The 56,663-nt window shown below is 68.6% G+C and carries 52 protein-coding genes and 8 pseudogenes (1 of these 60 running past the window's edge); 22 read left to right on the plus strand and 38 right to left on the minus strand.

The window, feature by feature from the left end; genetic code table 11:
- Positions 1-243 precede the first annotated feature (243 nt).
- From ABZ818_RS26235 to ABZ818_RS26270, 8 genes and pseudogenes are all read right to left on the minus strand, one after another.
- Positions 244-504 carry a hypothetical protein gene (locus tag ABZ818_RS26235; protein WP_361419550.1) on the minus strand — a complete coding sequence of 87 codons (261 nt, stop codon included), beginning with the start codon at positions 502-504 and terminating at the stop codon, positions 244-246.
- Between the two features lie 4 nt (positions 505-508).
- A pseudogene (locus ABZ818_RS26240) lies at positions 509-745 on the minus strand (hypothetical protein); the annotation flags it as partial.
- Positions 637-1,452 carry an FAD-dependent monooxygenase gene (locus tag ABZ818_RS26245; RefSeq protein ID WP_361419322.1) on the minus strand — a complete coding sequence of 272 codons (816 nt, stop codon included), beginning with the start codon at positions 1,450-1,452 and terminating at the stop codon, positions 637-639. The gene ABZ818_RS26245 and the pseudogene ABZ818_RS26240, both read right to left, overlap by 109 nt.
- Positions 1,449-1,952 carry a TetR/AcrR family transcriptional regulator gene (locus tag ABZ818_RS26250; protein WP_361419541.1) on the minus strand — a complete coding sequence of 168 codons (504 nt, stop codon included), beginning with the start codon at positions 1,950-1,952 and terminating at the stop codon, positions 1,449-1,451. The genes ABZ818_RS26245 and ABZ818_RS26250 overlap by 4 nt, the downstream gene beginning before the upstream one ends.
- Before the next feature lie 374 nt (positions 1,953-2,326).
- Positions 2,327-2,698, minus strand: a pseudogene (locus tag ABZ818_RS26255) (DoxX family membrane protein); the annotation flags it as partial.
- Positions 2,641-3,111: a helix-turn-helix domain-containing protein gene (locus ABZ818_RS26260; protein ID WP_361419325.1), complete on the minus strand. Its 471-nt coding sequence runs from the start codon at positions 3,109-3,111 to the stop codon at positions 2,641-2,643. The pseudogene ABZ818_RS26255 and the gene ABZ818_RS26260, both read right to left, overlap by 58 nt.
- 100 nt (positions 3,112-3,211) lie before the next feature.
- A complete protein-coding gene (locus ABZ818_RS26265; protein ID WP_361419328.1) occupies positions 3,212-3,874 on the minus strand; it encodes a response regulator transcription factor in 663 nt (220 codons plus the stop codon).
- Positions 3,871-5,187 carry a histidine kinase gene (locus ABZ818_RS26270; RefSeq protein WP_361419331.1) on the minus strand — a complete coding sequence of 439 codons (1,317 nt, stop codon included), beginning with the start codon at positions 5,185-5,187 and terminating at the stop codon, positions 3,871-3,873. Before ABZ818_RS26270 ends, ABZ818_RS26265 begins: the two co-directional genes overlap by 4 nt.
- Before the next feature lie 92 nt (positions 5,188-5,279).
- Between ABZ818_RS26270 and ABZ818_RS26275 the strand changes: the two genes are divergently transcribed.
- From ABZ818_RS26275 to ABZ818_RS26285, 3 genes are all read left to right on the plus strand, one after another.
- Positions 5,280-5,861: a DUF308 domain-containing protein gene (locus ABZ818_RS26275; protein WP_361419334.1), complete on the plus strand. Its 582-nt coding sequence runs from the start codon at positions 5,280-5,282 to the stop codon at positions 5,859-5,861.
- Positions 5,862-6,063: 202 nt separating this feature from the next.
- Positions 6,064-6,675, plus strand: coding sequence for a Chromate resistance protein ChrB (locus ABZ818_RS26280; protein ID WP_361419337.1), 612 nt, complete (start codon positions 6,064-6,066; stop codon positions 6,673-6,675).
- Between the two features lie 13 nt (positions 6,676-6,688).
- A complete protein-coding gene (locus ABZ818_RS26285; RefSeq protein ID WP_361419340.1) occupies positions 6,689-7,132 on the plus strand; it encodes a DUF1232 domain-containing protein in 444 nt (147 codons plus the stop codon).
- Here ABZ818_RS26285 and ABZ818_RS26290 read toward each other — a convergent pair.
- The 4 genes from ABZ818_RS26290 to ABZ818_RS26305 all read right to left on the minus strand — a co-directional run bounded on the left by ABZ818_RS26290 (position 7,027) and on the right by ABZ818_RS26305 (position 10,368).
- Positions 7,027-7,686, minus strand: a complete 660-nt coding sequence (locus ABZ818_RS26290) for a hypothetical protein (protein WP_361419343.1) — start codon at positions 7,684-7,686, stop codon at positions 7,027-7,029. The genes ABZ818_RS26285 and ABZ818_RS26290 overlap by 106 nt on opposite strands.
- A gap of 83 nt (positions 7,687-7,769) precedes the next feature.
- Positions 7,770-8,018: a hypothetical protein gene (locus tag ABZ818_RS26295; protein ID WP_361419346.1), complete on the minus strand. Its 249-nt coding sequence runs from the start codon at positions 8,016-8,018 to the stop codon at positions 7,770-7,772.
- Positions 8,019-8,231: 213 nt separating this feature from the next.
- The gene (locus ABZ818_RS26300) at positions 8,232-9,689 is read right to left on the minus strand and encodes a HAMP domain-containing sensor histidine kinase (RefSeq protein ID WP_361419349.1); all 1,458 of its coding nucleotides are present in this window, start codon (positions 9,687-9,689) and stop codon (positions 8,232-8,234) included.
- Positions 9,682-10,368 (minus strand): response regulator transcription factor, encoded by a 687-nt coding sequence (locus ABZ818_RS26305; protein ID WP_361419351.1) that lies wholly within the window; start codon positions 10,366-10,368, stop codon positions 9,682-9,684. Before ABZ818_RS26305 ends, ABZ818_RS26300 begins: the two co-directional genes overlap by 8 nt.
- A 149-nt stretch (positions 10,369-10,517) precedes the next feature.
- Here ABZ818_RS26305 and ABZ818_RS26310 point away from each other — a divergent pair, with 149 nt between their 5' ends.
- Positions 10,518-11,228 carry a PepSY domain-containing protein gene (locus ABZ818_RS26310; RefSeq protein ID WP_361419354.1) on the plus strand — a complete coding sequence of 237 codons (711 nt, stop codon included), beginning with the start codon at positions 10,518-10,520 and terminating at the stop codon, positions 11,226-11,228.
- Between the two features lie 177 nt (positions 11,229-11,405).
- Here the strand turns inward: ABZ818_RS26310 and ABZ818_RS26315 are convergent.
- Both ABZ818_RS26315 and ABZ818_RS26320 read right to left on the minus strand, forming a co-directional pair.
- Positions 11,406-11,756 (minus strand): annotated as a pseudogene (locus ABZ818_RS26315) (hypothetical protein).
- 5 nt (positions 11,757-11,761) lie between these two features.
- Positions 11,762-12,175, minus strand: coding sequence for a hypothetical protein (locus ABZ818_RS26320; RefSeq protein WP_361419357.1), 414 nt, complete (start codon positions 12,173-12,175; stop codon positions 11,762-11,764).
- A 92-nt stretch (positions 12,176-12,267) separates the two neighbouring features.
- On the opposite strand from ABZ818_RS26320, the gene ABZ818_RS26325 reads away from it, so the two are divergent.
- The 3 genes from ABZ818_RS26325 (at position 12,268) to ABZ818_RS26335 (ending at position 13,262) form a co-directional block, all read left to right on the plus strand.
- Positions 12,268-12,435 (plus strand): hypothetical protein, encoded by a 168-nt coding sequence (locus tag ABZ818_RS26325; protein ID WP_361419360.1) that lies wholly within the window; start codon positions 12,268-12,270, stop codon positions 12,433-12,435.
- Positions 12,436-12,672: 237 nt separating this feature from the next.
- Positions 12,673-12,984 (plus strand): S26 family signal peptidase, encoded by a 312-nt coding sequence (locus ABZ818_RS26330; protein ID WP_361419363.1) that lies wholly within the window; start codon positions 12,673-12,675, stop codon positions 12,982-12,984.
- Positions 12,981-13,262 (plus strand): S26 family signal peptidase, encoded by a 282-nt coding sequence (locus ABZ818_RS26335; protein ID WP_361419366.1) that lies wholly within the window; start codon positions 12,981-12,983, stop codon positions 13,260-13,262. The genes ABZ818_RS26330 and ABZ818_RS26335 overlap by 4 nt, the downstream gene beginning before the upstream one ends.
- A 353-nt stretch (positions 13,263-13,615) precedes the next feature.
- Here the strand turns inward: ABZ818_RS26335 and ABZ818_RS26340 are convergent, their stop codons facing one another.
- On the minus strand, positions 13,616-14,053 hold the full coding sequence (locus tag ABZ818_RS26340) for a hypothetical protein (RefSeq protein ID WP_361419369.1): 438 nt from the start codon (positions 14,051-14,053) through the stop codon (positions 13,616-13,618).
- Positions 14,054-14,321: 268 nt separating this feature from the next.
- Entirely contained in the window at positions 14,322-14,900 is a 579-nt protein-coding gene (locus ABZ818_RS26345) for a TetR/AcrR family transcriptional regulator (protein ID WP_361419372.1), read from the minus strand.
- Positions 14,901-14,991: 91 nt separating this feature from the next.
- On the opposite strand from ABZ818_RS26345, the gene ABZ818_RS26350 reads away from it, so the two are divergent.
- Complete coding sequence (locus ABZ818_RS26350; protein WP_361419375.1) at positions 14,992-15,438, plus strand: DUF1772 domain-containing protein; 447 nt, start codon at positions 14,992-14,994, stop codon at positions 15,436-15,438.
- Between the two features lie 125 nt (positions 15,439-15,563).
- Here ABZ818_RS26350 and ABZ818_RS26355 read toward each other — a convergent pair.
- Both ABZ818_RS26355 and ABZ818_RS26360 read right to left on the minus strand, forming a co-directional pair.
- A pseudogene (locus ABZ818_RS26355) lies at positions 15,564-15,920 on the minus strand (transposase); the annotation flags it as partial.
- 644 nt (positions 15,921-16,564) lie between these two features.
- Positions 16,565-17,288: pseudogene (locus ABZ818_RS26360) on the minus strand (transposase).
- Between the two features lie 611 nt (positions 17,289-17,899).
- Between ABZ818_RS26360 and ABZ818_RS26365 the strand changes: the two are divergent.
- Entirely contained in the window at positions 17,900-18,940 is a 1,041-nt protein-coding gene (locus ABZ818_RS26365) for an NlpC/P60 family protein (protein ID WP_361419378.1), read from the plus strand.
- A gap of 556 nt (positions 18,941-19,496) precedes the next feature.
- On the opposite strand, the gene ABZ818_RS26370 is transcribed toward ABZ818_RS26365, so the two are convergent.
- Positions 19,497-19,625, minus strand: coding sequence for a hypothetical protein (locus ABZ818_RS26370; protein ID WP_361419381.1), 129 nt, complete (start codon positions 19,623-19,625; stop codon positions 19,497-19,499).
- A 55-nt stretch (positions 19,626-19,680) separates the two neighbouring features.
- Between ABZ818_RS26370 and ABZ818_RS26375 the strand changes: the two genes are divergently transcribed.
- Entirely contained in the window at positions 19,681-20,115 is a 435-nt protein-coding gene (locus ABZ818_RS26375; protein ID WP_361419384.1) for a sensor histidine kinase, read from the plus strand.
- Positions 20,116-20,377: 262 nt separating this feature from the next.
- Positions 20,378-22,426, plus strand: a complete 2,049-nt coding sequence (locus ABZ818_RS26380) for a spermidine synthase (RefSeq protein ID WP_361419387.1) — start codon at positions 20,378-20,380, stop codon at positions 22,424-22,426.
- A gap of 296 nt (positions 22,427-22,722) precedes the next feature.
- Here ABZ818_RS26380 and ABZ818_RS26385 read toward each other — a convergent pair.
- Positions 22,723-23,262: pseudogene (locus ABZ818_RS26385) on the minus strand (HAD-IC family P-type ATPase); the annotation flags it as partial.
- Positions 23,263-23,891: 629 nt separating this feature from the next.
- Here ABZ818_RS26385 and ABZ818_RS26390 point away from each other — a divergent pair.
- Complete coding sequence (locus ABZ818_RS26390; RefSeq protein WP_361419390.1) at positions 23,892-24,695, plus strand: hypothetical protein; 804 nt, start codon at positions 23,892-23,894, stop codon at positions 24,693-24,695.
- A gap of 134 nt (positions 24,696-24,829) precedes the next feature.
- Here the strand turns inward: ABZ818_RS26390 and ABZ818_RS26395 are convergent, their stop codons facing one another.
- Positions 24,830-25,183, minus strand: coding sequence for a cyclophilin-like fold protein (locus ABZ818_RS26395; RefSeq protein ID WP_361419393.1), 354 nt, complete (start codon positions 25,181-25,183; stop codon positions 24,830-24,832).
- 84 nt (positions 25,184-25,267) lie between these two features.
- On the opposite strand from ABZ818_RS26395, the gene ABZ818_RS26400 reads away from it, so the two are divergent.
- Entirely contained in the window at positions 25,268-26,200 is a 933-nt protein-coding gene (locus ABZ818_RS26400) for a helix-turn-helix transcriptional regulator (RefSeq protein WP_361419396.1), read from the plus strand.
- 234 nt (positions 26,201-26,434) lie between these two features.
- Here ABZ818_RS26400 and ABZ818_RS26405 read toward each other — a convergent pair whose 3' ends face one another.
- Entirely contained in the window at positions 26,435-26,575 is a 141-nt protein-coding gene (locus ABZ818_RS26405; RefSeq protein ID WP_361419399.1) for a hypothetical protein, read from the minus strand.
- The gene (locus ABZ818_RS26410; protein ID WP_361419402.1) at positions 26,572-26,946 is read right to left on the minus strand and encodes a hypothetical protein; all 375 of its coding nucleotides are present in this window, start codon (positions 26,944-26,946) and stop codon (positions 26,572-26,574) included. Before ABZ818_RS26410 ends, ABZ818_RS26405 begins: the two co-directional genes overlap by 4 nt.
- Positions 26,947-27,190: 244 nt before the next feature.
- Between ABZ818_RS26410 and ABZ818_RS26415 the strand changes: the two genes are divergently transcribed.
- Positions 27,191-29,539 carry a glycoside hydrolase family 95-like protein gene (locus tag ABZ818_RS26415; protein WP_361419405.1) on the plus strand — a complete coding sequence of 783 codons (2,349 nt, stop codon included), beginning with the start codon at positions 27,191-27,193 and terminating at the stop codon, positions 29,537-29,539.
- Between the two features lie 13 nt (positions 29,540-29,552).
- Here ABZ818_RS26415 and ABZ818_RS26420 read toward each other — a convergent pair.
- The 10 genes and pseudogenes from ABZ818_RS26420 to ABZ818_RS26465 all read right to left on the minus strand — a co-directional run.
- Positions 29,553-29,636 (minus strand): annotated as a pseudogene (locus ABZ818_RS26420) (MGMT family protein); the annotation flags it as partial.
- Between the two features lie 455 nt (positions 29,637-30,091).
- Positions 30,092-30,943, minus strand: a complete 852-nt coding sequence (locus tag ABZ818_RS26425; protein WP_361419544.1) for an amidohydrolase family protein — start codon at positions 30,941-30,943, stop codon at positions 30,092-30,094.
- Positions 30,940-31,251 carry an L-rhamnose mutarotase gene (locus tag ABZ818_RS26430; RefSeq protein ID WP_361419408.1) on the minus strand — a complete coding sequence of 104 codons (312 nt, stop codon included), beginning with the start codon at positions 31,249-31,251 and terminating at the stop codon, positions 30,940-30,942. The genes ABZ818_RS26425 and ABZ818_RS26430 overlap by 4 nt, the downstream gene beginning before the upstream one ends.
- Positions 31,248-31,898, minus strand: coding sequence for an LUD domain-containing protein (locus ABZ818_RS26435; RefSeq protein ID WP_361419411.1), 651 nt, complete (start codon positions 31,896-31,898; stop codon positions 31,248-31,250). The genes ABZ818_RS26430 and ABZ818_RS26435 overlap by 4 nt, the downstream gene beginning before the upstream one ends.
- A complete protein-coding gene (locus ABZ818_RS26440; protein WP_361419414.1) occupies positions 31,895-33,361 on the minus strand; it encodes a LutB/LldF family L-lactate oxidation iron-sulfur protein in 1,467 nt (488 codons plus the stop codon). Before ABZ818_RS26440 ends, ABZ818_RS26435 begins: the two co-directional genes overlap by 4 nt.
- Positions 33,361-34,098, minus strand: a complete 738-nt coding sequence (locus tag ABZ818_RS26445; protein WP_361419418.1) for a (Fe-S)-binding protein — start codon at positions 34,096-34,098, stop codon at positions 33,361-33,363. The genes ABZ818_RS26440 and ABZ818_RS26445 overlap by 1 nt, the downstream gene beginning before the upstream one ends.
- Entirely contained in the window at positions 34,098-35,087 is a 990-nt protein-coding gene (locus tag ABZ818_RS26450) for an aldo/keto reductase (protein ID WP_361419547.1), read from the minus strand. Before ABZ818_RS26450 ends, ABZ818_RS26445 begins: the two co-directional genes overlap by 1 nt.
- Before the next feature lie 2 nt (positions 35,088-35,089).
- Complete coding sequence (locus tag ABZ818_RS26455) at positions 35,090-35,851, minus strand: SDR family oxidoreductase (protein WP_361419421.1); 762 nt, start codon at positions 35,849-35,851, stop codon at positions 35,090-35,092.
- A complete protein-coding gene (locus ABZ818_RS26460) occupies positions 35,848-37,215 on the minus strand; it encodes an L-fuconate dehydratase (protein ID WP_361419424.1) in 1,368 nt (455 codons plus the stop codon). Before ABZ818_RS26460 ends, ABZ818_RS26455 begins: the two co-directional genes overlap by 4 nt.
- Before the next feature lie 11 nt (positions 37,216-37,226).
- Positions 37,227-38,078, minus strand: a complete 852-nt coding sequence (locus tag ABZ818_RS26465) for a fumarylacetoacetate hydrolase family protein (protein WP_361419426.1) — start codon at positions 38,076-38,078, stop codon at positions 37,227-37,229.
- Positions 38,079-38,511: 433 nt separating this feature from the next.
- Between ABZ818_RS26465 and ABZ818_RS26470 the strand changes: the two are divergent.
- Positions 38,512-38,750 (plus strand): annotated as a pseudogene (locus tag ABZ818_RS26470) (ISAs1 family transposase); the annotation flags it as partial.
- 96 nt (positions 38,751-38,846) lie between these two features.
- Here the strand turns inward: ABZ818_RS26470 and ABZ818_RS26475 are convergent.
- A complete protein-coding gene (locus ABZ818_RS26475; RefSeq protein ID WP_361419429.1) occupies positions 38,847-39,539 on the minus strand; it encodes a FadR/GntR family transcriptional regulator in 693 nt (230 codons plus the stop codon).
- Positions 39,540-39,584: 45 nt separating this feature from the next.
- Here ABZ818_RS26475 and ABZ818_RS26480 point away from each other — a divergent pair, with 45 nt between their 5' ends.
- Positions 39,585-40,166: a hypothetical protein gene (locus ABZ818_RS26480; protein WP_361419432.1), complete on the plus strand. Its 582-nt coding sequence runs from the start codon at positions 39,585-39,587 to the stop codon at positions 40,164-40,166.
- A gap of 64 nt (positions 40,167-40,230) precedes the next feature.
- Here the strand turns inward: ABZ818_RS26480 and ABZ818_RS26485 are convergent, their stop codons facing one another.
- The 3 genes from ABZ818_RS26485 to ABZ818_RS26495 form a co-directional block, all read right to left on the minus strand.
- Positions 40,231-41,058, minus strand: a complete 828-nt coding sequence (locus ABZ818_RS26485; protein WP_361419435.1) for a carbohydrate ABC transporter permease — start codon at positions 41,056-41,058, stop codon at positions 40,231-40,233.
- Complete coding sequence (locus ABZ818_RS26490; protein ID WP_361419438.1) at positions 41,055-41,915, minus strand: sugar ABC transporter permease; 861 nt, start codon at positions 41,913-41,915, stop codon at positions 41,055-41,057. Before ABZ818_RS26490 ends, ABZ818_RS26485 begins: the two co-directional genes overlap by 4 nt.
- 128 nt (positions 41,916-42,043) lie before the next feature.
- A complete protein-coding gene (locus ABZ818_RS26495; protein WP_361419441.1) occupies positions 42,044-43,327 on the minus strand; it encodes an extracellular solute-binding protein in 1,284 nt (427 codons plus the stop codon).
- Between the two features lie 129 nt (positions 43,328-43,456).
- Between ABZ818_RS26495 and ABZ818_RS26500 the strand changes: the two genes are divergently transcribed.
- The 5 genes from ABZ818_RS26500 (at position 43,457) to ABZ818_RS26520 (ending at position 52,035) form a co-directional block, all read left to right on the plus strand.
- On the plus strand, positions 43,457-44,680 hold the full coding sequence (locus ABZ818_RS26500) for an ROK family transcriptional regulator (RefSeq protein ID WP_361419444.1): 1,224 nt from the start codon (positions 43,457-43,459) through the stop codon (positions 44,678-44,680).
- A gap of 33 nt (positions 44,681-44,713) precedes the next feature.
- Entirely contained in the window at positions 44,714-46,867 is a 2,154-nt protein-coding gene (locus ABZ818_RS26505; RefSeq protein WP_361419447.1) for an alpha-galactosidase, read from the plus strand.
- 463 nt (positions 46,868-47,330) lie between these two features.
- Entirely contained in the window at positions 47,331-48,737 is a 1,407-nt protein-coding gene (locus ABZ818_RS26510) for a glycoside hydrolase family 28 protein (RefSeq protein WP_361419450.1), read from the plus strand.
- Positions 48,734-50,158 (plus strand): glycoside hydrolase family 28 protein, encoded by a 1,425-nt coding sequence (locus ABZ818_RS26515; protein ID WP_361419453.1) that lies wholly within the window; start codon positions 48,734-48,736, stop codon positions 50,156-50,158. The genes ABZ818_RS26510 and ABZ818_RS26515 overlap by 4 nt, the downstream gene beginning before the upstream one ends.
- Positions 50,155-52,035 (plus strand): alpha-L-fucosidase, encoded by a 1,881-nt coding sequence (locus ABZ818_RS26520; RefSeq protein WP_361419456.1) that lies wholly within the window; start codon positions 50,155-50,157, stop codon positions 52,033-52,035. Before ABZ818_RS26515 ends, ABZ818_RS26520 begins: the two co-directional genes overlap by 4 nt.
- Before the next feature lie 68 nt (positions 52,036-52,103).
- Here the strand turns inward: ABZ818_RS26520 and ABZ818_RS26525 are convergent, their stop codons facing one another.
- Entirely contained in the window at positions 52,104-52,487 is a 384-nt protein-coding gene (locus ABZ818_RS26525; RefSeq protein WP_361419459.1) for a DDE-type integrase/transposase/recombinase, read from the minus strand.
- A gap of 170 nt (positions 52,488-52,657) precedes the next feature.
- Here ABZ818_RS26525 and ABZ818_RS26530 point away from each other — a divergent pair, with 170 nt between their 5' ends.
- Positions 52,658-56,663: the 5' portion of an Ig-like domain-containing protein gene (locus ABZ818_RS26530; RefSeq protein ID WP_361419462.1), read on the plus strand. 515 nt of this gene lie beyond the right edge of the window; only the first 4,006 of its 4,521 coding nucleotides appear in the window; it begins with the start codon at positions 52,658-52,660; the stop codon falls past the right edge of the window.

Genomic DNA, 56,663 nt, shown 5'->3' on the forward strand with positions numbered 1-56,663 from the left:
CGTCCCCACCGACACAACCGACAACGACTGAACCAACACCAACCGGGTCAGAATTCAACCGCCCAAAGTGGGTCCGAGTTCAGCCGACGCCGACACGAGACACCCACGACGTGCGCGGCTGGGATCGCATAGGCGTCGAGCACTCGGGCGGCGTCACCACCAGAGCATCGAAGCCCCGGTGCCCATGATGAGCAGGATCGGCGGATCCAACGGGTCACCGAAGGACTCGGTGCACAGTCGGCTTTAGTCGGCGAAGACCGCTCTGCGCAGCGAGCCGATCGCGCCGCAGGTGCGGAAGAAGCCGCGAGCCGTGCCGCGCAGCGCCCTGCTCCTGGCCGTGGCCAGGGTGAGGTAGCGCAACGCGGTGCCGACGGACGCGAATCCGTCCACCAGCATCCGGCTCTCGTACTCGCGCACCGCGACGGACAGCGCGAGTTCCCTCGCCGCGCACCCGGACCAGGGCGTCGCGCAGCAGGTGCGCGTCGTGCAGAGCGGCGTTGCCACCGAGCCCGCCGACCGGTGGCATGAAGTGAATGGCGTCGCCGAGCAGTGTGACATTCGTGGTGTCCCAGTGCCTTGGCTTCCGCGCGGCGGCGAAGTCGAACCGCTGCACGGTGGCGGCGGGTGTGTCCGTGATCACCCTGTGCAGGTCGGGATGCCAGTCGGCCGTCCGGCCGGCAACGGCCGAGCGCAGGTCCGGGCCGGCGTGGCGCACAGCGCGTCCTGGTGCGAGACCTGCGCCCACATCAGATGGTCCTCGTCCACCGGTTCGGTCTCGGTCTCGCGGCGGCGGAACACCGCGGTGAACAGGAAATCCCGCTTCGGCAGGATCATGTTCTTGCCGCTGAGCAGTTCCGGCGGCAGCCAGGCCAGGTTCGCCTCGGTGAGCGGAAGCTTGCCGCCGATGCCGACACCGGGCGCGTCGGTGGTGCGCGCGTCCGGCAGGAACTGTCGGCGCACCCGGGATCGGCTGCCGTCCGCGCCGACCAGTGGATCGCCCGTTGCCGTGCTGCCGTCCGCGAACGACGCGACAACCCGACCGTCCGGCAGTTGTTCGTAGCCGACGAATTCCTTGTCGAACTCGACGATGTCATCCAGGCCGTGCAGTAGGAGGCGGCGCAGGGTGATCCGGCTGACCGCGTGCGTTGCCTCCGCCGGATCAGGCGCGAGCACGTCGTCCTCGCGCATCAACTCGTGCAAGCGCTCGGTGAACACGCCCATGCCGCGACCGGGATCGCCGGACGTGGCGATCAGCGTGTGCCACAGATCCTCGGGCAGGCAGGCCTGCAACGCCCTGCTGCCGACGGGTTCGATGTTCAGGCGATAGCCCTGCAACCGGGCGTCGGGCGTGGTGTCGCGTTCGTACACAGCGACGTCGATGCCCGCGCGACGCAATCCTTGGCCGAGGCAGAGCCCGCCGATGCCGCCGCCGATCACGATGATCCTGGTCATGCCGAAGATCCTCTGCTGAGCAGCGTGTCCAGTTGGGCGAGAACGGTTGCGGCGTGATCTGGGCCGAGGCTGGCGCCCTTGACTGAAGCGATCAACAGCTTCGCCGCATTGACCGGGTCGACGCCGTCCGGCCAGGCGTGCTCGGCGGCGCCGTCGGTGAAGACCGAGGTGAGCGAGGCCTGCCAGCCGCGCTCGTTGGCCGCGATGGCCTCGGCGAGTTCCAGGTCGCGCAACGCCGCAAGGTCGATCTCGCGCAGTACCACGTGCAGATCGGGATGCTCGACGATCATCCGGCCGAGCGTGGCCAGGTGTGCGTGCAGCTTCTCCCGTGGCGTACCCGTCGCGGGTGTCGCGTTCCAGAACTGCCGGGTCGCGTGGTCGACGACCGCGCTGACCAGATCCCGTTTGGTGGGGAAGTGGTGGTGGATCGTGGAGTGGTCGATGCCGACCGCGTTCGCCACCTCGCGCAACCGCAGCCCGCCGAGGCCCTTGGCCGCGATCTGCTCATGCCGCGATCACCAGCGCTGCCTTGCGCTCCGCCCCACGGGGACGCTCATCGGCCACCGTCGACCTCCTCTCCACCAACCACTTGGTGGAGAGAAGTCCACACAGTGCCACGATGTCAACCAGCTGCGAACCGTCGAAGGCCCGGCGCCTTTTGGGATTGCCGTTTTTGGCGGAAATCCGTGTGGCAGGGCCTGCCGGAATCCCGTCAGAGACTCAGCGTGACACCGGCACCGATAGCGCCGAGTCCGAGGGCGAAGGCGGCCTCGGACTCGGCGCTATCCCAGCGGAGGCAGTCGACGGCGAGTCGGCCAGGACCGATGGTGGCAATCACCATTTTGACGCTGGGTGGCGGTGGTCTCGCAAAGGTTCAGAAGCTTAGGGCAATGGCGGCGGCGATTCCGCCGGCGCCCAAGGCGAAGGCGCCCTCGGCCCAGCCGCCGGCACCCCAACGGAAGAACCGGTCAAGGGCGAGGCGCCCGGGACCTATGGTGGCGATGGACAAGGCGACGACGGCGATGCAGACGCTGTACTCCACTCCGCCGTTGGTCTCCCACAGGCCGTTGGCACCGGTCACAGTTGTCATGGCATTGATCATCACGCCGATCAAGGCGGCGGCCGCGAGCGGGGTGAGCAGCCCCACGGCCAGCCCGAGGCCGCCGAGGAATTCGGACAGACCGCCGATCACCGCGAAGAGTTTCCCCGTGCGGTAGCCGAGGGCGGCGAATCCCGTGCCGGTCGCCGTTCCGCGCCGCCGAGGGCTTCCCCGCGCCGATACGCCGCACGGAGCGCGGCGTCGTGGGCCGATTCACCCTCGGCTTCGGTCAGCACGGCTTCGGTGAGGACGTCGGCGAGCATGCCGTAGCGACGCTCGGGGATGGAGACCGCAATCGCCTCGGCCACCGGCTCGTACCCCTTCGGCCTGCGGCCGACCTTCCGGATGCCTGTGGATGATCCGTAGTGGGCTTGGAGCAGGCCGACTGTCACCAGCTTGTCCAGGTGGAAGGCCGCCAGCTTGCGGGAGATGCCGAGGTCGTCGGCCACCTCCTCGCGCGTGACCGGACGCCCCTCCTGCCGAATGAACTCGAACATGCGGCGACGCAGATCGTCGCCGAGGGCGGCGAGAGTGGTCAACGAGGTGTGATCCAATCCCACAAAACCATCGTATCGCTAATAAAAATGGGAGAAACCCCTGAATAGCCCTTTCATAGGGCGAAATCCTCATCTTGCTGGGCCGGGGTTCTGCTCGGCAGGCTCAGGGGTAGAGGCCGGCCCGGAAGGTGAACGAGACGAGTTGCGCTCGATCACGTGCGCCGACCTTCGTCATGGCCCGCACCGCATGCGTCTTCACGGTGAACGGCGACACGGACATCTGGGCCGCGATCTCGTCGTTGCCGAGACCGCTCGCGACGAGAACGACCACGTCCCGCTCCCTGGGTGTCAGAGCGTCGAAGCGTCGCAGCAGTTCCTGGTCGATCACCGGGGGCGGACTGTCGGTCGTGTGACTGATGAGCGCGGCCGTCGCGGCGCCCGACAGCGCACCGCCACCCCCAACGACCTCGGTGATTCCGGCGACGAGTTCAGCGGGGCTCACGGTCTTGCTCAGGAAACCGTTGGCGCCCGCGCGAAGGGCGGCGAGGACGATGTCGTCCTGGTCAAAAGTGGTCAGCACGATCACCCGCATCTCTTCGGATGGGTGCTCTTTGCGGATCCGGCGGGTGGCTTCGACACCGTCGATGCCGGGCATCCGGATGTCCATCAGGACCAGGTCGACGGGGTGGTCCCTGAGGAAGGGGACGACCTGGAGTCCATCGGAGAGATCACCCGCAACAACGAGACTTGGGTCGAGCCGGAGCATCGTTTTGATGCCGACCCTTATCTCGTCCTGGTCGTCGACGATCAGAATCCGCGTCATCATATGACGGCTCCCAGAGGGCTGAACTCCGCATGGACCCGGAATCGCCCGTCGTCACTGTCGATCGTCAGCCGCCCGCTGGAGGACTCGACGCGTTCGCGCATCCCCACGAGTCCGAGTCCGCTGCCCGAGCCGGAGCCGCGCAGTGAGTGACCGACGCGGTTCTCCACGGTGACGCAGATCCTGCCGTCGCGCTCGCGCACAACCACCGTTGCCGCCCCTTCTCCATGCCGGTAGGCATTCGTGAGTGCTTCCTGAACGACTCGGTAGACCGTCACGCCGACGCTGGGCTCCACGAAACCGGCGGGGATGTCGATGGAGGACCGGACGTCGAGGCCGATGCTCTCGAAAGAGGCGATAAGGCCTTCCAGGCCGCTGAGCGCCGGGGTCGGCCGGAGCGCCTCGTCGTCGGAGATGTCGTCTCCGAGGCGGAGGAGCGCGAGGATCCGTTGCGTTTCGACGACGACGGTGCGGGCGCTGGACCTGGCTGAGACGAGGGCCTGCCGAGAGGACTCGGCGTCTTCGGGCAGCCCGATCTCCGCGGCACCGAGATGCAGACTCAGCATCGCGACCTGGTGGCCGATGACGTCGTGGAGGTCCCGGGCGATGCGGAGTCGTTCCTCGGTCACCCGTCGGGTGGCTTCGATCTCGCGGGTGGCGATGGCGCTTTCGGCCCGTTCCTCCAGGGTGCGCCAGTGCTCTCGATGGATGCGCAGCGCGGTCCCTGTCGCACCTCCTGCTATGGCTGAGAAGAGTGCGGCGGCTCCCACGATCGCGCCGCCACGGAATCCTCCCAGCGTCATGAACGCCCCCAAGAAGAACGCCGCCACGATGCCGGTTCCGGCCAGCGGCTGCTCCCCCCTGAGGGTGACCGAGAACAGCACGAGCACCGCCATCATCCACACCGACAGGGGGTCGTGGCCCACCGCTGTGACGGCGAAGGACGCCGCACTCGCCACGACCAGTCCTGCCCACGGCCTCCACCATGAGAGGGCGACACCGCCACCGGCGAGAAGCACGGAGAGGGCCGTCGGCCAATCCGAACCTCGCAGGATCACTGCCACGATCTGGCCGGTGAACACCAGCGCGGCCACCGAATAGGCGACGAGGTGCAGCGCCTCGGGGCGGCGGACCCACAGGGGTGCCACGGGCCCGTCCTGATTGTTCTGCGCCTTGACCATGGCCTGATTCTCGTCCACTTGTGCTGCGGCCGTGTACTTCGAATGATGTAGACGGCGAGCCGGGTCCGGGCGGTGGGGACGGCAGACCTCATTCGATTCGAAGTGGATGGCAGATCTACTTCGTTCGAAGTACACGGCCCCTCCCGAGGCCGCCGAGACTCCTCATCGAGGCGACCGTCTCACACCATCACGATCACAAAACGGGACACCCGATGACTGAGACCACCATGACTTCGAGCACGACCACGGCCACGCCGACGCCCTCCGGACTCCGATCGCTCCACCTGATCCGAGTCGCCTTCTCCCTGATCTGGGTGGCACTCGTCGTGACGACCTCCGCCTCGCTCGTGTCGACGGACAGGCCCACAATGATCGCGGCCGTGCTGCTCGTCATCTACCCCCTGTGGGACGTCATCGCCACGCTCCTCGAGCGTCGCATGGCTGGCACCGGCTCCACGGACCGCGTCGGTACCGCCAACGTGGCTCTCGGCCTCGCCACCGCCGCCGGGATGATCATCGCCGTCTTCTCCACCATCGGGACGGCCCTGCTCGTGTTCGGCATCTGGGCCCTCCTTTCCGGAGCGATCCAGCTCGTCGTGGCGATCCGGCGTCGACGCACCGTCGGTGCCCAGTGGCCCATGGTCATCAGCGGCGGACTGTCCGTCCTCGCCGGTGCCTCCATCGCTGCCATGTCCGCCTCGGCGACGAGCAGCCTGTCCACCGTCGCCGGATACTCAGCCTTCGGTGCCTTCTGGTTCCTTGTCTCCGTCATCGCCCTGAGCATCCGCAGCCGACGCGAAAAGCGTTGACCACCGCCGTTGGAGCCACCTCTCCCGGAGGCGCGGCGAGCGCGGCGGCCGTTGCCGTGGCGGCCTCGCGGGCGTTGGGCAGACGGGGCGGCCTGGGCAGGCTGCGGCTCATCGGCGGGATACCTCCATGACGGTGTGGGCACGCCGGACCCCCCACGGATCCGCGTACTCAACGTTTCAGAGCGAATGTTACGGTCGTTACATGACGACGAGGGACCGGGAGCGGTTCCTGCTGGTGTCGGTGAGCACCGCGGACGCGCCCGCGGCGACGAGGGTGCGCGTATGGCGGAAGCTGCGCTCGCTGGGGGCGCTGTATCTGCAGCAGTCGGTGTGTCTGCTGCCCGACCGTGATGCGGTCCGCCGCCAGGTGGCGCGGCTGCTCGCCTCGGTACGCGCCGACGGCGGCACCGCGCGGCAGTTGGCCGTGGACATCGCCGACGAGGCGGAGTACGGGCAGCTGATCGCAGAGTTCAACGCGGAGCGCGACGCCGAGTACGGCGAGGTCGTCGAGCGTGCCCCAGAGTTGCTGAAGGAGCTGGAGATGGAGACGGCTCGCGGCAACGCCACCTACGCGGAGGTGGAGGAGTCCGAGGCGGACCTGGAGCGGTTCGACAAGTGGCTCGCCAAGATCGACGCCCGGGACCACTTCGGCGCGCCGGGCGGTGCGGCGGCTCGGGAGGCGGTGGAGCGCTGCCGTGTGGCGCTGGCCGTGTTCGAGGACGCGGCGATCGCCGCGCAAGCCGGCGCCCACCCGGGCATCCAGTCCGACGAGAGCGTGCTGCCGGCCCCGGCCAAGCTGCGCGCCGTCGAATAGAGGGGGCCGCCACATGTGGTGGGACATACTCATCGCGACCGTCGCTGGCGTGCTCGCTGCCTGGGTGGCGCTGCTGATCACGCTGCTGGTGATCCGCCCCAAGGGCGCGCTGCTCTCCGAGGCTATGCGCCTTCTGCCGGACCTGGTGCGCCTGCTGCGGCGCCTGGCCGCCGACAAGACCCTCCCCAAGGGTGTGCGGGTGCGACTCGGACTGCTGATGGCCTACCTGGTGCTGCCGATCGACCTCATCCCCGACTTCCTGCCGATCATCGGCCACGCGGACGACGCCATCATCGTCGCGTTCACCCTGCGCTCCGTCGTACGGCGGGCTGGGATCGAGGCGGTACGCGCTCACTGGCCCGGAACCGACGACGGCTTCGCCGTGCTGTCCCGGCTGACCGGGCTGAACGGCGCCGCCGACGGCACATCGGCGGCGCTGTCTGAACCACAGCGGTAAACCAGCACCCCGCCCTCCGGCTGCGGGGGCGGAGCCGGAGGCGTGACGGCGAGACGGATCGTGAACGTGGCCCTGGCCGCGTCGCGCTCGACCGCCACCGGAAGGCCGACACGGCATGCGGCGGCCCCTACTGGATCGCCGCTGGGGCCGGCGTGCGCACAGACCTCTCGTACGCCCAACAGGCGGGCCGTGTCGAGGAGTTGGGCCACGAGCACGTCGCCGAGCCCGCGCGCCGACCACGCGGGGCCGATGAGCAGGACCAGTTCCGCGCCGTCGCCGTCGCCGTCGCCGTCGCCGTCGAGGAGCAGACCGGCGAAGGCCACCGGCCGCCTCCCCGGAGTCTCGGCGAGCAGCCCGCAACGCATCCAGGGCGAGACCAGGCGCTCGGCAGCCGCGCGGCAGCCGGTCACCGGCAGCGGCGCGCACGCGGCATGCAGGGCCGCGACCGCCCGCCGGTCGGACCTCCGCACCGCCCGCAGGGCGATTGCCTCGCCTCCCGGAAGCCGCAGGTGCCCGCCGGGCCAGGAGGCCCGGACGCCGCCAGGTGCCGGCATCGTCAACAGCCGGGCGCCGAGCCGCTCCAGACGGGTGAACGGGAGGGTGGGGCGTCCTCCTCGGACTTCACGACGGTGCCCGTCTACGCGGCGAGCGCGGCAGCTTCGGCCTTCTGCTTGATCTCGTCGGTCAGCGGCGGCTCCTTCTTGTCGTCGGTGTCGCCTTCGGCATCACCCGCCGCCTCGGCGCCGCCCGAGCTCTGGGCCGACTGCTGGTTGTCCGACTTCGAGCTGTCGGAGCTGGAGTCGGAGCCGCCACCACAGGCGACGAGGGCGAACATCAGGACGGCGGCAGGAGCGGCGAGGGCGGCGCGGCGGGGCAGTGCACGCATGAAGGTCTCTCCAAACACGGGGGAATTCGCCGGCGGTTCGAAGATCCGGGAGCCGGACCTCCGGGGGGACGGCAACGACCCTAGGAAGAGGCCCTCCAGCAACCGCCCAGCAAACGGAGAGCAGGAGCCCAGCAGACGACCAAGGTTTCACCACCGATACCAGCAGGCGATGAACCACCCTGGGCACGCACGGCCGGTTGGACGCTTCAGCTGTCAGCGGGCGTGCGGGAGTTCGACCTGGAAGTCCGCGCCGCCGTCAAGTGCGTCGGTGAGGGTGAGTGTGCCGCCGTGGCGCTGGACGACGTCGCGTGCGATGGCCAGGCCCAGGCCCGCGCCGCCGTCGTCGCGGCCGCGGGCCTCGTCGAGGCGGACGAAGCGTTCGAAGACGCGCTCACGGTCGGCCGGGGCGACGCCGTGACCGTCGTCGGCGACGCTCAGAACGATCGCGTCCCCCGCTGCCCGCACGGTCACGGTGACCGCGGTGGCGGCGTGCCGCTGGGCGTTGTCGAGCAGGTTGCCGAGCACGCGGGAGAGCTGGGTCCGGCTGCCCTTCACCTCCAGTCCGGCGTCGTCGACGGTCACGATGGGGATGATGCGGTCGGTGGAGGCCCGCTGCGTAACCTCCTCCCGCACCAGAGCGGCGAGATGCACCAAGGCGTCCGCTGGGCGTTCCCCGGCGTCGAGGCGGGCGAGCAGCAGCAGGTCGGCGGCCAGGTGCTGGAGGCGTACGACGTCGTGGAGCAGATCGGCAGTGTCCAGCAACTCCGGATGCTGCTCGGCGACTTCCAGCTGCGTGCGCAAGGATGCGATGGGGCTGCGCAACTCGTGGGAGGCGTCGGCGACGAAGGCATGCTGACGTTCCACCGACTGCTCCAGCGCGGTCAGGGTCTCGTTGGTGGTGCGGGCGAGCCGTGCGATCTCGTCGCGGGAGGCGGGCTCGGGCACCCGACGCGCCAGGTCACCGCTGTCGGTGATCTCGGCCAGCTTCGCGCGGATGCCCTCGACCGGCCGCAGTGCCCTGCGGGTGACCAGCCAGGTCACCGCCGCCACGACGGCGAGCAGGAACGGCAGCCCTGTCAGCATCGACCGAGTGACCTGGTTGAGGGTGGCCTGTGAGTCCTCGAGCGAGGTGGCGGCGTAGACGGTGTAGGTGCGGCCGTCGTAGGTGGTTCCTTGAACGGCGGCGAAGGTGTAGTCGTGGGTCTCGTCACCCAGCTTCACGGTGACGGTCTTGCGGTCCACGTCCGTGCCGACCTTGCCCCTGGCCGGAGTGGTGTCATGGCGGCCGTGGTCGTCATACCCGTCGTCATCGTCGCCGGAGGAATGCCTCGACGTGGTGCTCCTGGGAGCCGGAGCGGGGGCGTAGTCCGTGATCGGGCCGCGTCCGTGCAGGTCTTCACCGGCGGCCAGGACCTTGCCGGCAGAGTCGACGACCTGGACGAGGCGACCGTCGTCGTCGGGCAGGTCCAGCGAGCCGAAACTCCCGTTCAGCGCGGCCTGGGAACCCGCCACCGTACGGGCAGCGATCTCCGACTCCAGGCTCGCCCGGTCGACGAGGTTGTGACGCAGCACGGCGACAACGGCGATACCCGCGGCGACCAGGGCGACGGACACCACCAGCGTGGCCGCGAGCGCCGCACGGGCCCGTACCGAGGAAAATGGCCTAAGCATCGCGGCCGCCATCGGCCTCCAGCCGGTATCCGGCCCCACGCACCGTGGTGATGGAACGCCGCCCGAACGGTACGTCGATCTTGCGACGCAGCGCGCTGATGTAGACCTCGACGATGTTGGGGTCGCCGTCGTAGGCGAAGTCCCACACGTGATCAAGGATGTCCGACTTGGAGACGACCTGCCCGGCGTGCAGGGCGAGGTGCTCCAGGACCGCGAACTCCTTCGCGGTCAGCGTGATGTCCTTTCCGGCCCGCTCCACCCGCCTGGCACCCGGGTCGACGGTCAGGTCACCGATCCGCACCAGCGAGCTGCCCGCACGGGTCCGCCGGCGTAGAAGGGCGCGGATGCGGGCCTGGAGGACCACGTAGGAGAACGGCTTGGTGAGGTAGTCGTCCGCGCCGGTGTCCAGCCCCTCCGCCTCGTCGTACTCGCCGTCCTTCGCGGTGAGCATCAGGATCGGTGTGTCGTCCCCGGCCGCGCGCAGCTGGGAGCAGACCCGGTAGCCGTTCAGCCCGGGCAGCATGATGTCGAGCACGATCAGGTCGTAATCCTGCTCCTGCGCCATGTGCAGTCCGGTGACGCCGTCGTGGGCCAGGTCCACGGCGAATCCCTCGGCGGCCAGGCCGCGGGCGAGGGCGGTGGCGAGGCGTTTCTCGTCCTCCACGATCAGCAGGCGCATGCCCACCAGGGTCTCAGACCCTTCCTGAAGCGATCTTCAGGTTGCTTCAGCTGGGCTTCAGGATGGTTTGGGCAATGTGGTCCACGTCAGGCCGACACGTCGGCATCCCTGCGGCCCAGCCCGCAGACCGAAGAAAGGACCACCTCACGATGAAGGCCCTCAAGCGTTCCCTGGCCGGTCGTCGCCGCACTGTCGCCGCGGTGGTGGCGGCCACCGTCGTACTCGGTGGAGTCGGCGCCGCATCCGCCATCGCCTTCGCCGACGACGACAGCACGTATACGACCGTGGTCCCTATGGCCGGCACGCACGACGACGACGGCGATCATCACCGCTCCGGCACGCACGACGACTTCGACCACGACGGTACGCTCGCCGCGAGCGCCAAGGTCGGCCTCAAGCAGGCCGCCGACGCGGCCACCAAGTCCGTCGCGGGCACCGTCACCGAAGTCGAGCTGGACGGATGGCAGGGCAAGGCCGTCTGGAAGGTCGACATCGTCGACGCCAAGGGCATCGAGCACGAGGTCATCGTGAACGCCGCCGACGGCAAGGTCACCGCCGGCAGGGCAGACCACGACCAGGACACCGACCACAGCGGCGACGCCGCGCTCGCCAAGTCCGCCAGGACGGGCCTGGGCCAGGCAGTGGACGCAGCCTTCAGCAAGGCCCCGGGCACCGCGACCTCGGCCGAGCTCGACGACCACCACGGCAAGACGGCCGCCTGGCACGTCGACGTCACCGACGGCCAAGGCACCGCACACGAGGTCACCGTCGACGCACAGACCGGCAAGGTCACCGCCACGCACACCGGCCCGGCCCACTCGCGCAGCAAGAGCACGGACGACGACCGCGAGGACGACTGAGCAACTGACGCTGTCGGGGGCGAGAGCAGTGAGGGGATCGCTGCCGCCCGGGACACCCTGACGTCTTTGCACACTGCTCGTGGGCCACAGGTGTCACCTCGATCCTCACCGCCTACCGTGCAGGAGCTCGTTGATCGGCGCCCAGCTCGGCCAACGTCACCAGGTCCGTCACGGCGATCAGCCCACCTGGGCCATCGGGAGGGCACCGGGGCAACGGCGGTCGCCCGGTAGGCGATGCCGTGCCGCTCCTGGCCGTTGACAACGCTCTGCCACGGCCGCGCCACCAGACCCGGAAGCGAGACCGGAGCACCGACCGTCAGGCCCTCGGTCACTCCGCTTTCCGGGACAGTGACCGGGATCAGCGACGACTCGCCCTCGTCGATGTACACGACGCCGACGGTCATCAGCGCCTCACCGGTCACCGCATCCTTGGCAATCTCACCGGTCTGCCGATCGCGCACCTTCGGCGCCGCAGCTTCGCTGAGCGGGATCGTGGCCGGTCGAGGCGTCAACGCGGATCACACGCACAGGGATTACTCCTTCTGAGAGTCGATCAACCCGCCGACCTGACAGTGCCCGTCTGTCCCGGCGGCCACGTCGGACGGTGACGAGCCAGCAACAAACGGCTGACAGGCGAGCGCCCTGTCCACGATCTCAGAGACGGGGAGCTCCGGAGTCGTGCGGTAGATCAAAGTGACGATGTGGGGGCATACCAGCCCTCGCGTCAACGTCTCGATGACCTCGCCCTCTTCACCCTCATCGTCTGCAAACTCAAGATCCAAGAGCCTTTGGATGAGATCTTCCGCTTGATCACGGTTCATGTGGGTCTGCTTCACTCGCTCTCCCCGTTCGTCGAGACGGAAGAATGGGCCGGCCAGCAAATGGCGACCCTTCGTGCTGCCGGATACGAACCCACCACCCGTCACGGTGATGACGACTATCTTCACGACCACCTCGATGTCTTCGGCGACATCGGAGAACGGGTCTGCATGAGGAACGTGATCGGGGCGCGATCCTCATCAGCCACAACGGATGCGGGATGACCAGCTGGCTCATCGTCGTCGGCCCGCACCGCGGGGAACTCCGTGACCGGGACGTTGGGATCAACCCGCCCTATGAGCCGTTCGTCGATGCGCGTGGAAACCGCCATACCTTCCACACCTGGTATCTCGAATGGCTCGAGCAACGCGAGAGGGAAGCCCGGTGATCCTGGGACGGCGTTCCTGGCCCAACCTCGGCTCCCTCAACTACGACCACGTGGATTGCCGACAGGCACCGCCGACTTACCCGTGATGGATCACTTGGCCGGGTGACAGCAACGAGTCAGGGGGCACCGTTCGCCAGCGCCGGCCGAGTGTGGCGTGCGCGGGTGCGTTTCCGTACCGAGGCCACATAGCCTCTGTTGGCCGCACAGCCGTCGGGCGCTTCAAGGGGAGGGATGCTCATGTGGCAGACGATCGCCAGGTTGAGAGATGTGGCCTGGGTGTTGGCACCATTCGGGTTGGCCCTCCTGGTAGGGGCCATCGTGTACACCCTCGCGAACTACAAGACGGTCACGGTCATGGGCGACTCAATGAAGCCCACATTCCGTCCCGGTGATCGACCGTTGATCGAGCAGATCGACGCGACCGAGATACGTCGAGGTGATGTCGTACTCATCGATCCGCCCGAGCGCTATATGGCGGAACCGGTGTTGCGGCGGGTCATCGGGATAGGTGGCGATCACGTGGTGGGGCTGGGAATCGGGTCACGGTGAACGGAAAGCCACTCAACGAGCCGTATGTGACGGATGGCTACGAGGACCTGGGGGTCGACCCGTACGACGTGAAGGTCCCGGAGGGGCGGTTGTTCGTGCTCGGCGACCACCGTGCGAACTCCAACGACTCGCGTTACCACCTCAGTGAGCAGTCAGGCAGCTTCGCGGCCGCCGGAGTGCAGGGGCGAGTAATGGAGAACTCCGCCGCGCCAACAGTGCTGGTGACAATCGGGAGCCTCGGGACTGCGCTGACTCTGCTCGGCCTCGGAGGTACATAGCCAGACGACGCCCCCAGAGATCGCTTCCGTCCGACGTACCATGGCCCGTGGCCTGAGCGCCTCGCCCCAGCCGGGGAAACCTGTCCACCGCCGAGCGCCCACCCCGGGCCGTGCCCTTGGCCGCCCGCTCCACCACCGCGGCGACGCCTGGGGCATCGGGTCGGCGGTGTCGGGCTGCCTCTGGGAAACGAGGAGTCTTTATGTGGACAGAGCGACTGCTGACGGCGACCGTCGCAGCACTAGTCAGGGGCCTTTCTCATGCGCGGTGGGTATGGGATTTGAACCCACGGTGACTCGCGCCACGACGGTTTTCAAGATCGATTGCGGCTTGTTGAAGGCAGCTCGGCGGTCGTTCAGTGCCCGTAGACGTGACCGCGCACCAACGGGTCGTGCTCCAGGATGAAGTCGGAGACCTGCCAGAACTCCGGCAGCCGTGGATGTTGCAGGGCGGTTTCCCGATCGAGCTTGCGGCCGAAGAGGGGTTCATCGGGATGGGCAAGACCTGCCGTGACCAAGGTGGACGCTGGCTCATCCTGGCCAATGACAAGGCCCACTCGACAGGCGAACGAGACGTGATCATCCCACTGATCAGCCCCGACGCCCCACGTCCCGAAGATCACGTCTATCCACGCGTCATGATCCCGGTCCCGGTGGTGGTAGCAATTCGCGAAGTACACCGCGTACGGCATGCCGTCCGCGTAGACGAAGTTCCAGGCACGTTCGATGGGAGCGTTGCAGCAGTCGCACCGGAACTCGCGGGTCTGCCGGTCAGGGCCGAAGGTCAGTGACATGACGCACATGATGCGGTACGGGTCCGACCCCGGGAGACCGTGGGTCGGCTAGGCCGTCTCTGGGCCGTCCGAGGTCACCCGACGCCGACCGACAACGACAGAAGCCCACGGCATCTGAACTGGTCAGAGCATCATGACCATCGCCGCCTGCACCTCCGGCGTGAACAGCCCGGCGGTCTGCGGCTGTGCCGTGTGGGCGCGAGTGACCGGAAGCAATGCCGGAGGCAGGCAGCGGGGTCCGGGGACCCCGGCTGCGTGGGGCGGTGTGTCAGACCATGGCGAGCCGGTCCACCAGCAGCTCCACCCTGCGCTCGGTGTCCTCCGGCGGTAGCCGTCGCGCCCGGGTCAGGGTGGCCAGTCCGTGCAGCGCCGCCCAGAACGTCTCGGCGAACAGTGCCGGATGGACGCCGTCCCCGACGACCTCGCCGAGGCTTTCCAGCAGGGCGGCGAAGGCGTCCTTCAGCGGCTCGGGGGTGTCCTCGTTCGCGAACGCCAGGCCGCCGTCGAGCTGGAACAGGGCGTCGTAGACCGCCGGATTGCGTTCGGCGAAGTCGAGGTAGGTGCGGGCGAGGACGGTGACCCGGGTGCGGGGGCCGTCCGCGGCGGAGGTCGCGGCCCGCAGCGCCGCGGCCATCTCGGTGGCGCCTTCGAGGGCGACGGCGCCGATGATCTCGCGCTTGCCGCGGAAGTGGCTGTAGAGGACGGGCTGGCTGTATTCGATGCGCTCGGCGAGCCGGCGGGTGGTGACCGCGTCCCAGCCCTGCTGCTCGGCGAGTTCGCGGGCTGTCGCCACGATGAGGCGTTCGCGCTCCGCCCGTTCGCGCTGCTTGCGTTCCTGTACCGACATGATTCGATCCTAGCACCGCTAGACAATCAAGCGGCAGCAGTACTAGCGTTGCCTCATCAGCTAGCAACACTAGATGCCCGGAGGGGTCATCATGCTCAACGCACTCGAGGTGTTCACCACCGTGGTCGTCGGCGTGATGGTGGGGGTGGAGTTCTCCGTCGCCTTCGTCATCAACCCGATCCTCAACGCACTCCCCGAGGACAGTGGCCAACTCGGCCGCGCCCACGGGGGCCGGATGCTCGGCGCCGTGATGCCGGTCTGGTACATCACCTCGCTCGTCCTCGTCGCGGTCTGGGCCATCGCCGGATGGCACCACCACGGCTCCGGCCTCGTCGTCACCGCCGGCGCGCTGCTGATCCTCAGCGTGATCATGTCGGTCCTGCTGCTCGTCCCGATCAACAACCGGGGCAAGACGTGGACCCCCGAGAACCGGCCCGAGGACTGGAAGGAGCAGATGAACCGCTGGGACCGCTTCCACTACGTCCGCGTCGCCGTCATCATCGCCGCCTTCGCCCTGCTGGTCGCCGCCCTCGCCTGAGCCCGCGGGCCGACACCGCGCTGGTGGCGCACGATCCCCATTCCCTGGGCGGCAGCGGGCCACCGAAATCCCGACATCCGGGAATGCAGCTGCCGCTGAGAGCCCGCAACTGCCATCCCGACAAGCTACGTCCCTCGATGACCCGCGCGGCTCCCGTCTCTGGTTCGGGTGAGGTCTTTGATCCAGATCACCGAGGCACGCAGGTGAAGCCCTATGCGGCCCTTCGTCTTCCGGTTGGCGGCCTGGTCCCGTTTCTCCGGGACGACGGCCTTGATGCCGCGCCTGCGCAGGTGGGCGTGGTTGCCGCGGGACCAGTACGCCTTGTCCCCGGCGACCGCGTCCGGCCTGGTGCGAGGCCGCCCCACTGGGCCGCGGACCCGGATCTTCCCGAGCACCGGGATGAACTGCGGGCTGTCGGCCGCCTGTCCCGCGGTCAAGACGAACGCCAACGGCCGGCACTTGCGGTCGGCGGCGAGATGGATGTCGCAGCTGCGCGCCCAAAGGTTGCAGGTGCCAGGGCTGGTGTCGGATGGCGGAGGTCGCGCTTACGGCCATCCCCTCTGGGCACCGCCAAGCGGCGCGCCAGGGTGGTGCAGGTCTGGTGCCCGCGGAGGTGGCCCTGGCCCGTGTCGACGGCAGTTGGAAGTCCTCACCCGAGCCTGCGATCGTGCACGCGGAACGCAGGCGCGCGGCTCGGTCGCTAGAACCACCATCAGGTCAGCGTCGGAACAGTTTCTTCAGGACGGTCCAAATGGGTCCCAGGATGACTATCAAGACAAGACCCACGAACACCAGGAAGCCGCAGTACGCCGTTGCCATGGCGAGGCCCTCGCCGGGTAGGAGGCAGATACTCATGGGTGGTCTCCTCACTTGGATTTACCGATCCCTCGTCCTTCCAGGTCCATCAGGTCGGCGATTCCGGCCGGGCAGGAGGTGTCACGCCTTCGGGCGGTCAGCGTACGGGCTGTACGGGTTTGTGGCGATGGCGGTCACCACCCGAAGAATGGCCCTCGCAGGTAGCCCGCCCGCGACGGGCAGGTACGAAGTCGCTTGTGGAGCCGTGGATACGGGTTCTTGCGGGATCTTGCGGAGGCGTGCCTCTATGTCCATCGTCAAGCGGAGCTGGTCATGCGACGGCTGCTTCGGGGGGGCATGGTTCGTAGAAGGTGCCGTCGCGGAGCATGGCGAAGAGCACGCTGGTGCGGTGGCGGGCGAGGCGGAGGAGGGCCTGGGTGTGGGTCTTCCCCCGGGCCCGGCATTTGTCGTAGTAGGTGCGGGAGGCGGGATCGTGCAAGGCGGCGAACGCGGAGAGGAACATGGCCCGTTTGAGCTGCCGGTTTCCGCCTCGGGGTGCGTGTTCGCCGTGGATCGAGGTCCCGACGATTTGGTGGCCGGGGCGAGTCCGGCGTAGGAGGCGAAGTGGGCAGCGTTGGGGAAACTGGTGCCGTCGCCGACGGTGACCAGCAGCACGGCGGCGGTCCTGACCGCGACCCCCGGCATCGAGGTCAGGACCTGGGAAAGAGGGTGCTCCTCCAGCAGGGCTTTGATCTGGGCTTCCAGAGCCCGGCGCTGTTCGTGGACGGCGGCCAAGGGAACGGGCCAGGGACGGCAGCCGGCGTCCCGTGCGACGGTGAGCGGGAGGGCGCCGATGGAGGCGGTCTGGTCGACGATGACGAGCACGGTGCCGAACTTCGCGGCCCGCTGTCGAAGACGGCCCGCAGCTTCGGCTCGCTGTTGGGCAGCTGCTTGTCGAAGACCTTCTTGCCGGCCGGGGTGAGTCCGTGGCCGTGGCGAGCGAATTTTGCGACGTCCAGGCCGAGGAAGACGCCCACGTCGCCGATGCCGAACATCGTTCTCCCAACTGCTTCGGTGCGGTGCCGGCCAGGGAGTTGGCGCCGTACGCGCGCATCCACGTTATGCAGACCTGCCGCCCGCGGGGATGCCGGGCATTGCGCTCGGCGGGGCGGTGGCCGGACCTCTCATCAGCGTCTCCAACGGCGCCCCTCGGGCCCGGTGACACCACCTCCCAGGTCATGCGTGAACCGGTGTTGGGGTGAATGGCGACCACTGGTTGCCCAGCTACCTCTCAGGGCTCGCTCCTCGCTCCGCACGTTCGTCCTCGAGTCGCCGTCGATTCGTTCGAGTCAGCCGACCAACCGCGAGCGGGACGGCGGCGTTGATCTGCGACTGGAGAACGTGCGCCATTCGTCAGAGATGCCTCAAATCGACCCACACCGTACGACGCACCGTCAACCCTCCCCTACCTCCCGTGCCTTCACAACCAGAGGAAACACTGACCTACTAAGCTTTTTAGCTCCAGGGTTTGAACTGACTACATGAAAATCACTAAGGTCTAGGTCGAACTCCGCACAGGTGATCACTCGCAGCGGGTGAGTGACGGCGGAGGGCACCGCCCACCGGCGTATCGGTAGGCGGCTGGAGGAAGAAGGAGCTCGCCCCCGTGGCGTCCCACCGTCGACCCAAGCAGCCGAGCCGTGCGCGCGTGAGCGTGCTCACCACCGTGGCGGCAGCGGCCGTAGCCGTCAGTGCCCAGGCCGCGAACGCCGCCCCGAGCGCGAAGCCGAGCAAGGACGAGGTCAAGTCCAAGGTCGACAACCTTTACGAGCAGGCGGAGCAGGCCACCGAGAAGTACAACGGGGCCAAGGAGAAGCAGGAGAAGCTCCAGAAGGAGATCTCCACCATCCAGGACAACGTCGCCCGCGGCCAGCAGGAACTCAACAAGCTCCGTGACGGTCTCGGTTCGATGGCGGCCGGCCAGTACCGCACCGGCGGGATAGACCCCTCGCTCCAGCTCTTCCTGTCCGCCGACCCGGACGACTACCTCGACAAGGCCTCCACGCTCGACCAGTTGAGCGGCCAACAGGTCGAGGCGCTGAAGAAGATCCAGGACAAGCAGCGCGAGCTCACCCAGGAGCGGTCCGAGGCCTCCTCGAAGCTCAAGGACCTCGCCGCCACCCGCACCGAGCTGGGCAACAAGAAGAAGGAAGTCCAGGGCAAGCTCGCCGAGGCGCAGCGGCTCCTGAACAGCCTCACCGCCGCGGAGAAGGCCGCGCTCGCCGCCGAGCAGGACCGCGCCAGCCGCGCCTCCGCCGACCGCGTGCAGCTGGGCAATTCCACCCCCGCCTCCGGCCGGGCCGGCGCCGCGTTCTCCGCCGCCCAGAGCAAGGTGGGCACGCCGTACGTCTACGGCGCCACCGGCCCGTCCTCGTTCGACTGCTCGGGCCTGACCTCCTGGGCCTACGCGCAGGCGGGAGTCTCCATCCCACGCACGTCCGAGGCGCAAGCCAACATAGGCACCCGCATCTACTCGCAGAGCCAGCTCCAGGTCGGCGACCTGGTCTTCTTCTTCAACGACCTGCACCACGTCGGCCTCTACGCTGGCAACGGCCAGACCCTGCACGCACCGCGCCCCGGGACGGCCGTGCGGTACGAGTCGATGAACACCATCGGTGGGCCGTTCATGTTCGGCATCCGCGTCTGACCTTGACCCTCCAAGATCGATGCGGTGCGCCACCCGAACACACGACGCACGTCGGCCGGCACTGATCCACAGTTCATCACCAGAGGGTCGTAGATCTGGCCGACCGGCTCACGAAGTTACGCCCCGCCCCTGACACAGGTCGTCGGCGGGGCGCGGGAAGCGACAGCCGAGGCCGTGATCGCCCAAGGTCGAGCACGACACGCGAGGCGGTCAGGGTCACCTTCTCGACCCGACCGGTGCTCTTACCCTTCTTCTCCGCGGCGGCGACCGCCGCGCCGTCGGGGCTGATCCGAGGGGGGCGGCACCGAAGTTGCCGGAGCCGCTGCTGCACTCGGCGAGCGCGCCTGCGCCCGCGGCGCCGACCCCGGCCAGCCGGACGGAGGAGTCGGGCCTTCGGGGGCCATCCGGCCGGCACCCACGCGCCAGCCTCTCGGCAGGCCACCCGGAAGTCGCCGTTTACCTTCTAGCGGGACCAGGCTCCCGCGGACCAACGTCGGTAGGTTGCGTCCTCCCGGAGCTCCGACCGACTGCTTGCGCCGTGGGTAATCCAGTTCCCTCAGCGCGCTTGCCGACCGGCCACGGCGAACAGCGCCATGGTCGCCGCATCGCCCAACCGGAGCGGTTGGTACGCCTGCAACAGCAGCGCGAGGGACACCTGGAAGAGCAGGGCGTATGAGCCGTTCACGGACCGTCATCAGGGCACTGAGCGAGGGGCAGCAGCCGTACCCGGCCTACAGCCGGTGCTGCGGCGCGTGGCCGCTCGGCTCGGCAACGGGCCACCGGACAAGACGGTCACCGTTGACTGCCCCACCGACGTTGCCGCCGCAATCTCCGGAGGCCGGCTGGAACGTGCCGTCACGAACCTGATCCGCAACGCCCAGCAGCACGGCCACGGCCCCATCGCAGTGACCGCCCGCCAAGAGGACGGGCAGATCCGCATCGAGGTCCTCGACCACGGCCCCGGCTTCCCGCCCGACCTCCTCCCCCGGGCCTTCGACCGCTTCACCCAGTCCGACCGCGCCCGCACCACCACCGGCACCGGCCTCGGCCTGGCCATCACCCGCCATCGCCCGCGCAGCCGGGGGCAACTACGGCGCGGCCAACCACCCCGACGGAGGCGCCGTCGTCTGGATCACCCTCCCGGCGATGTGGACATAACCAGCGTTGATGTGTAGCCCCGTAGCGGCTGACTCAACGCGGGTGAGAAGTCCGCGGCCTCGTCCTCGCCGAGACCACCCTGGCTCCGTCCAGGCGCAGTGGGCCTGCCACCGGACGGCGTGTCCGCATCGAGGGGGACGGTTCGCGGGGTGGTGTCCCAGGCCGGCGGAGTGCTGCTGGTGGAGACGGTCCGCAAGACCGGTCCGGGCCAGGCGATATCGTCACCAAATCGGCAAGTCGCCTCGACCCGTCGAGCCGGAGATGGCACCGTAATGGCGCGTGAAACTGATCGGAACCAGACAAACCGACCGCTCAGTGCGCTGGAGGCTCCTGCTGGCCAGCGCCACCATGCTCTTCGTCGAGCTGGCGCTGATCAGATGGGCGGGCGCCAACGTCGTCCACCTCAGCTACTTTTCGAACTTCATCCTGCTCGGGTCGTTCCTGGGCATCGGCATCGGGTTCCTGATCCCCGCCGTGCGCGGGCAATGGCTCAAACGCTGGGCAACGGTCCCGCTCGCGGCGCTCGTCGTCCTGGTACGCGAGTTTCCGGTGCAGGTGCGTCAGAGCAGCGACCAGGTCATCTACTTCACCACCGTGAAAACCACCGGCCTGCCCGAGTGGGTGACGCTGCCGGCCATCTTTCTCCTCACGGCAGTGATCATGGCCGCGATCGGCAAGATCACCGCCGATCTCTTCCGCCGGCTTCCCTCGCTCGATGCCTACCGTTACGACCTGCTCGGCAGCCTCACCGGCTCGGTGTCCTTCGCCCTGCTGTCCTGGCTCCGCGCCCCGTCGGTCGTGTGGGGCGTACTCGCCGCCGCGGCCCTGCTGATCCTCGGCGGACGGCGCAACACCCTGCGGTACGGCATCCCCCTCACGGCGATGGTCGCTGCGCTGTTCGTGGAGACGACGACGGCCGGCATCTCCTGGTCGCCCTACTACAAGATCCAACTCACGCCCTTGACGCCCACCACCCGGGGGTACAGCATCTCCGCCAACGGCGTCCCGCACCAGAACATCGCGCCGCTCCCGGTGCTGATGCAAAAGAACTCGCCCTATCGGCAGGCGTACGACCAGACGCCCGGCAACCCGCACAAGCGGGTGCTGGTCATCGGAGCCGGCAACGGCAATGACGTCGCGGTCGCGCTGGCGCACGGAGCGCAGCGTGTGGACGCGGTCGAGATCGATCCCCGGCTGCAGCAGATCGGCGCACAACTGCACCCCGCGAAGCCGTACGACGACCCCAGGGTGCACGTCCACATCAACGACGGACGGGCCTTCCTGGAACGGACGAGCACCAAGTACGACCTCGTCGTCCTGGCGCTGCCGGACTCGCTGACGCTGGTGGCCGGGGCGAGCAATCTGCGCCTGGAAAGCTACCTGTTCACCCAGCAGGCGTTCGAGGCAGCGCGCGATCACCTGGCGCCGCACGGCGCGTTCGCCATGTACAACTATTACCGGAAGAGCTGGCTGGTCGACCGCTTCGCCGGCTCCCTCGATGACATCTACGGCCACGCCCCCTGCATGACGACCTTCAGCAAGAACGCGGCCGTGCTGGTGGCCGGGATGACGGCCGCCGACCAGTCGTGCGATCAGATCTGGCAGCCCAGCGGCGCGGTCCCGGCGGCCGCGAGCGATGACCACCCTTTCCCGTATCTGCTCCACCGGGACATTCCCACGCTGTACCTGGGCGCGCTGGGCGCGATCCTGCTGGTGACGCTCCTGGCGGTGCGCCTGACCGGGGTTCGCATCCGAAGCACGGTCCGCTACACCGACATGTTCCTGATGGGCGCGGCCTTCATGTTGCTCGAAACGAAGAACGTGATCGGCTTCGCGCTCTACTTCGGTACGACCTGGCTGGTCAACGCCCTGGTCTTCATCGGCGTCCTGCTCGCCGTCCTCGCGGCGGTCGAGGTCCGGCGCAGGCTACGGCGGGTCAACCAGCTGCTCCTGCAGCTCCTGCTCTTCGGCACCCTGGCGGCAGCTTGGCTCGTCCCGGCGCACGCCGTGCTCTCGCTGCCCTTCGCCGGACGGCTCGCCGCCGCCATCGCCCTCGCCTTCGCCCCCATCTTCTGCGCCAACCTCATCTTCTCGGACCGCCTCGCACTCGCCCCGGACCCGACATCCGCGTTCGGCGCGAACCTGCTGGGCGCGCTGACCGGGGGCGCGCTCGAGTATCTGGCTCTGGTGACGGGCTATCAGGCGCTGCTGCTGGTCGTCGCCTTGTTGTACCTGGGGGCATGCGTCGCCATGCGGTTCGCCGGGCGCGGGCCGGCCGGGCAGTCACCGCTGGTGCCGGACGAGACGGTGACCCTCAACAGCCGATAGAGCTTGGTCAGGTTGGTGTCGACCGGGAGGCGGTGGCCATGGCGGAGCGCAGCGGATGGCTCGCCCTCGATCAGACGTCGATCTGTAAGGCCGCTGCAACGTAAAGATGTGTGGTGGTGCCACCGGGATCAGCCGACCAAACCGGACGGCTGATCCGCCGCTGCGCCCCCGAGGAACGCACCTCGGCGCTCGCCGCCCCGTTCCGCCTCTCCCAGGGGGGTGCCGCAGCAGCAGCCCCGACACACAGTGACCGTGCACCGGGGGCGCCGCCTGCGCCGTGGGTGCCTTGCGACGGCTCACTCGGCGGCCCGCCTCCAGGCCGCCTCGCGCAGCAGTCGCAGTCCGTTGAGGCCGACGATGACGGTGGAGCCCTCGTGGCCCGCGACGCCCAGCGGCAGCGGCGGGTGGCCAGCCAGGTCCCAGATGACCAGGCCGGTGATGAAGACTCCGGCGATGACGAGGTTCTGGACGACCAGGCTGCGGGCCCGGCGGGACAGGGAGACCACGGTGGGGACAGTGGCGAGTTCGTCGCGGACGCTGACCGCGTCGGCGGTCTCCAGGGCCAGGTCGGATCCCGCCCGGCCCATGGCGACGCCGGTGTGGGCGGCGGCCAGCGCGGGTGCGTCGTTGACGCCGTACCCGACCACCATCGCCTTGCGGCCGGCGGCTTCCAGCTCCCTGACCGCGTTCACCTTGTGCTCGGGCAGCAGCCCGGCCCGTACGTCCCCGATGCCGACATCGGCGGCGAGGTCGGCGGCGGCGCGCGGGTTGTCGCCGGTCAGCAGCAGAGGCGGCATCCCTGTCAGGGAGGTCAGCGCCACGACGGCCGCGGCGGCAGCGCCTCGCCCAACACACAGAAACTGAAGAGCAAGGCTGGGCTTGGTCAACCTGGTCATTCCAGGGCTTCGAGGGTGCGTCCGCGTCCCGCGGATCGTCGGTGACCTCTGTGCCGGCGGTGGTGCCGCCATCCGAGGCCGGCACAGTATCGACCCGCCTGCGGGCGATCGCCCACTCCTGCCATTCCTGTTCGGCTGCGGCGATCTCGGCTGAATGCGGTCGGCCTAATGAGGCGCCGCGCGGCGGTAGTCGGGAGACCTGACGCCCCGAAAGCTACCCGGCGGTTAGTTTGCAGTGATGAGGGACTACCTCCGCCACCGCGAGCGCATGTACCGGCTGCGACGTGAGATGCCCCGGCAGCAAGCACAGGGGAGGACCGAATGACGGCACCGAGTCCGGCCGGGTGGCGAACCGTCGTCCCTTGAGGTCCCGCCGACAGGGGGCGCCCCTCCCGGGCCCGGAGCGCCTCCCCAAGGAGTCGACCGTGGCTTGCCGTGTTCCGGCAGGCGGAGTCCCGCCGATTGTGCCAGTGACCGGCGTATCCGCGGACCGCACCCCTATGGCGCAATGTCTCGTACATGGGCGACGCGAGCAGGGGTGCCGCGGAAGTACGAAGGGGCCGGCCGATATGAGCAAAAAGCGAGTGACGGCGTCGGCACGGGCGGCCAAGCGTGCACTTCGCGTGCGGCGGCTGACATGGTGGCATCGCATCTGGGGTCCCGCCGCCGTACTGCTCGGCGTGGCGGCGGCGACGGCGACGGTCGTGCTGCTGGCCTCGGTGCCCGGCCTCGTGGCCGACGTACGGGCGTTCCGTGCCGCCCGGCCGTGCCCGATCACGGGTCCGGTGGCCCCGGGCCTCGACTGTCTCCGCTCGGTCCCGGCAACCGTGGAGGGCAAGGTCATCCGCGAGCAGACGAAGAACAATGAGTACACACTCATGCTCCGCGGCTCCGACAGGGTCCCCGCCTCACTCGACATGGGCTGGCCGGACCCGCTGCTGAGGCAGCTCAACAAGGGCGACACCGTGACCCTGACCGTCTGGCGCGACTACACGACCGCGGTCATCAAGGACGGCGTCACCCAGGAGTCCGCCGACACTCCCCTCGGCGAGCCGGAGTTCATCACGGCCCTGGCGCTCGCCCTACTGGCCGTGGGCCTCTACGGCATCTACGCGGGCACCGTCGCCGCCCGCCATGCGGCCCGCTATGCCCAGGAGGGGCTGCCCGTCCCCCTCGTGACGCTGGGCACCCAGGCATTCTGGTCCGCCCTGGCCGCCTTGCCTGCCGTGATGGTGGGCGACCTCACCGGCCCGGTCGGCGTGCTGATGACCTGGCTGGCTCTGCTACCCCTGATCCGGCTGATCGCGCTGCGCTTGGAGCCGAAGAGCCGCGGACGACACAGCCGCCCGCACCCGAGAGCCCATCGCGCCTAAAAAGAGGATGCCGATCGCAGCGGCGCCGAAGGACTCCCGGGTGACGGCGTCGTCGCTGCGGCCCAGTGTCTGACCCGTGGGTGATCCCGGACCGGTGGCCAGGACGAGGAAGAAACTGGGTATAGCGGGCCAGTTCAGGCGGCGGCATCGAAGCGGACGCGATCGGCCATAGCGATTCGAGCCACCTCGCTCTCGTCGCTGTGGTGACCGAGGATGAGCAGGTCGCTGGAGGCAGGGCCGCCGTCGCGGTAGAAGAGGGCAAGGTTGCCCCAGGGAGCGTAGTAGGCGAGGTCACCAGCCTTGGGCGCGGCTGGGTCCGGTGCGTTGGTGGTGTCCAGCTTGCGCGGCGGGTAGCCGATGCGCTCCGTGTGGTGGAAGTCCTTCAGGTCCAGGGTGAGCGAGAGCAGGTCGGCGAGGTCGCGTGCGGCGGGGCTGCCGTTCAAGGCGGCGGCCACGGTGTGCCCGTCGACGGTGAGCCGGAGGATCATGGTGCTGTTCCTCTCGAACGGTGTGCTGTCTGTCCGGGTGGGCGGGATGCGAGGAGAGCCGTGGCCGGAAAGAGGAGAGCGGCCGTGATTTCGGATGGTCCTCGGGCAGACCTCGCATGCCGGCTGCGGAAGTTGCGGGACGGCGAGGGAGTCACTTTGCGGGCGCTGGCTCAACGCGCGGGCTACTCCCCTGCCACCCTGTCCGCAGCGGAGAGCGGGCGCAGGGCACCGACCTGGGAGGTGACGGCGTCCTTCGTCCAGGCGCTGGGGCAAGACCCCCTGCTGTGGCGCTCCTTATGGGAAGCAGCCCAGAGCGACGGCGTTCCGTCCGGTTCGCCGCGCCCGCCAACGACGCCGTCACCGGACGCTTCCTTTCTGGCGTCCGGTGACTGGTTGGGCGCCGCCGTCGCGGTATCCGCCTCCGCCGATTCGATCGGGCAGCCTTCCCCCGGCTTTGTATCCGCCCGGCGGCGCCGGATCACTCTCACGTCGATCGAGGTGGTCGCCGCGCTTCTCGCCGCCGTGGCTACCAGTCTTGCGGTGAGTCATCCAGACGCGGCGGCGGAGCGGTCTTCGTCAGCCCGGCAGGAGGGCGCGGTCCGTAACGAGTGGCGCACACTGCCGGAGGCGCGGTCCACCCCCGGCCCTCCCGCGGACGCCACCGACCCCATCGAGACCGGCTGCGGCTCACCCAACGTCGTCGCGCAGGTCATAACGTTCGACGAAGTCCCATTGCGGCTACCCAACGGCATGGACTTCGGTCGGCTCCTGCTGCGCCACCAACCGGGCTGCCGCACCAGTTGGGGGCTGGTCAAGGGGCCGCACAACGCTCAGCGCCGGGTGCATATCAGCGTGCTCCGCCCCGTGGATCACGTCGTCGTGACCAGTTCCTTCGCCGGGCAGAGCGTGGACAGCCATGGCCAGCAACTGTCCACGGCTGCTGGCTGCGTGTACGTGGAGGCCTTCGTCGAGACGCCCGAAGGGCGGGGCCTCACGGCCCGCACACGTTGCGCCTGACAGCGGCCAACGAACTGCCGACGCGACACGTGGGTCAGCGACGCCTGTGCCGCACGGAGCGGCAGCCCCTCGAGCACGGCCGTTGACCTCGCCGAAGCGAGCAAGCGGGCTTGCCCCCGCCACAGACGGGCGTCGGGGCTGACTCCGACAGCGGTGTGGTGGGCGGCGAGTGGGGTCTCCGCCGGAATGCGTGGGTGCAGCTGGTTAGGCGGCGGAGTGGGTGATGATGCCGGTCTACTGGCCGGTCGGCGCGTTGGCGGGCACGGTGATGACCACAGTCGGGTTCCAGCTGCAGCTCTCGTTGCCGCTCTGCCCGCTGTAGGAGAACGCCGTGCGCGCCGCGTTCAGCGTGACCCGGTTGCCGGCGGTGCTCACAGCTCGTGCTGGATGGGCTTGTGCCGATCATCCTTGATGAGCTCGACGACGTACCGGAGCTGGTCGACGACCGCCGGCCTCAGCGCTTCTCCTCCATGCTGGTCGTCCCGGCGCCAATAGTCCTCGATCGACGCTCGTAGTGCCTTGAGGGTAGAAGGGCTCGGGCGGGCCCGGGAGGTCAGAGCAAGGAAGCTGTCCGCGTCTAACCCTGGCAGAGCGGTGGGCGCTGCCTCGTGCTGTGGTTCCTCGCGGCGGGGCGGTTGGCGCTCGGCGGCGGTCAGATCGGCAGGCGTTTCCCACGGCCGCCGGGCAAGCCCGACCATGTGGCCGGAGATGCGTAATCCGTCGGCGACACGCTCGATTACGTCCATGTGGACCAACTGCCGTAGTTCGGCGGTGCCTTCACCGACTTGATTGGGCGTCAGGCCTCAACGGCGGGCGATCATTGACGGGTAGATGCCCGAGCTGATTGCGGGGGCGTAACTCGGTGCCGTGATCTGTGACTGACAGATCGGATCTCTCGCGATGTATTGACGATCTCGCGCACCATCCCTACCTTTCATGAGCGGGATAGCTCCGATGAATTCTTACTGAGTCCGAGCCCCGGGAGGCGTCATGCCGATACCGTCCAGAAGAACCCTACTCGCGACCGGCTCCGCGCTCAGCGGAGCGCTACTGGTCGGAGGGCTGCCGACACCGGCTCGGGCGGCGGACGCTTTGGAACACGGGGCCGCACCCGCGACGGGTCCGGGCCGTGTCGTCGCCCCCGACGACGCCTGGCGCACGGTACTTGACGACGCCGATCTCGTCTGGCGCCGCATGCCGAAGACCTGGTATGAGGGGCCATATCTCGGCAACGGTCTGCTCGGCTCCGGGATCTACGCGGAGCCCGGAGCCGCGACACGGGCCGTCCGCTTCAATGTGCAGCACTCCGAGGTGCAGGACCACCGCCCTGAGTTCGGCTCCCTCTTCGGCCTCGCGCGGCTGCCGATCGGACACTTCACGCTGGAGCCGGTCGGCACGATCACGGGCCTGGACTGGCGGCTGGGCCTGCGCGACGCCGAGCTGACCGGCACGCTGACCACGGACCGCGGCTCCCTCGCGCTCCGCGTCTTCGTCCACACCTCGCGCTCGGTGCTGGCCGTGGAGGTGACCCCGAGCGAGGGCGAGCGCGACTTCGCCTGGGCGTTCCACCCGGCGAACGCGATCAGTCCGCGCGCCGCCTTCATGCCGCTGCCCGACGGGTACCGAGGTAATCCGCCCGCCGAGGTCGAGGAGCACGACGACGTGTCGGCCGCCGTGCAGCCGTTGCTCGCGGGCGGGCAGCACGTCACCGCCTGGCGCGAGCGCACCCGCGGCGATCGGCGCACTCTGTACGTGCATGTGGCGCACTCGTTCCCCACGTCGACGGCCCGTGATCGCGCACTGCGAGCCGTGCGCGACGTCTCCGTCTTGCCGTACGAGGCGCTGGCCGTCACGCATCGCGCCTGGTGGCGCGACTTCTACCGCAAGAGCTTCCTGTCCCTGCCCGATGCCCGCATCCAGCGGTTCTACTGGATCCAGCTCTACAAGGCCGCCTCCGCCGCGCGCCGTGACGCGCCCGTGATGGCGACCTGCGGCCCCTGGCTGGAGTCCACACCCTGGCCCAACACCTGGTGGAACCTGAACGCGCAGCTGGAATACTGGCTGATCCACGGTTCCAACCATCTGGAACTCGACGCCGTCACACGCGTGTTGAGCGAGTTCCGGGAGAACCTCGCGAAGGAGGTGGCGCCCCCGTACCGCGGCGACTCACTCTGCATCCCGCGCACCACGGACCCGTCCCTGGTCAACGGCGCGGCAAGCACTCTCACCGGCTACGGCGTCGGCATCCCCGGCCAGAATCCGCCCACGCCCGAAGTCGGCAACCTCACCTGGGCCCTGCACAATGTCTGGCTCAGCTACCGCCACACCATGGACGAGTCGATCCTGCGCGATGTCCTCTTTCCCCTTCTGCGCAAGGCGATCAACTACTACCTGCACTTCCTGGAGCCGGGCGCGGACGGCAAACTGCACCTGCCGGCGACGTTCTCACCCGAGTACGGCGGCGACTCCCGCGACTGCAACTACGACCTGATGCTGCTGACCTGGGGCTGCCGGACGCTGCTGGAGTCGGCCGAACTGCTCGGCATCGACGACGAACTGGCCCCGCGCTGGCGCGAGATTCTGACCAAGCGCGTGCCCTACCCGACGAACTCCAACGGCTTCATGATCGGTGCCGACATCCCGTTCGCGAAGTCCCACCGTCACTACTCCCACCTGCTCGCCGTCTATCCACTGTACGAACTCACCGGCCGCACCCCGGACGAGAAGGCCCTGATCGAGAAGTCCCTGGCCCACTGGGTGGGCTTCGAAGGCGCCCTTCAGGGTTACACGTTCACGGGCGCGGCGTCGATGTCAGCCCTCCTCGGCAAAGGCGACGACGCGCTCAGGTACCTGGGCCAGTTGATGAGCCGCTTCATCCAGGCCAACACCATGTACAAGGAGTCGGGCCCGGTCATCGAGACGCCGTTGTCCGCCGCACAGTCCCTGCACGACATGGTGTGCCAGTCCTGGGGCGGCGTGATCCGCGTCTTCCCGGCGCTGCCCGCCGCCTGGCGCGAACTGACCGTGCACGACTTCCGCACCCAGGGCGCCTTCCTGCTGAGCGCGGTCCGGGAGGCCGGGGCGACCCGCTGGGTGCGGCTGGTCAGCGAGGCCGGCACGCCCTGCGTGGTACGCCATGGGATCGCGGGGCCGGTCGACGTCCGGGACGGGCGGGGCAAGCCGCTCGCATACGAGGACGCGGGCGACGGGGCGATCCGCATAGCCCTCGGCAAGGGCGAGTCGGCGCTGATCACTGCCCAGGGCGACCGTCCCGAACTGCGGATCGGACCGGTCAGGCCGAACGCACCGGCGCCCGGCTGGGGGCTGCCCTCGGCTTGAGCCCCTGGATCCCTCAGATCGTGTGCTCGAGCGCGAGCAGGTGCTGCTTGCGCTCGAGGCCGCCCGCGTATCCGGTGAGCGAGCCGTCGGCGCCGACCCCAGAAGCCGGGCTCGTCGTAGGCCGTACCTGCTGTTCGGGGCGATCCTCACCACGCTCATCCCGCGCCCCGTCGTCGTCCAACAGGCCGTCGGAGGTGACTCATCCGCAAGCCCGCTGATGAGTCGAGGCTTACGGCCCCGTTGCCGCAGGGGCCCTCCGTTCCTTGCTGCCCGGCCCTCAGGTGGCAAGGATCCGGGCCCGGCACCGATGTCCGACGAGCCAGTGCATCCCTGCATCGCAGGGAGATGACCGCGTCACGACAGTGATCCACGGCGTCGTCGTCGCACTGATCCCGACTGCGACGACGAGGGCGGGGTCGAACAACTGCATGACGGTTCGCCACCGTTCGCCGCCGTGAGCAGCGCCGTCATCGCAACCTGGACGAACTGGGCGGGGTGGCTCCGCAGCGCCTACGCCTGAACGAGACCGCCGGCGGGCGCGTGTCGGGTGGCCTACAGTCGGTAGACGCGGATCGCGTTGCCGCGGAACACCGCTTCCTTCTCCCTTGGGCCGAGTGCCTCCGTGAGCGATTCTGCGATCCCGACGACCGCCGCGTAGTCCGCCTCCAGGGTGCAGACCGGCCAGTCGGATCCGAACAGCAACCGCTGCGAACCGAAGGCGTCCAGGACGGTGTCGGCGTAGGGCTTGAAGTCCTCGGTACGCCAGCCGCCGGGGGCGGCCTCGGTGACCAGGCCGGAAAGTTTGCACACGGTGTTGGGCAAGGCGGCCAGGCGACGCAGGCCGGCGGCCCAGGGATCGAGAGCGCCGGTGGCGATCGGGGGCTTGCCGAGGTGGTCCAGAACGAAGGTCAGCCCAGTGAGCCGGGCGGCGGCGTCGGCCGCGGCGGCCAGTTGGTGTGGTTTGACGACGAGGTCGTAGACGAGCCCGGCCTGGGCGACGGCGGTCAGGCCGCGCCGTACGTCCGGGCGCAGCAGCCAGTTCGGGTCCGGCTCCTCCTGGACCTGGTGACGGATGCCGACCAGCCGGTCCCCGCCGGGCCGTTCGCGCAGGGCGGCGATCGCGTCGGCGACATCCGGGGCAGTGAGGTCGGTCCAGCCGACCACCCCGGCGACCAGGTCGCTGCTGGCCGCGAGGGCCAGCAGTTCGGGTGTCTCCTCGGGCACGCAGACCGTCTGGACGACGATCGTGCCGACCACGCCCGCCGTCCGCGCCTCGGTGGCGAGGTCAGCGGCCGAGAAGGACCGGGCGAGCGGGGCGAGGGCTTCGCCCGTGATCCACGGCTGTGGCCGGGCCGCGAGGTTCCAGACGTGGTGGTGCGCGTCGATGATCCGCCGGCCGGTCACAGCTCCCACACCACCGGGAGTCCGGCCTCGGCGCCCGCCTCTGAGTAGTCGTGGACGACGTCGAGGAGGTCGGCCATCCGCGCCTGCCAGGCGACGTTGACCGGGAGGTGTTCCAGTTCGGAGAGCAGTCGGGCGTAGTCCTCGCACTCCAGCAGATGGAACAGCTCGCTGCCGCTGCGCCAGATGATCCACGAGCTGACGCCCGCGGCCCGGATGGCGGTGGTGAGTTCGGTGGGCACCTCACGGTGGGCAGCCTCGTACTGCGCGATCCGGTCCGCGCGTACGCGGGTGTGCAGGGCGATCCTCATGGCTGCTCCGGGTGGGTGGGGTCGACGATGACGACATCCAGGGTGCGGGGTCCGTGGACGCCCTCCACCCGGTCGAGTTCGATGTCGCTGGTGGCGGACGGGCCGGAGACGAAGGTCAGCGGCCGGGCCGGGTCGAGGCGGCGAAGGGCGTCGGGGACGTCCGCGGCGATCTGCTCGGCGCGGATGACGCACAGGTGGTAGTCCGGGACGAGGGTGAGGGCGCGCCTGCCCTGTCCCGGGCCGGTGTCGAGCACGAGGGTACCGGTGACGGCGATGCCCACGGCCGCGAGAGTGAGCGCGCCGTCCAGTGCGTCCAGGGCCGGCACGTCCAGCGGTTCGCTGCGCCACTGCCAGTCGCCGGGCGGGAGCAATCCGGCGGGGAAGCCTTCGGGAAGTGCGAGGTGACGGGCGCGGCGGGCGGTGAGGGCGGCGGCGATGGCGGCGGGCAGTCCTGCCGGACCGGTGCGGGTTACCGTGGCACGGTAGTCCGCTACCCGTTCAGCGAACAGGGCCACGATGTCCTCACCGGGCTGGATGTGGCTTCGGCGGTAGTTCCGGGGAACGGGCACGTCGACCGGAGTCTCGTCGGCGGGGACGTCGGCGAGGGCGGCTTCGATGCGTCCGAGGATCGCGTCGCGGCTGCTCATCGGTCACCTTCTCGGTTCTTGCGCCACCAGGTGCGGAAGGACTCGGCGGGCGGTGTCGGCGTGTCCCGGGCGTCGGACCAGCCGTGCAGCGGGCCGGGCAGCCGGCCGATGCGCCCGTGCCGGGCCAGGGCGCGGCCGCCGAGGGCCGCCACTTTTTGTGCCGCGGCAAGGAGTCGCGGGGAGTCGAGGATGGTGGCGGCGGCCTTCATCGCCACCGCCTCGGCAGTGGGCAGGCGTGCGGTGCGGCGCTTCGACTCGACGGCTTCGGACCGCAGGTGGGCGAGCAGCTTCGGGATGTCGATCTTCACGGGGCAGGCGTCGTAGCAGGCCCCGCACAGTGTGGAGGCGAAGGGCAGGGTGGCCGCGTGCTCGACCCCGGCCAGTTGCGGGGTGAGGACGGCGCCGATCGGCCCGGGGTAGACGGAGCCGTAGGCGTGGCCTCCGGTGCGTTCGAAGACCGGGCAGACGTTGAGGCAGGCGGAGCAGCGGATGCAGGCGAGGGCCTGGCGGCCGACGGTGTCGGCGAGTGTGTCGGTTCGGCCGTTGTCGAGCAGTACCAGGTGGAACCGGGACGGGCCGTCGTCGTCGGTGGTGCCGGTCCAGGTGGAGGTGTACGGGTTCATTCGCTCGCCGGTGGAGGAGCGGGGCAGCAGCTGGAGGAAGATTTCCAGGTCGGACCAGGTGGGGACGACCTTCTCGATGCCCATCACGGTGATCAGGGTCTCCGGGAGGGTCAGGCACATTCGGCCGTTGCCCTCGGATTCCACGACGCCGACGGTACCGGTGTCGGCGACGGCGAAGTTGGCGCCGGAGACGGCGACCCTGGCGGTGAGGAACCTCTGCCGCAGGTGCTGTCGGGCCGCCTCGGCGAGTTCGGCCGGGTCGTCGGTGAGGCCTTCGGGGGCAGGACGGCCCCAGCGGCCCATCTCGGAGGCGAACAGATCGCGGATCTCGGTGCGGTTCCGGTGGATCGCCGGGACCAGGATGTGCGAGGGACGGTCGTCGCCCAACTGCACGATGAGTTCGGCGAGATCGGTCTCGTAGGCGGTGATGCCTGCCTCGGCGAGGTGTTCGTTGAGGCCGATCTCCTGGGTGGCCATGGACTTGACCTTGACGACCTCCGACTCGCCGGTGGCCTGGACGAGTTCGGTGACGATGCGGTTGGCTTCGGCGGCGTCGTCGGCCCAGTGCACGGTGCCGCCCGCCGCGGTGACCGTCTCCTCCAACTGCACCAGATACCGATCGAGATGGCGGGCGGCGCGCTTCTTCACGGCGGCGGCCGATTCGCGCAGTTCCTCCCAATCGTCGAGTTCCGAGGCGACGGCGAGACGCTTGTCGCGGATCGTGGAGGTGGCCCGCTTCAGGTTGGCCCGCAGTTGCGTGTCGCCAAGGGCGCTGCGGGCGGCGTCGGGGAACGACGGAGAGCCTAGCCAGACGACCCCGCGGTCACCAGGGTTGCTCATCACGCAGCTCCTTCGGTGGCGGCGAGGATCTCGGCCAGGTGCATGGTCCGCACCGCGCTGCCCTGCCGGGAGAGGCCGCCGCCGATGTGCATCAGACAGGAGTTGTCAGCGGCGCACAGCACGTCAGCGCCTGTGGCCAGGACGTCTCGCGTCTTGTCGGCGAGCATCGCGCCGGAGGTTTCGGCGTTCTTGACGGCGAAGGTGCCGCCGAAGCCGCAGCAGGAGTCGGCGGCCGGGAGGTCCACGAGGTCGATGTCCTCGACCTCGCGCAGCAGTCGCAACGGCCGGTCGCCGAGGCGCAGCCCGCGCAGGGAATGGCAGGTGGGGTGGTAGGTGACCCGGTGGGGGAAGCGGGCGCCGACATCGGTGACGCCGAGCACGTCGGTGAGGAACTCGGTGAACTCGTGGACCTGGGGCACCAGTTCGGCGACCTGTTGCTGGAGGCCGGCGGGTCCGTACTCCCTGGCCAGCACGGGGTGGTTGTCCCGGATCATGTCCGCGCAGGACGCGGACGGGGTGACCACGGCGTCGTACTCGGCGAAGGTCCGCGCGAAGCGGGCCATGAGGGGAACCGCGTCCGGGCGGTAGCCGGTGTTGAAGTGCATCTGCCCACAGCAGGTCTGCTCCTGCGGGAAGTCCACGGTGTGACCGAGCCGTTCCAGTACGGTCAGCACGGCCCGGCCGGTGCCGGGGAAGAGGATGTCGTTGAGGCAGGTGATGAACAGGGCGACGCGCATCAGCGCTCCTGTGCGGGGGGCGGGACATCCGGAGACAACAGCCCGAGCTCCTTGATTTCCGCCCACAGCGCGTCCGGCACGGGGCGGTTGAGCAGGGCGGCGGCGTCCTCGGCCTCGGCGGCACTGCGGGTGCCGACCAGGACACTCGTGACGGCCGGGTGCCCGAACGGGAAGTGCAGGGCGGCAGCGCGCAGCGGCACGCCGTACCGCTCGCAGACGGTCTTGAGCTCGAGGGCGCGTGCCACGAGGTCATCGGGCGCGGCGGCGTAGTCGAAGGTGGCGCGGGGGCGGGGGTCGGCGAGCAGGCCGGAGTTGAAGACGCCGCCGATGACAACCCCCACGCCACGGTCGGCCGCGAGGGGCAGCAGGTCGACGAGGCCGCGCTGGTCGAGCAGGCTGTATCGGCCGGCCAGGAGGACCGCGTCGATGTCGGTCTCGCGGATGAAGCGGGTCAGCAGTTCGGCCTGGTTCATGCCGACGCCGATCGCGCCGAGCACGCCTTCGCCGCGCAGCCGTTCCAGCTCCGGGTAGGCCTCCTCCAGGGCCTGCTCGGCGTGGTCGTCCGGATCGTGCAGATACGCGATGTCGATCCGGTCGAGGCCGAGGCGTTCCAGGCTGTCGGCGAGGGAGCGGCGGACGCCCTCGGCGCTGAAGTCCCAGACACGGCGGTGGGTCGCGGGGACGGCGAAGCCGGCTGCGAGGTCGGTTCCGTCGGTGTCCGCGGGTTCGAGCAGCCGGCCGACCTTGGTCGACAGGGTGTACTCGTCCCTGGGGCGGTCGCGCAGGGCGGCGCCGAGGCGCCGCTCGGACAGGCCGAGGCCGTAGTGCGGGGCGGTGTCGAAGTACCGCACGCCCGCGTCCCAGGCGGCGGTCACGGCCTGTTCGGCCTGGTGGTCGGTGACCGGGGTGAAGAGGTTGCCGATGCCGGCCGCGCCGAAGGAGAGCTCGCTGACCCGTACGGCGCTGCGTCCGAGCTGGTTCTGGCGCAGGGTCACGGCTGTGGCTCCGGTCGCAGACGCAGGCCCGCCATGCCGCCGTCGACCGCGAGGGCGGTGCCGGTGGTGCTGCCGGTGGCCGGGGAGGCGAGGTAGACGATGGCGGTGGCCACCTCCTGGGCGGTGACGAGGCGGCCGGTGGGCTGGCGGGCATTGAGCGCAGCACGTTCGGCGGCCGGGTCCGGGGCGGCGTCCAGCAGCCGCCCGATCCACGGGGTGTCGACGGTGCCGGGATTGACGCAGTTGACCCGGATTCCCTCGCGGACGTGGTCGGCGGCCATGGCCAGGGTGAGCGAGAGCACGGCCCCCTTACTTGCGGAGTAGAGGGCGCGCTGGGGCAGGCCGGCGGTGGCGGCGATGGAGCAGGTGTTGACGACCGAGGCGGCGTCCGAGTCGCGCAGATACGGCAGGGCGGCGCGGGTGGTGCGGACGATGCCGAGGACGTTGACGTCGAGCACGCGGTGCCACTCTTCGTCCGGGTTGTCCGCGACCGTTCCGGCGGCGCCGATACCGGCGTTGTTGACCAGGATGTCGATGCCGCCGAGCTCTTCGGCCGCTGCTTCGACGGCCGAGCGGACGGAGCGGTCGTCGGTGACGTCGGCGGTGAGGCCACGCAGCGGGGTGCTCACGCCGCTCGGGTCGAGGTCGAGGACGGCGACGTCCACGCCGTGCTCGCTCAGCAGCTGGGCGGTGGCCAGTCCGATGCCGGAGGCCCCTCCGGTGACCAGGGCGGTGAGCCCGTCGAGTTCGGTCTTCATGCGTGGTCCTCCGTGCCCGTGTCCGTCGTGTCCGTGCCGGGCTCGGCCAGGGCCGCGTCGGCCATCCAGAACGCTCCGTCAGGGAAGCTGTAGGTGTCGATGGTGCTCCGATGCATGGTGGCGGAGAAGCCGGGCGTGGTGGGTGCCCGGTAGTGCCCGTCGCTGATCACCACCGGGTCCAGGAAGTGCTGGTGGAGATGGTCGACGTACTCGATGACGCGGTCCTCGGTGGTGCCGGTGAGGGCCACGTAGTCGAACATCGACAGGTGCTGGACGAGTTCGCACAGCCCGACGCCGCCGGCGTGCGGGCACACCGGGACGCCGAACTTGGCGGCGAGCAGCATGATGGCGAGGTTCTCGTTGACGCCGGCCACGCGGGCGGAGTCCAGCTGGAGGACGTCGATGGCGTCGGCCTGCAGGAGCTGCTTGAAGACGACGCGGTTCTGCACGTGCTCGCCGGTGGCGACCTTGACAGGGTGGACGCCACGCCGGATGGCGGCGTGACCGAGGACGTCGTCGGGGCTGGTGGGCTCCTCGATCCAGTACGGGTCGAACTCGGCGAGTGCCTTGGTCCATTCGACGGCCTCGTCGACGTTCCACCGCTGGTTGGCGTCGATGGCCATCCGGACGTCTGGTCCTACGGCCTCGCGGGCGGCACGGCAGCGGCGGATGTCGTCCTGCAGGTCGGCGCCGACCTTGAGCTTGATCTGGGTGAAGCCCTCGGCGACGGCCTGCTTGGCGAGGCGGGTGAGCTTCTCGTCGGAGTAGCCGAGCCAGCCCGGGGAGGTGGTGTAGGCGGGGTAGCCGCGCCGCAGCAGCTCGGCGGCCCGGTCGCCGGCGCCCTGCTTGCCCGTGCGTAGGAGTTCCAGGGCCTCGTCGGGGGTGAGGGCGTCGGTGAGGTAGCGGAAGTCGACCTGGGAGACCAGCCACGCGGGGTCGGCGTCGGCGAGGAGCTGCCACAACGGCTTGCCCTCGCGCTTGGCCGCCAGATCCCAGACGGCGTTGACGACGGCGCCGATGGCCATGTGCATCACGCCCTTCTCCGGTCCGAGCCAGCGCAGCTGGCTGTCGCCGATCAGGTCGTGGTACAGCGAGCCGGGATCGGCGCACAGTTCGGCGACCGGACGTCCGACGACGTGCTCGCGCAGCGCTTCGATGGCGGCGACCTGGACATCGTTGCCGCGGCCGATGGTGAAGGTGAAGCCGTGGCCCTCGTGGCCGCCCGTCGAAGTACGCAGGACGAGGTAGGCGGCGGAGTAGTCGGGGTCGGGATTCATCGCGTCGGACCCGTCCAGCTCCCGCGAGGTCGGAAAGCGGATGTCGTAGGTGTCGACGGCGGTGATCCGCGCGGTGGTTGCGGACAACTCGGTGCCTTTCACGCGTTGATGAGCGTCTGGCGCTGGGTGCCGAGCCCGTCGATGGACAGCTCGACCACATCCCCCGCGCGCAGATACGGGGTGCCTGGCAGGCCGAGGGCCACGCCGGCCGGGGTGCCGGTGTTGATGACGTCGCCGGGGCGCAGCACCATGTACTGGCTCAGGTACCAGACGAGGTACGCGACGTCGAAAATCATGTTCTTGGTGTCGCCGTCCTGGCGGGCCTCGCCGTTGACGGACAGGCGCAGGCCGAGTCCTTGCGGGTCGCCCACCTCGTCGGAGGTCACCAGCCAGGGGCCCAGCGGGTTGAAGGTCTCGCAGGACTTGCCGAGGTCCCACTGGGCGGAGTACTCCAACTGGAACTCCCGCTCGGAGACATCGTTGCTGATCGCGTAGCCGGCGATGTGACCGGCCGCCTCGGCCGGGTCGGCCAGGTAGCGGGCCTCGACGCCGATGACGACGGCGAGTTCCACCTCCCAGTCGGTCTTGAACGAGCCGCGGGGGATCCGCACCGGGTCGTGGGGTCCCACGACGGTGGAGGGGTCCTTCATGAAGACCACCGGCCGCTCAGGAACTGCCGCGCCGGTCTCCTCGGCATGGTCACGGTAGTTGAGTCCAACGCACACCACCTTGCCCGGACGGGCGACGGGAGCGCCGATCCGCCGGCCGGCCACCTCCACGCGCGGCAGCGAACCCTCGGCCAGCGCCTGCCTGACCCGGTCGACTCCGCCGGTGGCGAGGAAGAGCCCGTCGATGTCGGTGGTCAAGCCGGTGAGCGCGAACGCGGTGCCGTCGTCGCCGAGGACCGCGGGCATCTCCGCTCCCGGCTCCCCGATCCGCAACAGCTTCATGTGTTTCTCCCGTCGTCGCCCCGGAGGTCCAGACCCTCCGCCACCTTCAATACATCGGAGGACTCTCCGGAGCCTTGACCATACGAGCGACTGCCGCGACACCGCAAGAAGTCCTCCGATCTTTCTTCGGGAGCCTTGCTCTCGAAACCCTCATATGCTCAGGTCAACATGGAGGTAACGAGTCCTCGCAATACAGATGGAAAACCCGGACATCACCATTGAGATTCACCCGAGGCCCCCTCTTGTCAGTCAAGTTCCCGACTCATAAGGCCCTCGATACCGCAAGCCATCCGATGACTGCGCAGGTGTGCTCCGCTACAGGTTCTGCCACGGACCGCCACGACCGCCCAGCTGCCCGGGAGGATCCTCACCCCTCCCCCGCGCCGACCCTTAATCGCGGCCACGGCCGCCACCGTGACCGTCCTGGCGGGGCTCGCTCATCCGCGATCACTGGAAGATCGAGTCACTCCACCACATCCGCGACGTGACCTTGACCGAAGACGCCTTCCATCTGCGGACAGGCGCCGCACCCCGCGCCATGGCGACCTGGCGACCTGGCACAACCTCGCCATCGGCGCCCTCCTCATGGCCGGCAAGACCAGCATCGTCTCCGCCCTTCGGCACAACGCCCGCGACGTCCGCCGACCGCTCACCCTCCTCGGACTCACGTGATCACGAGTCGGACATCGGGCACCTTTGCCGAAGCCCTGGGCCGACACCCGCAAGGTCTGAGACAGGAATCGGGGAAGCAGCAATAGTGACGCGCCGTCAGAACGCGGACGTGCTCCCGCCGAGGGTGCCGTGCAGCCACTGTTCGACGCCGCCGACGTGCACCGTCATCCAGGACCGGGCCAGCTCGGGGTTCCGGGCGGCGATGGCCTCGCAGATCGCTCGGTGCTGGTCACGGGTGCGCTGTACCGCACCCTCCTCGGTCAGCCCGCGCCAGATCCGCGCCCGGGCGGTAGGCCCGGAGATCCCGTCGATCAGCGAGCAGAGCACCGGGTTCCCGGAGCCGGAGGCGATCAGGCGGTGGAACTCGAGGTCGTTGGCAATGAGTTCGTCCAGCGAGGGCTCCCGCGGAAGACGGTCGAGCACCTCCTTCAGCGCGGCGACATCCTCGTCCAGCATCACCGCCGCCGCCATGGCCGCGGCGGCCGGCTCCAGGATCCGGCGGACCTCGAGGAAGTACAGCACCGTGTCGTCCTGATGGAAGTCGACGACGAAGCCGAGCGCGTCCAGCAGCAGGTCGGGCTCCAGGCTGGTCACGTACGTCCCGTCGCCCTGGCGCACGTCCAGCACACGTATCAGCGAGAGCGCCTTGACCGCCTCCCGCAGGGAGTTGCGCGACAGCCCCAGCCGCTCGGCCAGCTCGGCCTCCTTCGGCAACCGCTGCCCCGGGCGCAGCTCGCCCTCGACGATCATCGCCTTGATCTTCTCGATCGCCTCGTCGGTGACCGGCACAGTGGTGACCTCCTCATGCTGCGATCGCGATTATACATCGGATGAATGAACGCCGTGAACGAAGGTGAACTGACCCGTCGCCTGGCCGCCTCGATCGCAGGGGCGACGCCAGGCAAGTCCGACCTCATCGACGCGGAGAACGCCGCCCGGGCGGTGGTGGCCGGCACCGCAACCGCGACCCCGAAGTGTGCTGAGGGCACGGTGGAGATGATCTGCCACACCAAGATCGCCCGGGACACGACCGTGAAGTTCCGTACCCAGGCCATGGTCACCCTCAAGCCCCTGATCGTCACCGTTCCGGACGAACTGCGCGAACAGCCAGTGCCAGCCGAAGATGGCCCTCATAGAGCGGTGCGCGGGCGTGCGGCCCGGCTCGGTCACCATCGTCCTGGCCTCGGCCAAGCGGTCCCAGCGGTCGCTGGCCCGCCGCTGGTGGACCTCGGCGAGGAGCTTCGTATTTCTCCGCCTCATGCGGCAGAGCACCATTGGCGATCGTCCGCCAGTACATCGAGCAGCAAAAACGTCCGCTCCAAGGTGCACGTCAGAGCAGCCTTGAGATGCGCTCATCCCCGGCGTGAACACCGCGGCTTTCTGCAAGAGTCCCGGCAAGGGGCGTCAACGCCGTGAGCGAGGCGTTCAACAGCGTCCTCATGAACCCCCCGATATCCACATCCGAATTCGAACCACCGGCTCAGCCCTTCGTGGCGCCACCGGTCAGGCCGCGCACGAACTGCTTCTGAAACGCGAGGTAGAAGGCCAGTACGGGCAGTGTGGCCAGCAGCATGAAGGCGAACACCGCGCCGAAGTCCTGCTGGTAGGGGCCGATGGAGCGGAATATCCCGACCGTCACGGTGTTCCCGGCTCCCGGGCCCAGGACGAGCAGCGGTGTGAGGAAATCGTTCCAGACCCAGACCCCGAGGAAGATCAGCACGCTGGCCGAGGCCGGCCGCAGGAGTGGGAAGACCACCTGCCAGAAGGTCCGGAACCGCCCGGCACCGTCGACCGCCGCGGCCTCTTCGAGCTCGCGCGGGATCGAGCGGATGAAGCCCATGAAGACGAACACGGCGAACGGCAGGTAGTACCCGACGTTGACCAGCACGGCGCCTGGCATCGTGTGCATCAACCCGATGGCGTCGAGGATCCGCGTGATCGGCAGCATGATGACTGCGGGCGGGATCATCAGGCCGGCCAGCATGACGCCGAGGACGGCACGGCTCCACCAGCGGCCCGACCGCACGAGGTGGTACGCCGACATCGCGGCCAGCACGGTGGTAATGAGGATCGACGCTGCGGTCAGGATGATGGAGTTGACGAGGCCGTACCAGAACAGCCCGTCCGGCCGGGTCAGCACGTGCTCGAGGTTGTCGAGGGTCGGCGGAACCGGGAGTGCCAGCGGCGATGCGACGACCTCGGAGCTGGGTTTGAAGACGTTGACCAGCGCCACATAGAGCGGTAGGCAGAAGACGGCGGCCACGCCGGTGGCCAGCAGCGGGCGCGCCCACGGCGTTCGGGGGTTCACAGGTTCACCTCTCTCCGTTGCAGGAGCTTCAGCGCGGTCACGCTCGCGGCCGAGACGAGGACGAGCATGATCCCGGCCATCGCGGACGCCATTCCTGGGCGTTGCTCGGAGAAGGCGGTGCGGATCACGTCGAAGGCGACGGTGGCCGTGCCGCCCGTGCCGGGGCCGCCGTTGGTGAGCACGGCGATCTGGTCGTAGACCTTGAACGAGCTGATCATCAGCATCACGGTGTTGATCGTCAACGCGGGCGCGAGCATCGGCCAGGTGATGGCGCGGAACTGTTGCCAGGGGCCCGCGCCGTCGAGGCTCGCCGCCTCCTCAAGCTCGGCGGGGATTCCCGCGAGCGCAGCGAGATAGACCACGACGGCGAAGCCGAGCATCTGCCAGACCATGATCCCGGAGACGGAATAGATCGCGTACGACGGATCCGTGAGCCAGCCTGGCGGGTTCTCGATCCCCATCGAGACGAGCGTGCTGTTCAGCAGGCCGTCGTCGGCCAGGATCGAGCGCCCGATCACCGACACCACCACGGCGGAGAGAATCACTGGTGTGAAGTAGACGCTGCGGAGAAGGCTGTAGAACCGGCCCTGTCGGCGCAGCAGCAGGGCGATTGCGAGACCGAGCAGGTTCGTCAGCAGCACCACGATCACTGTGATCACAACGGTGTTCCACAAGGAGTGCCGGAACCCCTCGTCCCCGAGGAGGTAACCGTAGTTGTCCAGGCCGACGAACGAGGTGTGCGAGCGGGTGGCGCGCTCATCGGTCATCCCGATGTAGAGGGTCCACAGGATGGGAGCCAGGACCATCGCGGTGAAGACCGTGAGGGTCGGCAGGACGAAGACGGCGAAGGCTCCCACCGACGGCCACGTCCAGGTGCGGAACCTGCTTGGCCCACCCGTGCGCCCGGACGAGGCACCAGTGGGCTGACCAGCCGGCGAGATTCCGCCGGCGGCAACCACCCCCGTCCGGGCCCGCGTGGCGTGCGTCACTTCGAGAGCTCCTTGAACTTGGTGTTCAGCGTCGCGACGAACTTGCCCACGTCCGAGCGGCCGTTGAGGAGATCGTTCAGCCCGGCGTCGACCGCGGGCATGAAGCCCGACGGCAGGGCCGGGATGCCGTGCTCGTCGCCGAAGTTCGGCGTCACCGTTCCGTTGGACTCCGCATTCTTGTAGAGATCGAGGGTCTCGTTGTACAGCGGCGGCAGGCCGGCCGGCGGCTTGTAGCCCTTGAGCGCGATGAACAAGCCGTCGTACCGCGCCCCGCCGTCGGCGTTCAGCTTGGAGAACTCGATGGCCCACTGCTTGGCCTTCGCGACGTCGTGGGCCTTGGCGCTCACCGAGAGTCCGCCGCCGGTGAACGCGGGCACGACGAGCGAGCCGTCCTGCGTGGGCATGGGGAAGGCCCCGATCTGCTTCTGCTGCGCCTCGTCCGGGGCTGCCGCGAACCACGAACCCATCGGGTACATCGCGCCCTTGCCCGCGAGGAAAGCGTCCTGCGCCTGTGCGTAGGTGGCCGACAGGTTGTCGACGTTCTTCTTGCCCGCCAGTGCCTTCATCTTGGTCGCCGCTTCGACGAACAGGGGGTCGCTGAAATCCGTCTTCCCGGCGACCAGCTTGTCGAGCCACTTCGGGTCCTTGGCGTAGACCTCGGTGGCCATCAGTTGGGAGAAGGTCCACCGCGGGCCGAGGCCGTCCGGTGCACCGCTGCCGATGACGAACGGCGTGATCCGCGACGCCTTGAGCTTGCCGACCGCGGCGAGCAGGTCGTTCCATGTCTTCGGAGGAGTGGTGATGCCCGCCTTCTCGAAGGCCGCCTTCTGGTAGTAGATCTGCCAGCTCTGCGTGTTGGTGGGCAGTTGGTAGATCTTGCCGTCGAAGCTGTTCGCGGTCGGGGTGACCCAGTCCGCCAGTTCCTTCCGGTTGAACTGCGCGAGCTTGCCCGCCTCCGCCAGTCCGGCAGGGTCGATCGCGACCATGATGTCGGGCAGTGCGCCGGTCGAGTCCAGTTGGCGCGCGTACTCGTTGCGCTGCTCGGCACTGGGCGCGACGAGCTTCTTGATCTTCACCCCCGGCACCTTGGCACTGGTCTTGGCGATGATGTCGTCCCAGTACGCGGCAGTGAGGTTGGGGGTCTCGAAGGTGAGCAGGTCCAGCGTCACGTCGCCGCCCGCTGTGTTCCCATCTGTGTTCCCGCCCCCGACGGCACAGCCTGTCAGTGCGACCAGGCCTAGTGCCGCGGCTATCGCGACGCAGTTGGTCCGCTTGCCCATTGAGGCCTCCTTGCCGGTCGAACCCACCAGGGATGTCACTCGGTCCCGAGGTGTCGCTCTGCCTTGATTTGTTAAGTAAGTTACTTGGCAATATTGCCGTTGCGGCGTCAATCTAGATAGCGTGGCGCCGTGAGTCAAGACACAAGTGGACCCCAGTACTCCGCGGCTCCCGCCGGCCGTGCAGGCGATGCAGGCCTGCTGCGCAAGCTCAACCTCGCAGCCGCAGTGCGGGCCTTCCTCGACACCGTGTCGCTGACGGTCCGCGACGTGTGTTCGATCGTGGGAGTCTCCCGCCCCACCGCCGAGGAACTGCTGGCGACGCTGCTGGACCAGGGCTTCGTCCGTGAGGCGCTCGGGCGTCCGAACGGCGAGCGGTCCGCGGGACGGCCGGCCCGGCGCTACGAGGTCGTGGCCGAGAACTTCGCCGTCGTCGGAGTCGACATCGGCGCCCACAAGGTGGCCGTAGTCATCTGCGACCTGCGCGGGAACGTCGTGGCCATGCGCAGGCGCAGCGTCGATCCCGACCTCAGACCGGCTGGGCGCATCGGGGCCGCGGCGCGTCTGATGGAGGCGACCGTCCGGCAGACCGGGACGAGCTGGGAACACATCCGCTCGGTGGCCTGTGGCATAACCGGCGTGGCGGCCAACGGCTCGGAGGTCAGGGACATCCGCACAATTCCTGCGGGCCAGGACCTCGACGTCTACTCGCTGCCCGGCTTCGACGAGATCGACGTGGTCTCGGAGGTGTCGGGGCGCTTCAAACGCGACGTGCTGGTCTCCAACGACATCCACCTCGCGGCGGTGGCCGAGCACTGGCAGGGCGCCGCCACCGAGGCACGCGACCTCATCTACATGCACGCCGGCCACCGCCTCGGGGCCGCGATCGTCATCGCCGGGCAGATCCACAACGGACGGCACGGCCTGGCGGCGTCCGTCGGCGCCATGAAGATCCTGGGGTGGGCCGACGCGATGGCGAAACTCCACCACGAGAGCCGCAAGCTCGCGGGCTCGACCGCCGAGGAGTCCACAGGCGACGACGTCCGGGCGCTCTTCGAAGCGGCCGCGAACGGCGACCGCACTGCGGTGCGCACCGTCGACCGCGTCGCCAAGGCCCTCGCCCTGGGCGCCTCCACCCTGGTCCACGCTGTCGACCCCGATCTCGTCGTGCTCGGCGGCGGTCTGTCCCGCGCGGGGGACGTTCTGGCCGGTCCGTTCCAGCGGCACTTGGCCGCGACCTCCCTCAACTTGCCGGAGTTCCGCGTGTCCCTGCTCGGCGACGAGTCCGTCGCCCTCGGCGCCGCCCGGCTGGCCCTCGACGATCTCAAGGCGCGCCTGCTCGCCGTGCCCGCATGATCCACTCCCCTCACCGCATCAAGGAGTCACCGAATGATCGAGCCCGGACGCGTCGCCGTGCCCGCGCCCACCGCCCCCGTGTCCCTCTCCGGTCTCGGCGGGACTGAGACCACGACGATGGTCCTGCTGCCGCGGGCGGACGGCTTGCCCGACATCGGTTGGGTGGGGCTTTCCTTGGCGGCGACGGACGTCCGCTCCCTGACGATCCCGGCCTCGGTCGAGACCACTGCCTGGAACTCCTGGCTGATCGGCTCACCGGTCAGCATGCTCCCGGAGCACGCGCGAGGCTACCTGGGACGGCCTGCGCTGCTCGGCCACCGGGTGGGCCCCGAAGGCCCCGGGAGCGACTGGTCCACCGCGTTCGGTCCCGGCTCCGTGGGGTGTGCCGGCGACTCGCTCGTGGTCGAGGCCACCGACGAGGCAGCGGGACTGGCACTGCGCTTCGAGGCCGAAGCCGTCCCGGGAGGAGGGCTCCGCCTCCGGCACCTGCTGACCAACACTGGCCCCGGTCCCTACGTGGTCGACGCGCTCGACGTGGTCATCCCCGTTCCGACCGGCGCGGGCGAGATCCTCGACTTCACCGGGCGATGGGCCCGTGAGCGGCAGCCCCAGCGCCGTGCTCTCGCGGACGGGCAGTGGGTCCGGGAGCACCGCCGCGGCATGCGCAGCCTCGACGGCACCGGTCTGCTCGTGGTCGGTACGCCTGGATTCGGCTACGGCGACGGTGAGGTGCTCGGCGTCCACCTCGCCTGGAGCGGCAACCACCGGTATGCCGTCGAACAGCTCAGCTCCGGCGTCGCCGTCGTCAGAGCCGGCGAGTTGCTGCACCCGGGCGAGTCGGTCCTCGCTGAGGGCGAGACATACACCATGCCCTGGGTGCACGTGGCCGCGTCCGCGCGCGGGCTCGATGGCCTGGCGGATGCGACACATCAGTACGTCCGGTCACTCGCGGCCCATCCGTCCCCGCCCGCACCCGTCATGTTCAACGCGTGGGAGGCGGTCTACCTCGACCAAGACCTCGACACGCTGACCACACTGGTCGACATCTCGGCCAGGCTGGGCGCCGAGCGTTTCGTGCTCGACGACGGATGGTTCGCCAACCGCACCTCCCTCGACGACGGCCTGGGCGACTGGACCCCGGACCCGGCGGTTTGGCCGGACGGGCTGGCGCCGCTCGTGGACCGGGTGCACGAGAAAGGGATGGAATTCGGCCTCTGGTGGGAGCCGGAGGCCGTCAACCCGACCTCGGCGGTCTACCGCGCCCACCCCGACTGGATCCTGCGCACGGGCGACCGGTCGCCCGTGTTGGAACGCAACTGCTACCTGCTCGATCTCAGCCGCGAGGAAGTCCGGGCGCACCTTCTCGACGCGTTCGACCGCCTGGTGGCAGCGCACCAGATCGACTTCGTCAAGTGGGACCACAACCGTGACCAGATCGACGGCGGCGACTCGCGCGGCTCCGGCCGGCCCGCGTCACGGCGGCAAACCCTTGCCTTCCGCAAGCTCCTCGACGAGCTGGCCCGCCGCCATCCCGCCATCTCGTGGGAGAGCTGTGCCTCGGGAGGCGGCAGAATCGACCTGGACGTGCTTGAGCGGGTTCAGAGCGCCTGGACCTCCGACGCCACCGATCCGCTGTCCCGCCAGCCGATCCAGCACTGGACCGCCCAGCTGGCCCCGTTGGAGTACTTGGGCGCCCACGTCACCGCGCCGATCTCCCACCAGACCGGCCGAACCAGCACCCTGGACCTGCGCGCAGCCACGGCCTTCTTCGGCCAGTTCGGCATTCAGTGGGACCTCACGAAGGTGCCGAATGACGAACTGGACCGCCTCGCGTGCTGGATCGACCTCTACAAGCGCCACCGCGCGCTCCTGCACACGGGCCGCTTGACACGTGTCGAGCTGGCCGACGGTCTGCTCGCGCATGGAGTCGTCGCTCGGGACCGGTCGGAGGCGCTCTTCTCCTACGCCCAGCTCGACGAGACCGTGTCCGTGCCACCGCGGCTCCGCATCCCGGGACTCGACCCGGACCGGAGCTACCGCGCCTCGCTTGTGGCTCCGCCCGACCCGTCGGTGACCTGGGAGATTACGGGTATGCAGGCGTCTGGTGCGGCGCTGGGAGCACTCGGGCTACCGGGTCCTGCGCGGGCACCCCAGAGCGCGGCGCTGGTCCACGTGCGCGCGGCCTGATCGGGCGATCCGAGACGCTCCCCGCTGACCTGGTGATTCATGAATTGAGTGATCCTGTCTGGCTGTAACGCCTTGACAGATCCGATGTATCGCAGGACCGTGTTCGAGCAAACGGACCGAGGGAGCGCTGTCTCACGCTATCGGAAATGCCCCGCCGACGTCCGTAGGAACCGCCGTGTTCGCACCACAACCCAGGTATCCGGCCCCAGCCCGAACACTGTCGTGCTGGGCCGTCGGCGGCGTTGTGCTCGCCGCTGCTCTCTGTGTCTGTGGAGTACCCGACCGCAATTCATCCGATGAAAAGGGTGGGGCCCGTCGCGCTGCACTTCGTCAATCCGACCCAGTTGGTGACCCGCGGCAAGGACGACCGGGCCGCGTAGACAAGCCGCATCCCTCACTGACATCCCTCCACACGTTCCAAGGAAGGTGACCGTCGTTGTACGCGCCTTTGTCCAGACGAACGGTGCTCAAGGCAGCCGGCCTCTCGGCCGCCATGGCGGTGGCGCTGCCCGGCCGGGCCGGCGCCGCCGCGCCCCCCGACGCCGTGCCTGTCGGCCGGGACGACCCCTGGCGTCAGGTCCCCCGCATCCTTGCCCGTATCCACCCGCCGCACTTCCCGAGCCGTTGGTTCGACGTCCGTGACTACGGCGCCGTCGCCGACGGGACGACCCTGTGCACCGATGCCTTCCGGCGCGCCATCACGGCCGCGCACCACGCGGGCGGCGGCCACGTCGTCGCTCAAAATGGCAGGTACCTGACAGGAGCCATCCGGCTGCTCAGCGGCGTGGACCTCCATGTGGCAGAGGGCGCTGTGATCGCCTTCAGCCCGGACCCCGCCGACTTCCTGCCCGCCGTGCTCACCCGCTGGGAGGGCACCGAGTGCTGGAACTACTCGCCGTTCATCTACGCCTCCGGACAGCGGAACGTCGCCGTCACCGGTGACGGCATCCTCGACGGACAAGCCCGACTCGGCCCTTGGGAAAGCTGGTATCGCACCAGCGGACTCCAGAGCCCGGACCAGAAGCTCCTGCGGAAGATGGGCAGTTCGGGCACCCCTGTGGAGGACCGGGTCTTCGGCGCCGGCCACTATCTGCGGCCCCAGATGGTGCAGTTCCACCGCTGCCAGAACGTCCTGGTCAGCGACGTCACCCTGATCGACCCGCCGATGTGGACGGTGCACCCGGTGCTCTCCTCCAACGTGACGGTGCGCGGCATCACCGTCGACAGCAGCCTCTACAACACCGACGGCTGCGACCCCGAGGCCAGCCACGACGTCCACATCACGGGCTGCCGCTTCAACACCAACGACGACTGCGTCGCCGTCAAGTCGGGACGCGACGAGGACGGCCACCGGGTCGGCGTCCCCAGCGAGAACATCGTCGTCCAGGACTGCATGTTCTCCGGCCGCTGGGGCGGCCTGACCGTCGGCAGCGAGATGTCCGGTGGGGTGCGGAACGTCTTCGCCGAGCGCTGCGTCATCAATTCGCCCGAATTCCTCGGCCGTTACCCCGTGAAGTACCCGCTGTACATCAAGGCGAGCAAGAAGCGCGGAAGTTACGTCGAGGGCGTGCACATCCGCCGTTTCACCGGACAGGCCGTCGAACGGGAGGCCATCTACGTGACGATGGACTACAACGGCGGCGAGGGCGGCATCCTGCCCGTCTCCGTCAGCGACATCACCGTGCGCGACACCCGGCTCGACGGCGCCCGCTCGGTCCTCGGACTCGTCGGCCTCGAGACCGACCACCTGCGCGGAGTCCACCTGGCCGACTGCGACTTCACCGGCGTACGCCAGCCGGGCAGCGTCGCGTTCACGGACGACCTGACACTCGACCGGGTCACCGTCAATGGAGCCGAGGTGCGGTCATGAGCGCCACGCGCCGCGCCCTGCTGCGGGCCGCCGGGGCCCTCACGGCCGCCGCGGTGCTCCCCCCGCTGCTGCCGGGGGAGGCCCTGGCCGCAGCCGATCGCACCGTTCGGGATCTCGCCCGCGACCCCTGGGAGAAGGTCCCGAGGATCCTTGCGCACATCCGCCCGCCTCGCTTCCCCCGCCGGCGCTTCGACATCCGCGACTTCGGTGCCGTGGGCGACGGAACCACGAAGAACACGGAGGCGATCCGGCGCGCCATCGACGCCTGCCATCGGGCCGGCGGCGGCCATGTCGACGTACCCGAGGGCCGCTTCCTCACCGGCGCGATCCATCTGCGCAGCGGTGTCGACCTGCACGTCATCGGCACCGTCCTGTTCAGCACCGACCCGGCCGACTACCTGCCCGTCGTGCTCACCCGCTGGGAGGGCACGGAGTGCTGGAACTACTCGCCCTTCGTCTACGCCCTCGACCAGCGCGACCTCGCGATCACCGGCACCGGCACCCTCGACGGACAGGGCATGTCCGGGCCCTGGAAGAGCTGGCGCGATCCCGGCGGCGGGGCCCCCATCGATCAGGCCGAACTGCGCCGCATGGGTGAGGAGGGTGTCCCGGTCGACCAGCGCGTCTTCGGCGAGGGCCACTACCTGCGCCCCAGCATGGTGCAGTTCTACCGCTGCCGGAACATCCTCATCGAGGGTGTCACCTTCCTCGAACCCGCCATGTGGACCCTGCACCCGGTGCTGTGCAGCAATGTCCTGGTCAAGGACGTCGACGTGATCGGCCGGATCGCCAACAGCGACGGCTGCGACCCCGAGTCCTGCACCGACGTCCACATCACCGGCTGCCGCTTCCACACCGAGGACGACTCCATCGCCGTGAAGTCCGGGCGCGACGAGGACGGACTGCGCGTCGGCGTACCGAGCCGGAACATCGTCATCCAGAACTGCGTGTTCTCCGGCCGCTGGGGCGGACTCGCGGTCGGCAGCGAGATGTCCGGCGGGGCGTACGACATCTTCGCCGAGGACTGCCGGATCAACCCCCTCGACTTTCCTGGCCGTTACAACCCCCGCCACCCCGTCTTCCTGAAGACCAACAAGAAACGGGGCGGCGCCATAGACGGCGTGTACGTACGCCGGTTCCAAGGGCGGCAGATCGACCGCGACTGCATCTATCTGACCACCCGCTACTCCAACCAGACCGGCGACCGCCCAGCGGTCATCCGCAACGTCCGCGTGGAGCACATGGTCCATGACGGCGCCCGTCGCGCCATCAACCTGGAGGGACTGGATTCCGACCCGTTCCTCGGCATCCACATCGAGCATTGCGACTTCACCAACATGGCGAACCCGAACATCATTCGGTCCGCCCCGGATCTGGTCCTGAGGAAAGTGTTCGTCAACGGAACAGAGGTGAACGCGTGAATCGCACCACCCCCACCGGATCGCATCAGGTGAGCGGTGCCGGAGCCAGCAGAGGCCGCCGCAGACTCGGAGTGCTGTGGGCGGCCGTACTCTCCCTGCTCGCCGGACTCGCCCTGACCGCCACCCCGGCCGCCCAGGCCCAGGACGCCGCCCCCGCAGCTCCAGAATCCGCCGCATCGCCCGCCTACCCGCCCCGGCAGACCATGCTCCGCAACGCCACCGCGGGACTCTTCCTGCACTGGGGCATGTTCACCGCGCCCAAGCACTACACGTGCGAGTCATGGGAGCAGGCCGTCACCGACGGCGGCTGGACCCCCGACTACTGGATCGAGGAAGCGAAGAAGATCAAGGCGAGCTACATCGTCCTCGCCACCTTCCACTCCCGCCTCGGCTACGCCCGCCCCTGGCCGTCGAAGATCCCCGGCTCCTGCTCCACCAAGCGGGACATCCTCGGTGAGCTGATCGACGCCGCCGAGGCCAAGGGCCTCAAGACCATCCTCTACATGACCGACGACCCCAAGTGGCACGGCGAACAGGGCATGGAGACCCTCGACTCGGCCGCCTACTCCGCCTACAAGGGCCGTGACGTCGACCTCACCACCCGCCCCGGGTTCGGTGAGTTCTCCTACGAGAACTTCTTCGAGGTCATGCACAACTACCCGAAGCTCGCGGGCTTCTGGATCGACAACAACAACGAGTACTGGCTGCAGAACAACCTGTACGAGAAGATCTACGAGACGCGTCCGGACATGACGCTCAGCAACAACAACGAGGACACCCCGATCATGGACATGGTGTCCCACGAGCAGAAGACCGGGATGACCCCGGCCTACGACCAGCCCTCGGCGATCTGGACCCCGATGCCGCGCCTGGCCGAGTCATGCTACAAGGTCCCGGACTCCGGCTCCTGGTGGTACGACGGCAAGGACCGGCCCGTCACCACCGGCCTCAACGTCGACCGGTACATCGCCAACGCCGGCAACTCCGTCCGGTCCCTGATGGACTTCACCGCTATGGTCGACGGCAAGTTCCCGCCGCAGCAGGAGAAGTTCATCGACCTGATGAAGGACTACCTCCCGCCGATCTGGGAGTCCCTGCACGACGTGGACGGCGGCGGCTTCATGTACGGCGGCATGCAGCCGGGTGCCTGGAACGACGGTGCGTACGGCTATGTCACCGTCAGCCGGGCTCACCCGGACACCACCCAGTACGTCCACGTGACCACCCGCCCCGCCACGGGCGACCAGGTGAAGATCCGGGACAACGGCCACCGCGTCAAGGGGATCACCGACCTGCGCACCGGCAAGGAGATCCCGTTCGAGCAGCACGACGGCACCCTCACGATCAGGTCGATCCAGGACTGGGACCCGTACGACACCGTCTTCAAGGTCGAGACCACCAGCCACCGTCAGGGCGTCTACCCCACGGGCACCGTCACAGCCGACGACCCGGCCCTGACCGACGGCGACTTCACCACCTACACCGACAACAAGGGCAAGCTGCCCGTCTCCTTCACCCTGGACCTCGGCGAGGTGCGCAAGGCCGCCTACCTCGGCATCAACCAGCGCGAGTGGTCCCCGACCCACAACCGGGAGACCTTCGGCCGCAAGGAGGACTCCGCACGCATCAAGAACTACACGGTCTCCGCGAGCGATGACGGCGTCCACTGGCGGCAGGTGAAGGAAGGCGTCCTGGAGAGCGCCCGAGGCGTCCGCTTCATCGACCTCGGCGAGCCCGGCGGCCCGGCCCTGGAGACCCGCTACCTCAATCTCGACGTCGCCGACACCTGGGCCGAGCCCACAGTGTCCAAGTTCTACAAGAAACTCCAGATCGACGAGATCCAGGTCGGCTTCATGTACCCCAAGAACCACAGCTGAGGCCGCCTGTCGCCAGGCGCCGCCCGACGGCATCCGCCGCCGGGCGGCGTCCCCTGTCATCGCCGGGATCAGTGCGGGAGTCTCATCGACTGCGCCACGTCCACCTGCCGCACAACTGCCGGAACGCCTAGGTGTATTCCGCTGCCGCAGTCCGTGTGAAAGATGACGCCGTCCACCTGGCCGCCTCTGGCCGCAATCGCCATCTGCAACGCGACACTGACCAGCGCGGCACCGTACCTCTCGCCCATCGCGTAGCCCAGGGCCCGGCCGGAGAACGCGTCGTGGACACTCGCGAGGTAGAACTTGCCCTCGCCGGTGTCGATTTCCGTCCTCTCGCCCCACCACAGCGCGATGAGGTCCAGTGGGCGGTAGGCCGTTGCAGCCGAGCCCGTGCTGTTCCCGGGCGCGAGGAGGCGCGGGTTTGTCCATGACCGACACACGGGCACATACATCGGACCAATAGCCAGAGCCGCCCCTACCACCTAGGGTCGGGTGCCCCCTATTTCGGGGTTCGAATCGTTGACATACATCGGACCTTCTCTCCATACTCTCGGCTTACGGCCCCGTGGCCTGACATCGGTGGCCGCCGCTCGTGAAGTCCTGACGGCCAAGGAGAGCTGATGTGAGACGTCATATAACGGTAATATCCGCGTTCGCGATGGTAGGAGCCCTCACGGCCGTTCCCGCGCTCGCCGCGGACGTCGGGCCATCCAACGCCGACGGTTTCAAGGTGCCGCAAGCGGTACTCGACCATCTCGGCCAGGACGACTGGGCCAAGCTCCAGAAGATCCTGTCCGGTATCTCCGGTTCGGTGACGTCGCCGCTCAAGATCAGCGACGTCGACAAGGGCAGCTACACGACCGGCCAGCTCATGGGAAACGGCGACATCGGTGCCGTCGCTGCCGGCGTGTCCGACGCTTCGCAGCAGTACTACTTCGGCAAGAACGACTTCTTTGGCAAGCTGCACGCGCAGGGTAGCTCGGTCAAGGACAACGACGGAATCCTCTCCGGCGGCGGGCTGGACGTCTGGCCGACGACCGCGGCGGGTACCAACGCGGCGAGCGCCTTCAAGATGAAGCAGGACATCCTCAACGCCCAGGTCACCACGGATCTGGAGCTCAAGGACGACCACGGCGCCGACGCTCCGATCCGGCTGAACTCCTGGACCGCCGACACCGCGAACGTCTTCGTCACCGAGATCCGCAACAACGGAACCGGGCCGGTGACACTGAGGACCAAACAGTGGGTCCCGGCGATGGCGTACGCGAGTTCGAGCGCGACCGACCTGACCGATGCACAGAACACCTACCCGTACACCGGCGGAGTGGACTCCTCGCAGGCCAGTCCCGTCCTCTGGACGACGCGGGACAGCAGCACCACCAACACAAGCGGCTATCGCAGCCGGATGGCGACCGCGACGACCGTTGTCGGCGCCGCGCTCGCGAACCCGCGCGAGGAAATCGAAGCGAACGACTACTACGACAGCAACAAGAAGAAGTACTACAACTCGCTGGGCGAGTCCGGGAACGTCACCGTCGCGCCAGGCGCGACGGCGTCCCTGGTCACCTACCTGACCAGCAACAGCGGTAACCACACCAAGATCAAGAGCGTCAGGGACGTGCAGAAGGACGCCGTCGACGGGGTCCGCGCGTATGCGTCGCAGAGCGCCGTCGACCAGCTCAAGGCCGAGCATCAGGCCTGGTGGAAGAACTACTGGCTCCGCAGCTACATCCAGTTCGCCGATCCCGAAGTGGCCCAGTACTACTACGGATCGCTGTACGTGCTCGGCAGCTCGAACCGACCGACGAGCGCGAACGGGAAGGTGAACCCGCAGAATCTGCCGGGCTCCATGTACGGCGAGTGGATCCCCGCCGACAACGTCGGCTGGGGCGGCCGGTACTTCCTCAACTACAACCAGCAGGCCCAGTACTACGCGTCGGGCTCGATCAACCGCATCGACACCGAAGTGCCGTTCAACCGGGTCATCGCCTACGACCTGCCGTGGCAGCAGAACAACGCCGCCGCACAGGGACATGACGGCGCGGTGCACGTCCGGACGCTGTCCCCGTTCCACCTGCTGGCGAGCGACCAGCCGGCACTGAACCCGAAGGCACCCGTGCCGGTCTACGGGTTCAGCTCGGGGTCCACGGACCAGAAGTCGAACGGCTTCTTCGCCGCGATCAACATGCTTTCCTACTATGAATACACATTGGACGATCAGTACCTGCGCAAGGTGCTCTATCCGCACCTCAAGCAGCTGCTCGACTTCTACAGCTCCTACGTCCTGAAGCAGGACGACGGGAACGGGCAGTACCACTACTCGGTGATCGGCTCATCGATCCACGAGGGCGACGCCGCCGACATCAACCCTGACCTCGACATCGGTGCAATCAAGTACCTGTCGAAGTTCCTGTCCGCGCACGCCAAGGAGATGGGCGAAGCCTCGGCCACCGTCGCTCGGTGGAAGGACCTGGCAGACCACACGGCGTTCCCGGAAGCCGGCCTGCCCAAGGGCATCTTCTCCGCAAACAACAACGACAACATCGTCCCGACGCTGATGGCCACGGACTACCAGTCGCCGAACCAGGCGCACGTCGACATGATCGAGCCGGGCGACCAACCGGTCGAGCTCGAGGGCGTGGTGTTCCCCTTCGAGAACGCGCAGCAACTCGACGGCGACCCGGAACTGCTCGGCAAGGTCCGGAACACGCTCGAGTACATGAACTCCTGGGCGGCCACCGGGTTCGCCGGCTGGAGCAGCCAGAACAACGGCTTCCCCAAGGTGTTCCCGATCGCGGCGCACGCGGGCTGGCCGGCCGCGGACCTGCTGGCGAAGTTCAAGACCGCGCTCAAGGCCAAGGTGCGCACCAGCAACCTGACCTACTACGGCAGCGGTGGCGCGGTCGAGACCGTCGGCGCGATGGAGGGCGTCAACGCGATGCTGCTGCAGAGCAGCACCACGCCGGACCTCCCGACGACCCTGTCGGTGTTCCCGAACTGGGACCGGACCCAGTCGGTGAGCTACGAGCGGCTGGGTGCGAAGGGCAACGTCGAGGTGTCGAGCGCGTTCGACGCGGACAAGGGCTCGGTGTCCTATGTGGACGTGACCAGCAAGCGGGACGGGAAGATCGCGCTGGTCGACCCGTGGGCCAGCGGCCGCCCGGTCATCCAGATGGTCAACGCCGACAACACGCTGGGCGAGCGCGTCGACTACGACGTGCAGGGTGGCAAGCTCGTGTTCAGCACCAAGCAGGGCAGGCGGTACATGGTCATGGTCGACACCACCGACCAGACCCACACCGTCACCGGCATCTCGCTGTCCAAGTACTCGACGACGCTGGTCTACAACAGCGCGAACCGCAACGCCCCCGCGGGCACCGGCACCGTCACGGCCACGCTCGAGGGCGGCAAGCCCGGCGACACGGTGGAGTGGAAGTCCTCGAACAACCAGGTCGTGAAGGTGACCGGGTCCGGGAACAGGGCGACGATCCAGGCGGTCGGCACCGGCGGCGGCAAGGTCGCCAACGCGACGATCACCGCGCGCAGTGTCGAACAAGGCGGCTTGTCCGATAACGGGGTAAGCCAGACGATCAACGTCAAGGTCGCCGACGTGTCCACGGTCCCGACCGGACTGCAGATGCTCAGCCCGTCGGTAGCGACGATCTACGGGCCGGCGTCCACCAGTGCCAGCACCGGCAAGGTGACCGGCACGAACCGGCTGCAGCTCACGGCTTCGGTGTCGCCGGCCAACGCCTACGACCGGCGGATCGCCTGGCGGTCGAGCGACCAGAACGTGGCGATGGTCGACAAGAACGGGCTCGTGATCGCGCGCGGGGCGGGCACGGTGACGATCACCGGCACCAGCATGGCCAACCCGAGCCTGCCGCCGGTCACGACCACCGTGAACGTGACCTCACCGGGAGCTGACTTCAGCAAGTACAGCCCGTTGGCCTCGGTGCTCGCCGCGGCGAAGAAGGTCTCGGCGTATTCGGGCGATACCACCGGAGGTGGCGGCTTTAAGCAGGTCTCGACCAACCGGGACTGGGAAGGACGGCAGGAACGCCTCCAGATGGCGTACATCAACGCCTTGGGCGTGAAGGCGCGTTACTCCGGCTATTCGGCGGTGAACATCAGCAAGGACACCGCGTATTTCGCGGCCATCGCGCTGAACGAAGCCATCAAGGCGATCGACCCGGCCCTCGCAATCACACTGCCGGACAAGACCGATCTGGTCGCGGCAATCGCCAACGCGTCGAAGCTGACCGCAGACGACTTCGCGACCCCGAAGGCGTGGGATGATCTGCAGGCGGCGCTGGCCGCGGCCCGGAAGGTCAACGACGACACGCAGGCGACGCAGGCGGACGTGGATGCCGCCCACGCCGCGCTGGCGTCGGCAGCGTCTGCCGTGAAATCCGGGGACGTTTCGGACGTGCCAAAGGCCGACCTGTCCGGCGTGAGCGCTGTGACAGTGCGCGGCGGGCACCTGGTCCAACTGGTCGCCGGGACCGGGCGGACGTGGACGGTGACTGCGGCCGACGGGTCGGCCGCGCCGGACGCGACCATCGACCCGAGCGGCGGCTTGCTGATGGTGACGAGCAACGGCGCCTACCAGGTGACGGCGAAGGCCC

This window comes from Streptomyces sp. NPDC047453, assembly GCF_040643155.1.
Classification (GTDB): domain Bacteria; phylum Actinomycetota; class Actinomycetes; order Streptomycetales; family Streptomycetaceae; genus Streptomyces.

What these genes read in the sequence shown, in the direction of transcription:
- ABZ818_RS26245 (WP_361419322.1), bottom strand. Translation starts at nt 1,452, where the DNA reads ATGACCAGGATCATCGTGATCGGCGGCGGCATCGGCGGGCTCTGCCTC.
- ABZ818_RS26265 (WP_361419328.1), bottom strand. Translation starts at nt 3,874, where the DNA reads ATGATGACGCGGATTCTGATCGTCGACGACCAGGACGAGATAAGGGTC.
- ABZ818_RS26275 (WP_361419334.1), top strand. Translation starts at nt 5,280, where the DNA reads ATGACTTCGAGCACGACCACGGCCACGCCGACGCCCTCCGGACTCCGA.
- ABZ818_RS26280 (WP_361419337.1), top strand. Translation starts at nt 6,064, where the DNA reads ATGACGACGAGGGACCGGGAGCGGTTCCTGCTGGTGTCGGTGAGCACC.
- ABZ818_RS26285 (WP_361419340.1), top strand. Translation starts at nt 6,689, where the DNA reads ATGTGGTGGGACATACTCATCGCGACCGTCGCTGGCGTGCTCGCTGCC.
- ABZ818_RS26290 (WP_361419343.1), bottom strand. Translation starts at nt 7,686, where the DNA reads ATGCCGGCACCTGGCGGCGTCCGGGCCTCCTGGCCCGGCGGGCACCTG.
- ABZ818_RS26295 (WP_361419346.1), bottom strand. Translation starts at nt 8,018, where the DNA reads ATGCGTGCACTGCCCCGCCGCGCCGCCCTCGCCGCTCCTGCCGCCGTC.
- ABZ818_RS26300 (WP_361419349.1), bottom strand. Translation starts at nt 9,689, where the DNA reads ATGCTTAGGCCATTTTCCTCGGTACGGGCCCGTGCGGCGCTCGCGGCC.
- ABZ818_RS26305 (WP_361419351.1), bottom strand. Translation starts at nt 10,368, where the DNA reads ATGCGCCTGCTGATCGTGGAGGACGAGAAACGCCTCGCCACCGCCCTC.
- ABZ818_RS26310 (WP_361419354.1), top strand. Translation starts at nt 10,518, where the DNA reads ATGAAGGCCCTCAAGCGTTCCCTGGCCGGTCGTCGCCGCACTGTCGCC.
- ABZ818_RS26325 (WP_361419360.1), top strand. Translation starts at nt 12,268, where the DNA reads ATGACCAGCTGGCTCATCGTCGTCGGCCCGCACCGCGGGGAACTCCGT.
- ABZ818_RS26330 (WP_361419363.1), top strand. Translation starts at nt 12,673, where the DNA reads ATGTGGCAGACGATCGCCAGGTTGAGAGATGTGGCCTGGGTGTTGGCA.
- ABZ818_RS26340 (WP_361419369.1), bottom strand. Translation starts at nt 14,053, where the DNA reads ATGTCACTGACCTTCGGCCCTGACCGGCAGACCCGCGAGTTCCGGTGC.
- ABZ818_RS26345 (WP_361419372.1), bottom strand. Translation starts at nt 14,900, where the DNA reads ATGTCGGTACAGGAACGCAAGCAGCGCGAACGGGCGGAGCGCGAACGC.
- ABZ818_RS26350 (WP_361419375.1), top strand. Translation starts at nt 14,992, where the DNA reads ATGCTCAACGCACTCGAGGTGTTCACCACCGTGGTCGTCGGCGTGATG.
- ABZ818_RS26390 (WP_361419390.1), top strand. Translation starts at nt 23,892, where the DNA reads ATGAGCAAAAAGCGAGTGACGGCGTCGGCACGGGCGGCCAAGCGTGCA.
- ABZ818_RS26395 (WP_361419393.1), bottom strand. Translation starts at nt 25,183, where the DNA reads ATGATCCTCCGGCTCACCGTCGACGGGCACACCGTGGCCGCCGCCTTG.
- ABZ818_RS26410 (WP_361419402.1), bottom strand. Translation starts at nt 26,946, where the DNA reads ATGGACGTAATCGAGCGTGTCGCCGACGGATTACGCATCTCCGGCCAC.
- ABZ818_RS26415 (WP_361419405.1), top strand. Translation starts at nt 27,191, where the DNA reads ATGCCGATACCGTCCAGAAGAACCCTACTCGCGACCGGCTCCGCGCTC.
- ABZ818_RS26430 (WP_361419408.1), bottom strand. Translation starts at nt 31,251, where the DNA reads ATGAGGATCGCCCTGCACACCCGCGTACGCGCGGACCGGATCGCGCAG.
- ABZ818_RS26435 (WP_361419411.1), bottom strand. Translation starts at nt 31,898, where the DNA reads ATGAGCAGCCGCGACGCGATCCTCGGACGCATCGAAGCCGCCCTCGCC.
- ABZ818_RS26440 (WP_361419414.1), bottom strand. Translation starts at nt 33,361, where the DNA reads ATGAGCAACCCTGGTGACCGCGGGGTCGTCTGGCTAGGCTCTCCGTCG.
- ABZ818_RS26445 (WP_361419418.1), bottom strand. Translation starts at nt 34,098, where the DNA reads ATGCGCGTCGCCCTGTTCATCACCTGCCTCAACGACATCCTCTTCCCC.
- ABZ818_RS26455 (WP_361419421.1), bottom strand. Translation starts at nt 35,851, where the DNA reads ATGAAGACCGAACTCGACGGGCTCACCGCCCTGGTCACCGGAGGGGCC.
- ABZ818_RS26465 (WP_361419426.1), bottom strand. Translation starts at nt 38,078, where the DNA reads ATGAAGCTGTTGCGGATCGGGGAGCCGGGAGCGGAGATGCCCGCGGTC.
- ABZ818_RS26480 (WP_361419432.1), top strand. Translation starts at nt 39,585, where the DNA reads ATGAACGCCGTGAACGAAGGTGAACTGACCCGTCGCCTGGCCGCCTCG.
- ABZ818_RS26495 (WP_361419441.1), bottom strand. Translation starts at nt 43,327, where the DNA reads ATGGGCAAGCGGACCAACTGCGTCGCGATAGCCGCGGCACTAGGCCTG.
- ABZ818_RS26505 (WP_361419447.1), top strand. Translation starts at nt 44,714, where the DNA reads ATGATCGAGCCCGGACGCGTCGCCGTGCCCGCGCCCACCGCCCCCGTG.
- ABZ818_RS26515 (WP_361419453.1), top strand. Translation starts at nt 48,734, where the DNA reads ATGAGCGCCACGCGCCGCGCCCTGCTGCGGGCCGCCGGGGCCCTCACG.
- ABZ818_RS26525 (WP_361419459.1), bottom strand. Translation starts at nt 52,487, where the DNA reads ATGTATGTGCCCGTGTGTCGGTCATGGACAAACCCGCGCCTCCTCGCG.